Annotated in this window: 47 protein-coding genes (1 of these 47 running past the window's edge); 21 read left to right on the top strand and 26 right to left on the bottom strand. The window is 69.9% G+C overall.

Annotated elements, in window-relative coordinates:
* Together L6Q67_RS16210 and L6Q67_RS16205 are read right to left on the bottom strand one after the other, a co-directional pair.
* Positions 1-318 carry the 5' end (the start) of a type II toxin-antitoxin system HipA family toxin gene (locus L6Q67_RS16210; protein WP_296571597.1) on the bottom strand. The gene continues 987 nt to the left of window position 1, outside the view, so only the first 318 of its 1305 coding nucleotides appear in the window; its start codon is at positions 316-318; its stop codon lies off the left edge, out of view.
* Positions 318-644: a helix-turn-helix transcriptional regulator gene (locus L6Q67_RS16205; RefSeq protein WP_296571594.1), complete on the bottom strand. Its 327-nt coding sequence runs from the start codon at positions 642-644 to the stop codon at positions 318-320. The genes L6Q67_RS16210 and L6Q67_RS16205 overlap by 1 nt, the downstream gene beginning before the upstream one ends.
* 288 nt (positions 645-932) lie before the next feature.
* Between L6Q67_RS16205 and recC the strand changes: the two genes are divergently transcribed.
* Genes recC through recD form a run of 3 tightly spaced genes read left to right on the top strand, consistent with a single transcriptional unit; the run spans position 933 to position 10257 of the window.
* The gene (gene recC / locus L6Q67_RS16200; protein WP_296571592.1) at positions 933-4478 is read left to right on the top strand and encodes an exodeoxyribonuclease V subunit gamma; all 3546 of its coding nucleotides are present in this window, start codon (positions 933-935) and stop codon (positions 4476-4478) included.
* Positions 4475-8215 (top strand): exodeoxyribonuclease V subunit beta, encoded by a 3741-nt coding sequence (gene recB, locus L6Q67_RS16195; protein ID WP_296571589.1) that lies wholly within the window; start codon positions 4475-4477, stop codon positions 8213-8215. The genes recC and recB overlap by 4 nt, the downstream gene beginning before the upstream one ends.
* Positions 8212-10257: an exodeoxyribonuclease V subunit alpha gene (gene recD, locus L6Q67_RS16190; protein ID WP_296571585.1), complete on the top strand. Its 2046-nt coding sequence runs from the start codon at positions 8212-8214 to the stop codon at positions 10255-10257. Before recB ends, recD begins: the two co-directional genes overlap by 4 nt.
* A 156-nt stretch (positions 10258-10413) precedes the next feature.
* On the opposite strand, the gene L6Q67_RS16185 is transcribed toward recD, so the two are convergent.
* From L6Q67_RS16185 to L6Q67_RS16170, 4 genes are all read right to left on the bottom strand, one after another.
* A complete protein-coding gene (locus L6Q67_RS16185; RefSeq protein WP_296571767.1) occupies positions 10414-12027 on the bottom strand; it encodes a PEP/pyruvate-binding domain-containing protein in 1614 nt (537 codons plus the stop codon).
* A gap of 2 nt (positions 12028-12029) precedes the next feature.
* Entirely contained in the window at positions 12030-13976 is a 1947-nt protein-coding gene (locus L6Q67_RS16180; RefSeq protein WP_296571582.1) for a phosphate transport regulator, read from the bottom strand.
* A gap of 98 nt (positions 13977-14074) precedes the next feature.
* On the bottom strand, positions 14075-14776 hold the full coding sequence (locus L6Q67_RS16175) for a PEP-CTERM sorting domain-containing protein (RefSeq protein WP_296571579.1): 702 nt from the start codon (positions 14774-14776) through the stop codon (positions 14075-14077).
* A gap of 24 nt (positions 14777-14800) precedes the next feature.
* The gene (locus L6Q67_RS16170) at positions 14801-17854 is read right to left on the bottom strand and encodes an ExeM/NucH family extracellular endonuclease (RefSeq protein ID WP_296571576.1); all 3054 of its coding nucleotides are present in this window, start codon (positions 17852-17854) and stop codon (positions 14801-14803) included.
* A 240-nt stretch (positions 17855-18094) separates the two neighbouring features.
* On the opposite strand from L6Q67_RS16170, the gene L6Q67_RS16165 reads away from it, so the two are divergent.
* Both L6Q67_RS16165 and L6Q67_RS16160 read left to right on the top strand, forming a co-directional pair.
* Positions 18095-18337, top strand: a complete 243-nt coding sequence (locus tag L6Q67_RS16165; RefSeq protein ID WP_296571573.1) for an AbrB/MazE/SpoVT family DNA-binding domain-containing protein — start codon at positions 18095-18097, stop codon at positions 18335-18337.
* On the top strand, positions 18337-18732 hold the full coding sequence (locus L6Q67_RS16160; protein ID WP_296571571.1) for a PIN domain-containing protein: 396 nt from the start codon (positions 18337-18339) through the stop codon (positions 18730-18732). The genes L6Q67_RS16165 and L6Q67_RS16160 overlap by 1 nt, the downstream gene beginning before the upstream one ends.
* A gap of 202 nt (positions 18733-18934) precedes the next feature.
* Here the strand turns inward: L6Q67_RS16160 and L6Q67_RS16155 are convergent, their stop codons facing one another.
* Positions 18935-19741, bottom strand: coding sequence for a hypothetical protein (locus L6Q67_RS16155; protein ID WP_296571568.1), 807 nt, complete (start codon positions 19739-19741; stop codon positions 18935-18937).
* 950 nt (positions 19742-20691) lie between these two features.
* Between L6Q67_RS16155 and gspG the strand changes: the two genes are divergently transcribed.
* Genes gspG through L6Q67_RS16090 form a run of 13 tightly spaced genes read left to right on the top strand, consistent with a single transcriptional unit; the run spans position 20692 to position 31855 of the window.
* Entirely contained in the window at positions 20692-21132 is a 441-nt protein-coding gene (gene gspG / locus L6Q67_RS16150; RefSeq protein ID WP_296571566.1) for a type II secretion system major pseudopilin GspG, read from the top strand.
* Between the two features lie 3 nt (positions 21133-21135).
* Entirely contained in the window at positions 21136-22311 is a 1176-nt protein-coding gene (locus L6Q67_RS16145; RefSeq protein ID WP_296571565.1) for a type II secretion system F family protein, read from the top strand.
* Positions 22308-23840 carry a GspE/PulE family protein gene (locus L6Q67_RS16140; protein ID WP_296571563.1) on the top strand — a complete coding sequence of 511 codons (1533 nt, stop codon included), beginning with the start codon at positions 22308-22310 and terminating at the stop codon, positions 23838-23840. Before L6Q67_RS16145 ends, L6Q67_RS16140 begins: the two co-directional genes overlap by 4 nt.
* Positions 23821-24537, top strand: a complete 717-nt coding sequence (locus L6Q67_RS16135; protein WP_296571562.1) for a hypothetical protein — start codon at positions 23821-23823, stop codon at positions 24535-24537. Before L6Q67_RS16140 ends, L6Q67_RS16135 begins: the two co-directional genes overlap by 20 nt.
* On the top strand, positions 24534-25079 hold the full coding sequence (locus L6Q67_RS16130; RefSeq protein WP_296571557.1) for a PilN domain-containing protein: 546 nt from the start codon (positions 24534-24536) through the stop codon (positions 25077-25079). The genes L6Q67_RS16135 and L6Q67_RS16130 overlap by 4 nt, the downstream gene beginning before the upstream one ends.
* A complete protein-coding gene (locus tag L6Q67_RS16125) occupies positions 25076-25621 on the top strand; it encodes a hypothetical protein (RefSeq protein WP_296571554.1) in 546 nt (181 codons plus the stop codon). The genes L6Q67_RS16130 and L6Q67_RS16125 overlap by 4 nt, the downstream gene beginning before the upstream one ends.
* Positions 25618-26103 carry a hypothetical protein gene (locus L6Q67_RS16120; protein WP_296571550.1) on the top strand — a complete coding sequence of 162 codons (486 nt, stop codon included), beginning with the start codon at positions 25618-25620 and terminating at the stop codon, positions 26101-26103. Before L6Q67_RS16125 ends, L6Q67_RS16120 begins: the two co-directional genes overlap by 4 nt.
* Entirely contained in the window at positions 26100-28340 is a 2241-nt protein-coding gene (locus L6Q67_RS16115; RefSeq protein WP_296571547.1) for a secretin N-terminal domain-containing protein, read from the top strand. The genes L6Q67_RS16120 and L6Q67_RS16115 overlap by 4 nt, the downstream gene beginning before the upstream one ends.
* A gap of 3 nt (positions 28341-28343) precedes the next feature.
* Entirely contained in the window at positions 28344-28814 is a 471-nt protein-coding gene (locus tag L6Q67_RS16110; RefSeq protein ID WP_296571544.1) for a type II secretion system protein, read from the top strand.
* On the top strand, positions 28814-29191 hold the full coding sequence (locus L6Q67_RS16105) for a type IV pilin protein (RefSeq protein WP_296571542.1): 378 nt from the start codon (positions 28814-28816) through the stop codon (positions 29189-29191). Before L6Q67_RS16110 ends, L6Q67_RS16105 begins: the two co-directional genes overlap by 1 nt.
* 32 nt (positions 29192-29223) lie before the next feature.
* Positions 29224-29682 (top strand): type II secretion system protein, encoded by a 459-nt coding sequence (locus L6Q67_RS16100; RefSeq protein WP_296571539.1) that lies wholly within the window; start codon positions 29224-29226, stop codon positions 29680-29682.
* An 8-nt stretch (positions 29683-29690) separates the two neighbouring features.
* A complete protein-coding gene (locus L6Q67_RS16095; RefSeq protein ID WP_296571535.1) occupies positions 29691-30398 on the top strand; it encodes a LuxR C-terminal-related transcriptional regulator in 708 nt (235 codons plus the stop codon).
* 53 nt (positions 30399-30451) lie between these two features.
* Positions 30452-31855 carry a 3'-5' exonuclease family protein gene (locus tag L6Q67_RS16090; protein ID WP_296571532.1) on the top strand — a complete coding sequence of 468 codons (1404 nt, stop codon included), beginning with the start codon at positions 30452-30454 and terminating at the stop codon, positions 31853-31855.
* A 46-nt stretch (positions 31856-31901) separates the two neighbouring features.
* Here the strand turns inward: L6Q67_RS16090 and L6Q67_RS16085 are convergent, their stop codons facing one another.
* The 16 genes from L6Q67_RS16085 to mutL all read right to left on the bottom strand — a co-directional run bounded on the left by L6Q67_RS16085 (position 31902) and on the right by mutL (position 50677).
* The gene (locus tag L6Q67_RS16085) at positions 31902-32600 is read right to left on the bottom strand and encodes a hypothetical protein (protein WP_296571529.1); all 699 of its coding nucleotides are present in this window, start codon (positions 32598-32600) and stop codon (positions 31902-31904) included.
* A 131-nt stretch (positions 32601-32731) separates the two neighbouring features.
* Positions 32732-33085 carry a 5'/3'-nucleotidase SurE gene (locus tag L6Q67_RS16080; protein ID WP_296571526.1) on the bottom strand — a complete coding sequence of 118 codons (354 nt, stop codon included), beginning with the start codon at positions 33083-33085 and terminating at the stop codon, positions 32732-32734.
* Between the two features lie 27 nt (positions 33086-33112).
* Positions 33113-33244 (bottom strand): hypothetical protein, encoded by a 132-nt coding sequence (locus tag L6Q67_RS16075; RefSeq protein WP_296571523.1) that lies wholly within the window; start codon positions 33242-33244, stop codon positions 33113-33115.
* 313 nt (positions 33245-33557) lie between these two features.
* Positions 33558-34064 (bottom strand): H-NS family nucleoid-associated regulatory protein, encoded by a 507-nt coding sequence (locus L6Q67_RS16070; RefSeq protein ID WP_296571520.1) that lies wholly within the window; start codon positions 34062-34064, stop codon positions 33558-33560.
* A 62-nt stretch (positions 34065-34126) separates the two neighbouring features.
* Positions 34127-35635: a lysine--tRNA ligase gene (gene lysS, locus L6Q67_RS16065; RefSeq protein ID WP_296571516.1), complete on the bottom strand. Its 1509-nt coding sequence runs from the start codon at positions 35633-35635 to the stop codon at positions 34127-34129.
* Between the two features lie 118 nt (positions 35636-35753).
* The gene (locus L6Q67_RS16060) at positions 35754-36857 is read right to left on the bottom strand and encodes a GGDEF domain-containing protein (RefSeq protein ID WP_296571512.1); all 1104 of its coding nucleotides are present in this window, start codon (positions 36855-36857) and stop codon (positions 35754-35756) included.
* A gap of 78 nt (positions 36858-36935) precedes the next feature.
* Positions 36936-39737: an AAA family ATPase gene (locus L6Q67_RS16055; RefSeq protein WP_296571510.1), complete on the bottom strand. Its 2802-nt coding sequence runs from the start codon at positions 39735-39737 to the stop codon at positions 36936-36938.
* Positions 39738-39739: 2 nt separating this feature from the next.
* On the bottom strand, positions 39740-40429 hold the full coding sequence (locus L6Q67_RS16050; protein ID WP_296571507.1) for a hypothetical protein: 690 nt from the start codon (positions 40427-40429) through the stop codon (positions 39740-39742).
* Positions 40429-41793 carry a hypothetical protein gene (locus L6Q67_RS16045; RefSeq protein ID WP_296571504.1) on the bottom strand — a complete coding sequence of 455 codons (1365 nt, stop codon included), beginning with the start codon at positions 41791-41793 and terminating at the stop codon, positions 40429-40431. The genes L6Q67_RS16050 and L6Q67_RS16045 overlap by 1 nt, the downstream gene beginning before the upstream one ends.
* An 8-nt stretch (positions 41794-41801) precedes the next feature.
* Entirely contained in the window at positions 41802-43046 is a 1245-nt protein-coding gene (locus L6Q67_RS16040; RefSeq protein ID WP_296571501.1) for a hypothetical protein, read from the bottom strand.
* 23 nt (positions 43047-43069) lie between these two features.
* A protein-coding gene (gene prfB, locus L6Q67_RS16035; protein ID WP_296571498.1) for a peptide chain release factor 2 occupies positions 43070-44174 on the bottom strand; the annotation gives its coding sequence in 2 pieces (ribosomal slippage) (positions 43070-44092 and positions 44094-44174; 1104 coding nt in all).
* A gap of 88 nt (positions 44175-44262) precedes the next feature.
* Entirely contained in the window at positions 44263-44907 is a 645-nt protein-coding gene (locus L6Q67_RS16030) for a hypothetical protein (protein WP_296571496.1), read from the bottom strand.
* 20 nt (positions 44908-44927) lie between these two features.
* Positions 44928-46211, bottom strand: coding sequence for a pseudouridine synthase (locus L6Q67_RS16025; RefSeq protein WP_296571494.1), 1284 nt, complete (start codon positions 46209-46211; stop codon positions 44928-44930).
* 11 nt (positions 46212-46222) lie between these two features.
* Entirely contained in the window at positions 46223-46942 is a 720-nt protein-coding gene (locus tag L6Q67_RS16020) for a pseudouridine synthase (protein ID WP_296571492.1), read from the bottom strand.
* A gap of 108 nt (positions 46943-47050) precedes the next feature.
* On the bottom strand, positions 47051-48679 hold the full coding sequence (locus L6Q67_RS16015; RefSeq protein WP_296571489.1) for a glycosyltransferase family 39 protein: 1629 nt from the start codon (positions 48677-48679) through the stop codon (positions 47051-47053).
* Between the two features lie 147 nt (positions 48680-48826).
* Positions 48827-50677 carry a DNA mismatch repair endonuclease MutL gene (mutL, locus tag L6Q67_RS16010; RefSeq protein WP_296571487.1) on the bottom strand — a complete coding sequence of 617 codons (1851 nt, stop codon included), beginning with the start codon at positions 50675-50677 and terminating at the stop codon, positions 48827-48829.
* Between the two features lie 287 nt (positions 50678-50964).
* On the opposite strand from mutL, the gene purT reads away from it, so the two are divergent.
* The gene (gene purT / locus L6Q67_RS16005; protein WP_296571484.1) at positions 50965-52179 is read left to right on the top strand and encodes a formate-dependent phosphoribosylglycinamide formyltransferase; all 1215 of its coding nucleotides are present in this window, start codon (positions 50965-50967) and stop codon (positions 52177-52179) included.
* 4 nt (positions 52180-52183) lie between these two features.
* Here the strand turns inward: purT and L6Q67_RS16000 are convergent, their stop codons facing one another.
* From L6Q67_RS16000 to L6Q67_RS15990, 3 genes are all read right to left on the bottom strand, one after another.
* Positions 52184-52918 carry a cytochrome c biogenesis protein CcdA gene (locus L6Q67_RS16000; RefSeq protein WP_296571480.1) on the bottom strand — a complete coding sequence of 245 codons (735 nt, stop codon included), beginning with the start codon at positions 52916-52918 and terminating at the stop codon, positions 52184-52186.
* Positions 52919-52929: 11 nt separating this feature from the next.
* Positions 52930-53313, bottom strand: coding sequence for a thioredoxin family protein (locus L6Q67_RS15995; RefSeq protein ID WP_296571477.1), 384 nt, complete (start codon positions 53311-53313; stop codon positions 52930-52932).
* A gap of 115 nt (positions 53314-53428) precedes the next feature.
* Complete coding sequence (locus L6Q67_RS15990) at positions 53429-54124, bottom strand: 2'-5' RNA ligase family protein (RefSeq protein WP_296571474.1); 696 nt, start codon at positions 54122-54124, stop codon at positions 53429-53431.
* 164 nt (positions 54125-54288) lie between these two features.
* Between L6Q67_RS15990 and L6Q67_RS15985 the strand changes: the two genes are divergently transcribed.
* A complete protein-coding gene (locus tag L6Q67_RS15985; protein WP_296571471.1) occupies positions 54289-56322 on the top strand; it encodes a TonB-dependent receptor in 2034 nt (677 codons plus the stop codon).
* 20 nt (positions 56323-56342) lie between these two features.
* Positions 56343-57533: a PepSY domain-containing protein gene (locus L6Q67_RS15980; RefSeq protein WP_296571469.1), complete on the top strand. Its 1191-nt coding sequence runs from the start codon at positions 56343-56345 to the stop codon at positions 57531-57533.
* Positions 57534-57671 lie beyond the last annotated feature (138 nt).

The raw sequence follows: 57671 nt of genomic DNA, 5'->3' as shown, positions 1-57671 counted from the left end.
TTTCGGATCGACACGGCGGCGGCGGGCATGATCGCGGGCGATGACACGTCTGCCCCAGGCGTCCGGCGCGGTGTCGGCGATCGCACCGTGAAACACGGAGTCGTGGGATGAGGCGGCCTTGTGTGTCTGATATCCGGGTATCCGCTGCAGGTCGGCAGATACGTTGAAACAGGCAGGGTTGGTCAGCCAGGCCTCGTCATAGGCAAGGGCGCAATGCTCCCGCCGGCCCTGGCGTACATAAACAAGAGAACCTACCGGCAGCCCTGCCTTGCCGATGCATAGCTGGACTGCCTGGCGGGTTGAGGTAACGCTGGCCATCAGAGGGCTCCCGAGCTGCCACCGGGCTTGCTGCGCACGCGCTTGGGCAAACGCTCGTCCATCAGCGTCAGGCCGATTGCGTCGTTTTGCGTGTCAAGCAGATGCTCCAGTGCCTGGATCTCTCCGAAAACGTGCAGCGTGCGGGCGAGGAAGTGGATGGGCACGCGTGCGTCGCCTTTCTCGATCCGCCTTACAGTGGAAAGTGAGGCGCCAATGCGCTCGGCCAGCGAAGCCTGCGAAATATGGCGGCGCCTGCGTGCGAGCGAGATGTCAGTGCCGAGCTTGAGGATGGCACGCTCGACAGGCAGGGGAAGGGGTGGCTCCATGCTTATCGTTCCTGTCGGATATTTACGGATTTTTAATGGTTCCCATGGAAATGATTATATCCATGGGAACATCTTATGGAAATTAAGCGTTCCATTGGAGTTTTTAGTTTTAAATTAGTGTTCCTTTGGAGCACTTAAAGTGGATTTTGTGCTGAGATTTGAATGCCTGTTCCCGGTTGCCGCAGCGGCCTGTGGAGCCCTCGCTGGCCGTGATGGGCGCACTCACTTCCGCACGTGTATCCCGTATCCTCCGCTCGTTCCATATCACCCCCCGCCCCGGAGTCCGCCTTGACCCCCACCCCGCTGCCCTCTGGCCTGATGCTGGTCCATGGCAACCATCCCGAAGCCCTGCGCGACCTGCTGGTCACCTGGATCCGCCGCTACCCGCTGGCGCCCCTTGAAACCGAGACGGTGCTGGTGCATAGCAACGGCATCGCCCAGTGGTTGCGCCTGGCCCTGGCCGAGGACGTGGAGGATGGCGGCTGCGGGATTGCCGCGGGGCTGGATCTGTCGCTGCCCTCGCGCTTCCTGTGGCAGGCCTACCGGGCCGTGCTGGGGCGCGATTCGGTGCCCGAGGCCTCGCCCTTCGACAAGCCCCTGCTGGTGTGGCGCCTGATGCGCCTGCTGCCCGACCTCACCGGCCAGGCGGCCTACCAGCCCCTGCGCCGCTTCCTGGCGGCCGATGCCGACCTGCGCAAGCGTTTCCAGCTCGCCGAGCGCCTGGCCGACCTGTTCGACCAGTACCAGGTTTACCGCGCCGACTGGCTGGTGGCCTGGGCGGCGGGGGAGGATGTGCTGATCCGCGCTGGCGGCGAGCGGGCGCCCCTGCCGGACGAGCAGCGCTGGCAGGCCTGCCTGTGGCGCGCGCTGCTGGCCGACGTCGCCGCTGCGGGTGCCGCCGCGGGGGTCGTCGATCTGGCCGGGCAGGGGCGGGCGGCGGTGCACGAGGCCTTCCTGGCCCGGGTGGCTACTTGGCCCGACGACGCCCCGCGCCCCGCCGGCCTGCCGCGCCGGGTGCTGGTCTTCGGCATCTCGGCGCTGCCGCGCCAGTCCCTGGAGGTGCTGGCCGCCCTGGCGCGCTGGTGCCAGGTGCTGATGTGCGTCCACAACCCCTGCGAGCACTACTGGTCCGACATCGTCGCCGACAAGGACCTGCTGCGCGCCACCCGCAGCCGCCAGCAGCGCCGCACCGGGGCCCCCGCCGAGATCGACGAGGACAGCCTGCACCTGCACGCCCACCCGCTGCTGGCCGCCTGGGGCAAGCAGGGGCGGGACTTCATCGGCCTGCTCGACGAGCACGACAGCGACAGCGCCCGGGCCGGTTACCTGCAGCACTTCGTGGATATCCGCCAGCGCATCGACCTGTTCGGCCCCCATGGCGACGGCTGCCTGCTCAACCAGTTGCAGGACGACATCCGCGACCTGCGCCCCCTGCGCCTGACCCAAGAGAAATGGCTGGCGGTGGCGGCCGATGACGATTCCATCCGCTTCCACATCGCCCACAGCCCCCAGCGGGAGGTGGAGGTGCTCCACGACCAGCTGCTCGCCGCCTTCAACGCCGACTCCACGCTCCGCCCCCGGGACGTGATCGTCATGGTGCCGGACATCGACGTGTACGCCCCCCACATCCAGGCCGTGTTCGGGCTGATCGACAGCCACGACCCGCGCTACATCCCCTTCAGCATCGCCGACCAGGGGCAGGGCCGCCACGACCCGCTGGTGGGGGCCATCCGCAAACTGCTGGAACTGCCCACCTCGCGCCTGGCGGTGAGCGACGTGCTCGACCTCCTCGAAGTGCCGGCCCTGCGCCAGCGCTTCGGCATTGGCGAAGGCGAGCTGCCCCTGGTGCGGCGCTGGGTGCAGGGCGCCCGGGTGCGCTGGGGCCTGCACGCCGCCCACCGCTGCAGCCTGGGTTTGCCGGACGCCCCGGAGGGCAACACCTGGCTGTTCGGCCTGCGCCGCATGCTCCTCGGCTATGCCGTCGGCGGCACCGCCGGGGCGTGGAACGACATTGAGCCCTACGACGAGATCGGCGGCCTGGATGCGGCCCTGCTCGGGCCCCTGGCCGATCTGCTGGAGCGCCTGGAGGCCACCTGGCAGGCCCTCGCCGACAGTGCCGACGTGGCCACCTGGTGCCAGCGCCTGCGCTGCCTGCTGGCCGATTTCTTCGCCCCCGACGACAGCGTCGACGCCTACACCCTGCAGCAACTCGACCTGGCCCTGGCGCGCTGGCAGACGGCCTGCCAGCAGGCTGGGCTGGACAGCCCGCTGCCCCTGGCGGTGGTGGGCGAACACTGGCTCGCCCAACTCGACGACACCGGCTTGTCCCAGCGCTTCTTTGCCGGCGCGGTGACCTTCGCCACCCTGATGCCCATGCGCGCCATCCCCTTCCGCCAGGTGTGCCTGCTCGGCCTCAACGACGGCGACTACCCGCGCACCCGGGTGGCCATGGACTTCGACCTGATGGGCCGCGATTACCGCCCCGGCGACCGCTCGCGCCGGGAGGACGACCGCTACCTCTTCCTCGAGGCCCTGCTGTCGGCCCGGGAGCGCCTGTTCATCTCGTGGGTCGGGCACAGCATCAAGGACAACACCGGCCGGCCGCCCTCGGTGCTGGTCGGGCAGCTGCGCGACCACCTGAGCGCCGGCTGGCAGCTGGCCGGGCGGGAGGGGGAGGGAGGGGGAGAGGGTGCCCTGCTCGACGCCCTGAGCATCGAACATCGCCTGCAGCCCTTCAACCCGGACTACTTCCCCGTCGACCCTGCGGCCAGCCGCCTGTTCACCTATGCCGGAGAGTGGCGCATCGCCGACGACCGCCCCGGCGGTGCCCCGGCCCTGGCCGGGCCGGCCGACACGCCCGCCGTCAGCCTGACGGAGCTGGCCACCTTCCTGCGCGACCCGGTGAAAACCTTCTTCCGCCAGCGCCTGCGGGTGGACTTCGACATGGACGACCCGGCCAGTGAAGACCAGGAGCCCTTCGACCTGGATGGCCTGGAACTGTGGCACCTGTGGGACGAGCTCATCGGCGCCCAGGCCCATGCCGTGCATCACGGCGAATCCCGGGAGGACGCCCTGGCCGACGGCCTGGCCCGCATCCGCCGCCGTGGCGACCTGGCCGCTGGCGCCTTCGCCGGGCTGATGGAGGAAACCCTGGCCGCCCCCATGGAAGATCTCTTCCAGCGCTACACCGAGGCCCTGGCCCGGTGGCCGGCCGTGCACCCCCACGACGAGCCCGTCGAGTACACCAGCCCCGCCGGCCTGCGCATCGAGGATCGCCTGGCCGGACTGCGCAGCAATGCCGACGAGCAGCGCGGGCGGGTGGTGCTGGAGAGCAGCGACCTGCTCAAGAAAGGCCAGTACCAGCGCCATCCCCTGATCAAGCACTGGGTTGCCCACCTGGCCGCCCACGTGGCCGGCGGGCCGCTCACCACCGAAGTGGTGGGCAAGGTCGGCAGCGTCACCCTCGCTCCCCTCGACCCGGCCCATGCCGCCGGCCACCTGGATGCCATCCTCGAGGCCTGGCAGGCGGCCCGCAGCCGGCCCCTGCCTTTGGCCGTCAAGACCGCCTTCGTGTGGATCAAGGACGCTCCCCCGGGCGCCGATGCCGCCGCCGAAGCCCGCGCCGCAGCGGCCGCCCGCAAGGCCTACGAGGGCGACGACTACACCCCCGGCGAGCGCGACAGCAGCGCCTACCTGCAGCGGGCCTGGCCCGATTTTGCCAGCCTGTCGTCGGGCGGCGAATTCGCCCGCCTCGCCGAAACCCTGCTCCGCCCCCTCTACCTGGCCACCTTTGCCAAGGGCAAGCCCCGCGCCACCGCCGGAGACGCCGCATGAACACCCGCCCCGATTCCGCCGCCCCGGCGTCCCTGGCCCCGCTGGTCTTTCCCCTGCACGGCAGCCGCCTCATCGAGGCCAGTGCCGGCACCGGCAAGACCTTCACCATCGCCCTGCTGTACGTGCGCCTGGTGCTCGGCCATGGCAGCGCGGAGAGCGCCCCGCCCCGGGCCCTGATGCCGCCGGAGATCCTCGTCGTCACCTTCACCGACGCCGCCACCCAGGAGCTGCGCGACCGCATCCGCACCCGGCTGGCCGATGCTGCCGCGCTGTTTCGCGCCGACCCGGCAAAGGTCGAGGCCCTGCCGCCCGGAGACGATCTGCTCCACGACCTGCGCGCCAGCTACCCGCCCGACGCCTGGCCGGCCTGCGCCCGCAAGCTGCAGCTGGCGGCCGAATGGATGGACGAGGCCGCCGTGTCCACCATCCACGGCTGGTGCAAGCGCATGCTCCAGGAGCACGCCTTCGACAGCGACAGCCTGTTCACCCAGCAGCTCGAAACCGATCAGGACGAGCTGTTTGCCGAGGTGGTGCGCGACTACTGGCGCAGCTTCATGTACCCCCTGGGCAGCGACGATGCCCGCCAGGTGAAGGGCTGGTGGGCCTCGCCGGATGCCCTCCGCAAGGACATCGAGCCCCTGTGCACCCACGCTGTCAGCCTGCCTCCGGCGGCCGCGCCGGCCTCCACCCTGGCGGTGGCCGCCGCTGAGAAGCTGCAACAGCTCACCGCCCTCAAGGCCCCCTGGCCGGCCTGGCTGGGCGAGTTGCGCACCCTCTTCGACGAGGCGCGCAAGGTCAAGGCCTTCGACGCCCGCAAACTCAACTCGGCCAACTGCGCCCGCTGGCTGGACGCCCTGCAGGCCTGGGCCGACGACGCGTCGGCCGTGGAGCCGGATCTCAGCGATGCCGCGTGGACCCGCCTCACCCCGGCCGGCCTGGCCGAGATCTGGGTGGATGGCACACCGCCCGCGCACCCGGCCTTTGCCGCCCTCGCCGAACTGTCCGGCGCCCTGGCCGCGCTGCCCGACGGCCACGACGGGGTGCTCCACCACGGCGCCCGCTGGGTGGCCGAACGCTTTGCCGAAGAGCAGGCGCGCCGCGCCCAGATGGGCTTCGACGACCTGCTCACCCGCCTCGACGCCGCCCTCCAGGGCCCCAACGGCACGCGCCTGGCCGAGTGCATCCGCAACCAGTTTCCGGTGGCCCTGATCGACGAGTTCCAGGACACCGACGCCGTGCAGTACCGCATCTTCGACGCCGTGTACCGGGTGGCCGCCAGCGACCCGACCAGCGCCCTGATCCTCATCGGCGACCCCAAGCAGGCCATCTACGCCTTCCGCGGCGCCGACATCTACACCTATCTGGCCGCCCGCGCCGCCACCGCCGGGCGCCTGTACACCCTGCGGCGGAACTACCGCTCCACCCTGTCCATGGTGGAGGCCACCAACCGCTGCTTCGAGGTGGCCGAAGCCCGGGCCGACGGGCAGGGCGCCTTCCTGTTCCGCCGGGAGGGGGGCGAGGGGGCCAACCCCGTGCCCTTCCTGCCCGCCGGGGCGGCCGGCCGCAAGGACCGCCTGCGGGTGGCGGGTGCCGACGCGCCGGCCCTGAGCCTGTGGCAGTTGCCGGCCCTGGAGGACGACAAGCCCTGGCCCAAGGGCGCCTACCTGGAAGCCATGGCCGAGGTGTGTGCCAGCGAGATGGTGCGCCTCCTCAACCTGGGGCAAGGCGGCCAGGCCGGCTTCGGCAGCGCGGCGGTGGAGACGCCCCTGCGTCCGGGCCACATGGCGGTGCTGGTCAATAGCGGCGGCGAGGCTGCCGCCATCCGCGAGGCCCTGGGCCGCCGTGGCGTGCGCAGCGTGTACCTGTCGGAGAAGGAGTCCGTGTTCCAGCGCCCCGAGGCGGTGGACCTGCAGCGCTGGCTGGCCGCCTGCGCCGAGCCCGACGACGGCCGTGCCCTGCGCGCCGCCCTGGCCACCCCCACCCTGGCCCTGGGCTGGGCCGAGCTGGACCGCCTCAATCACGACGAAGCCGCCTGGGAAGCCCGGCTGCTGCAGTTCCGCGCCTATCGGGAGTGCTGGCGCCGCCAGGGCGTGCTGCCGATGCTGCGGCGCCTGCTCAACGACTTCCGCGTGCCGGCCCGGCTGCTCGCCAGGGGGGGCGCCGGCGAGCGCAGCCTCACCGACGTGCTGCACCTGGCCGAGTTGCTGCAGCAGGCCGCGGCCGTGCTCGATGGCGAGCACGCCCTGATCCGCCATCTGGCCGAACAGCGCAGTGATGGCGGCCATGGTGACGCCCGCCAGATCCGCCTGGAGAGCGACGCCGACCTGGTCCAGGTGGTCACCGTGCACAAGTCCAAGGGCCTGGAATACCCCCTGGTCTTCCTGCCCTTCGCCTGCGCCTTCCGCGCCGCCAAGTCCACCGATCTGCCCCTCACCTGGCACGACGATGAGGGCCGGCTGCAGGTCGCCCTGCGTGACGACGGCGGCTTGCTGGAGAAGGTGGACCGGGAGCGCCTGGGGGAAGACCTGCGCAAGCTCTACGTGGCCCTCACCCGCGCCTGCTACGCCACCTGGGTGGGCGTGGCCCAGCTCGATGCCCTGGAAAAGAGCGCCCTCGGTTATCTGCTCGCGGGTGGCAAGACCTTCAGCGGGGCCACGCTCACCCGGTCCCTGGCCGATCTGGCGGACGGCTGCCCCTCGGTCGTGGTGATTCCCGACCCGCAGCCGTCCGAAGACCTGTGCACGCTCACCGCCGGCCTGCTCCGCGAAGGCCCGGCCCGCCAGCCCCGGCACCCGGTGCGCGAACACTGGTGGATCGCCAGCTATTCGGCCCTCCAGTCCGATGCCGGCGGGCCCGGCGCCGATACCCCGGCCGAGGACGTGTTCCGCGAGGCGGCGGTGGACGTGCCCGCCGCGGATGCCGCCAGCGCACAGTCTTCCCTCCCGGCCCCCGCTCCGGCCACGGTTCCGGCCGAGGCCTCCATCGGGCCCCTGCACGCCTTTCCCCGTGGCGCGGCGGTCGGCACCTTCCTCCACGATCTGCTGGAATGGGCCGCCGGGCAGGGCTTCGACCGGGCCGTGGCGGCCCCGGCCCTGCTCCGCGACGCCATCGCCCGGCGCTGCGCCGTGCGCGGCTGGGAGGCCTGGATCGACCCCCTGTGCGGCTGGCTGACGGATTTTATGCAGCGCCCGCTGGTGGCCGCCGGGGCGGACGGCACGCCCCCCCTGAGCCTGGCCGGGCTCGACGGCCAGGTGGCCGAGATGGAGTTCTGGATCGCCGTCCACGGTGTCGACCTCCCCCGCCTCGACGCCCTGGTATGCCAGCACACCCTCGGCGCCACGCCGCGCCCGGCCCTGCAGCCGGGCCAGCTCAACGGCATGCTCAAGGGCTTCATCGACCTGGTGGCCGAGCACGGCGGGCGTTACTACGTGGTGGATTACAAGTCCAACTGGCTCGGCCCCGACGATGCGGCCTACACCCCCGAAGCCATGGCGCGGGAGATTCTGGCCCACCGTTACGAGCTGCAGTACGTGCTCTATCTGCTGGCCCTGCACCGCCTGCTCAAGCTGCGCCTGCCCGACTATGACTACGACCGCCACCTGGGCGGGGCGCTCTACCTGTTCCTGCGCGGCAGCCATTCGGCCACCGGCGGGGTGCATGCCGAGCGCCCGCCCCGGGCGCTGATCGAAGCCCTCGACCATCTGTTTGCCCGCTCCACTGCCCCGGAGGCCGCATGAACCCCGCCCTTGCCGACAGCCACGCCACCCTGGCCCTGGTGGACCACTGGGCCCGCCATGGCTGGCTGCGTGCCCTGGATGCGGCCTTTGCCCGCTTCCTGTTCCGCGAGGCCGATGGCGCGTCGCCCCTGCTGATCCTTGCCGCCGCCCTGGCCAGCCACCAGCTGGGCCGTGGCCACGCCTGCCTGGATCTGGCCGACGTGCTCGGCGACCCGGGCTTTGCCCTGTCCCTGCCGCCGGAAGGGCGCCTGGAGGAGGAAGGCGCGGCACCGCCACCGCTGCCTGCCGCGGTGCTGGCCGGCGTCAGCCTGACCGACTGGCAGGCTGCTCTGGTGCATGCCCAGCTGGTGGGTAGCGGGCAGGGCAGCACGCCCCTGGTGTGCGTGGGGCGCCGGGTGTACCTGCGCCGCTACTGGCAGTACGAAGGGGCGGTGTGCGGCGCCATCAAGGCGCGTCTGGCCCGCCTCGCCGAGCGTCAGGCCGGGCTGCCGGCCGCGGCCCTGGGCAGTGCCCTCGACGCGCTCTTCCCCCGGGGGGCCGTCGCTGGCACCGGCCCCGACTGGCAGAAGCTGGCCTGCGCCATGGCCGCGCGCAGCGCCTTCGCCATCGTCACGGGCGGGCCCGGCACCGGCAAGACCACCACCGTGGTGCGCCTGCTCGCCGTGCTCCAGGCCCTGGCTCTCGCCGGCAGCCCGGCGCGGCCCCTGCGCATCCGTCTGGCAGCGCCCACCGGCAAGGCCGCGGCACGCCTCAACGAATCCATCGCCGGGGCGGTGGCCCGCCTCGACCTGGCCGGCTTGCCCGATGGCGAGCAGGTGCGCGCGGCCATCCCGGTGGAGGTGACGACCCTGCACCGCCTCCTCGGCAGCCGCCCCGACACCCGCCACTTCCGCCACCACGCCGGCAATCTGCTGGCGGTGGATGTGCTGGTGGTGGACGAGGCCTCGATGGTGGACCTGGAGATGATGGCCGCCGTGCTCGCCGCCCTGCCGCCCGAGGCCCGCCTGGTGCTCCTCGGCGACAAGGACCAGCTGGCCTCGGTGGAGGCCGGCGCCGTGCTGGGCGAGCTGTGCCAGCGCGCCGCCGATGGCCACTACACGCCCGACACGGTGGCCTGGCTGGCCAGCGTGACCGGCGAGCAGGTGCCCGCCGGGCTGGTGGACGCCGCCGGCACGCCCCTCGACCAGGCGGTGGCCATGCTCCGCCACAGCCACCGCTTCAGCAGCACCAGCGGCATCGGTCAGCTGGCCGCGGCCGTCAACGACGGTGACGTGGACCGGGTGGGAGCGGTGCTTGCCGCGGCCCACGCCGATCTGGCCCGGGTCGAGGTGGATGCCCGGGCCGCGCCGGATGAGGCCGCGTTCCGCCGCCTGGTGGTGGAGGGCAGCCCGGCGGACGGCCGGGAGGGCTATCGCCACTACCTCGAAACCCTGCGTCGCAGCCGCCCGCCTGCCGATGCCCCCCAGGCCGCCCTCGACGCCTGGGCTACCGGCGTGCTCGCCGCCCATGGCCAGTTCCAGTTGCTGTGCGCCCTGCGCCGCGGCCCCTGGGGCGTGGAGGGGCTCAACCCGCGCATCGCCGGCTGGCTGCAGGCGGCTGGCCTCATCCCTGCCGCCGAAGGCTGGTACGAAGGCCGTCCGGTGCTGGTCACGCGCAACGACTACGGCCTGGGGCTGATGAATGGCGATATCGGCATCACCCTGGCGCTGCCCGTGGCCGATGGTGGCAGCCTGCTGCGGGTGGCCTTCCCCAGCGGTGACGGCAGCAAGGGCATCAAATGGGTGCTGCCCAGCCGCCTGCAGGCGGTGGAGACGGTGTTCGCCCTGACGGTGCACAAGTCGCAGGGCTCCGAGTTCACCCACGCCGCCCTGGCCCTGCCCGACAGCCTCAACCCCATCCTCACCCGCGAGCTGGTGTACACCGGCATCACCCGTGCCCGCAGCGGCTTCACCCTGGTGGACGCCGCCGCCTCCCGCGTGCTGGAGCGCGCCGTGGCGCGCCGGGTGCTGAGGCTTTCGGGGCTGCTCGACGGGTTTGCCTGAGGCGCTTCAGTGCCGGCTTGGCTTGTGGGGGCGACTTCAGTCGCCCGCGGACTTCGATTAACGGCCTGCCGGTGATTGGCGCGCGGATGGGCGACTGAAGTCGCCCCTACAAGTCGCGTCTGTACGTCGTTCCTGCGGCTTCGGGAGTTCTGTGGGTCAGCTGGCCGTTGTGGCGTGGCTGAACCAGGCGGCGACCTGCTTCAGCCAGGCGTCGGGGCGTTCCCGGATCACCGGCACGGCGCCGGCGTAGATATGGCCGCTGGCGCAGTCCAGGGTGATGAGGTCGCCCGCCTGGAGGGGCGTGTTGCCGATGGTGAGGCTGCGCCGGGGCAGGTCGATGTTCAGCTCGGCGCAGCCCACCAGGCAGGCCTTGCCCAGCTGCCGGGCCACCACCGCGGCGTGGGCGGTGCGGCCGCCGCGGGCGGTGAGGATGCCTTGTGCCGCGGCGATGCCGCGGAGGTCTTCGGTGCTGGTGTCATCCCTGACCAGGATGCAGTCACGCCCGGCATCGGCATGGGCGCAGGCTTCGGCCGGGTCGAGGGCGATGACCCCCACCGCAACGCCCAGGCCGGCCGGGGTGGCGCGGGCCAGCAGGGGGTGGCCGGAGGCGTCGCCGATGCAGCTCCGCACCAGCCCCTGCAGATCCACGTCGCCAAGTATGCCGAGCGCCCGGGCGGGTGACCACAGGCCCGCGTTCACCTGTTCCACGGCAATGCGCAGGGCGGCCCAGGGGGTGCGTTTGGCGCTGCGGGTCTGGAGCAGGTAGAGGATGCCGTCCTGCACGGTGAACTCGAATTCCTGCACGTCGCCGAATTCCCGCTCCAGGATCTCGGCAACGGACTGCAGGCGGGCCTGGACGTGGGGCAGGCTGCTTGCCAGGCGGACGGTGTCGGGGGCGGAGTGCTGCCCCGAAACCACGTCCTCCCCCTGGCTGTTGAAGCGGAAGTCCAGATACAACCGGTTTTCGCCGGTGGCCGGGTCGCGGCTGAAGCCCACGCCGGCGCCGGATGTACCCCCGGCGTTGCCGAACACCATGCGCTGCACCGTGACGGCGGTGCCCATCTGCATGTCGATGCGGCGCATGCGCCGGTATTCGACGGCCCGCGGACTCATCCACGAGTCGAACACCGCCTCGGTGGCCCTATGGAGCTGCTCCAGCGGGTCTTGGGGAAAGGGGGTGCCGCTGAGGCCTTCGAAGATCTCGAGGTAGCTGCGGGCGAGGCGGGTGAGGGCCCGGAAGTCGAGCTCCTGGGGGCGCTGGGCACCGCTCTGTGCCATGCAGTGGGCCAGGGCGTTGCGAAAGGGGGCGGAGGGCAGGTGGTGCACCACCTCGGCGTACTGCTGGATCAGGCGCCGGTAGGAGTCCCACACCAGGCGGGGGTTGCCGGTCATGCGCAGGAGGCCGCGCAGGGTGGCGTCGGTGAGGCCTACGTCGAGGATGGTGTCCATCATCCCGGGCATCGACACCGGTGCGCCGGAGCGGACGGACACCAGCAGGGGCTTGCGCCCGGCGCCGAACTCCAGCCCGCAGGCCGCCTCCAGGCGTTCGATCTGGCTCTCCAGCAGCTTGCGCAGGGTGGGCCGGAAGGCCTCGGGGTCGGCGCTGAAGGCCTGGCAGAGGGGCGTGCCGAGGACGAAGGCCTGGGGCACCGGCAGCCCGATGGCGGCCATGCGGGCCAGGTTGCCGGCCTTGAAACCCATGGCCTCCACCGGCCCCTCGCGCCGCGGGCCGGGCAGGCCGATGCCGTAGAGGTGCTGGCTGAAGTCCATGCTCACTCGCCCATCACCGTGCCGAGCACGTGATCCCGAAGCTGCAGGGCCGCATGGAGCAGCAGGTCGGCGGCGTTCTCCAGGTTGCGGGCGCATTCGGCGCAGGCATACAGATCGCGGAAGTCGCCCCCTTCGTTGATCAGGGCGCGCTTGAAGCGGCGGTGGGCGTCGTCGCTCTGCCGTTCGGCGGCCATGATGTGGTGGATGGATTCGAGAAGATCCTGCAGGTCTTCCCGGGGGCCGCCCTGGCGCACGCCGCGGGCGCTTTCCAGGGCCTTGACGAACTCCTGGGCGCTGGAGACCGCCAGGCTGGCCAGGGTGCCCAGGGCTTCCAGCAGGGTGGCGCCGGGTGGGGTGGCGGGAAACAGGCCGAGGTGGAAGGCGGCTTCCTCGAGTTCATCGACGATGTCGTCGGCGCCCTCGATCAGGGTGCAGTAGAAATCCCCGTGGCGGGCGTTCTGGCGCTGCAGTTCGCGCGCCAGGTTGACCAGCTCGTCGGCCTGGTGCTCCCAGTGGCGGGCGCGGCTGGCGTTGTGGGTGATGCGTTCGCTGGCCTCGGGCCCGGCCATGTCGAGCAGGCAGTCGCGCAGGCCCGAGGCGATCTCGATGGACAGGGCGGCATGTTCGGCGGCGATGTCGATGAGCTGCTGGCGGGTGCTGCGGAAGCAGGTCAGCAGCTCGGCCCGCAGCGCGTCGCGGACCTCTTCGTCCGGGCGCCGGTCGAGCTGGGCCTGGCTGCAGCTGCGGAACACGAATTGCATGAAGGCCATGGCCCGGCTGCGGTCCAGGGTGTCGTCGAGCCGGGCGCCGAAGGCGGGCGGGGTGCGGGCGGCGAAGGCCAGGGCGTCGAAGACCAGCTGCTCGCCGCCGGCCCGCAGCCAGCCCATGTGGCCGATGCCTTCGTCGGCAGCCCACTTGAGCACGGCCAGGCTCTCCTTCTTGGGCAGCAGCAGGCGCAGGCGCTTGCGGGCCCGGTTCCAGTCGATCAAGAAGACCAGCCGGGAGCCGAGGAAGCACAGGTAGTCGCTCAGCCCGGCCTCGTTGTTGGCGGTGAAGGTGCCGGTGCTGATGTGATAGACCCCGTCGCTCATGTCCCGGTCGGTGCGCGAGCGGGTGTCGTCCCAGTTCACCGCCCAGTGGGCAAACAGGCTCTGGAAGAAGAGCAGGCGCTGGATGTGTACGTCGGTGTAGGTGACGCGGACGCAGCCCTTTTCCACGTGCACCACGAGGACGTGGGCGTCGGTGGTGCCGATGTCGTTCTGGACGATCAGGCGTTCACCGCTGCGGGTGGCGGTGGTGCCCAGGCCGGGGTGGTCGAACTTGAGCGGCCGGGTTTCGTTCACCCCGCGCATGAAGGCGGCGATCAGGGGGCGGTCGGCGGGGCTGATGTCGTAGGCCGCGGCGCCGTCGATGTCTTCGGCGGCGATCTGGGCCTGCAGGCGCAGCAGGGCCTTGTGCATGTCCATTACCAGCAGGTGGGCGCTGTCACCCGACTCCCGGTCGCCCGAGACAAGGCGGGTGATCTGGTCGCGGGAGAGGCAGTCCTGGCTGGCGCACCAGGCCTGCCCCCGCAGCCCCGACAGGCGCGCGGCCAGACCGGCGGCCGCGTCATCGCCGCCGGTGCGGAGCGGCATCAGCAGGGTTTCGAGCTCCGTGGCGATCAGGGCGCACAGCTTCTCGGCATCGGGAATCCGGTAGAGGTCATCCTCGACCAGTGCGCTGAGGCCGGGCAGGGCATCCAGGCTGTCGTCGTCAATCCCCGCCGCGCCACGCTCGGCCGACAGGGAGGGCTGGGTGTGGCCGGGATGGGTGGCGTGGAGCTGGGCCGCCTGGAGCAGGCTGAAGTAGAACTTGACCCGGTCGTTGGCGGCGAGCGCCTCGGCCAGCAGGGCCGGGAGCAGCAGGCTGGGCTCCCCGAGGGCGTCGATGATGCGTGCCTTTTCCGTCATGCGTTCGCTCCCGGGGCGTTGAGGACACACAGGGTGAGCCCGGCGGGTGACAGGGGTATGTCAGGCCGGCAGCCTGTCCATACCCTGTGCGCGCGCTTTCAGCCCTGGCGGCGCAGGCGGCGGGCCAGTAGGCCGATGCCGGCCAGACCCAGTGCCAGGGAGCCGGGCTCGGGCACCGCGGTGGGGGCGGCGCTGAGCTGCACGGCGTTGATCGACAGCCAGGAGCTGCCCACGTAGTCGCCCGTGTCGACCACGCCGAACACCACGTCCACGCTGCCGGCGGCGCCGAAGGTGTGGGTGAAGCGGCCGCTGCCCAGGCCTGTGAACACGTCGTCGAGCACGGTGAGCACGCCGCCGATGACCACGAAGGCGTAGTCGTTCATGCCGGCGAGGGGGTCTTCGTTTGTGCCCAGGCGCCAGTCGAAGCTGAGGGTGTCACCGGCCTGGATGCCCAGGGTCTGGCGCAGGGCCGAGCCTTCAAAGGCCCAGCTGCCGTTCAGCGGGTCCGGGTCGAGCTGGCCCAGGGGCAGGCCGGCAAACTCTTCCACGCCGCCGGGCTGACCGACGGGGGCGGCGGCGTTGCCGGAGAGGTTGAAGGCGCCGGCCGCGGCGGGGAAGTCATCCACGTCGAGGGAGGCGGTGCTGAGGCGGGCTGCGCCAGCGGAGACGCTGACATCGCCAAGGCTGTCCCAGCCCGTGAGGCCGGCGGCGAAGTCGCCGTTGATCACGGCGGCCTTGGCCGGGTTGGCGATGAGGGCGCCCAGCAGCAGGGCGGTGGAGAGGGCGAACATGCGCTTCATGGGTGTGTCCTTGGATGTCGGGGGTCAGGGGGCGACGATGATGTCGCGGCTGGCGTCGACGTTGCTGGCCGCAACGCCCTTCAGCAGCACGAGGGGGCGGGCCGCAGCAGGGCCGTTGCCGTCCGGGTCGATCTGCACGCTGGTGCCGGCCGCGGTGCCGACCAGCTTGAGGTAGCCGTCAGTCAGCGGCTGGGTGCCGGTGTAGCCGATGCTGGCCAGCAGGGCGCCCAGGTGCAGGCGGTCGGTGCCGGGCACGAAGTCGGTGATGGTGTCGCCGGCTTCGCGCAGGTTGCGATACGCGAAGGTGTCGGCACCGGCGCCGCCGGTGAGGGTGTCTGCGCCGTCGCCGCCGACAATCAGGTCGTCACCGGGGGTGCCGGTAAGAGTGTCGCGGGCGGCCGTGCCTTCGAGTTTGCGCACCAGCTGCAGGCCGACGATGACCGGGTCGTGGTCGGAGGAGCGGTAGGGCGTGGCGGAGTACAGGTCCGGCTCGCAGGCGGTGCAGGCGGGCTGCTTGAACTCCAGGTTGTAGTCGATGAAGGAGGGTTCGTCGGCGTTGATGTGCCAGTGGCCCACGCCGGCCAGCTGGCTGTTGAGGCTGGCGCTGGTCAGGGCGTGGTCCAGGTAGCCGGTCTCGCCGTCGAAGACGTAGGAGTAGGGGCTGGCTTCCCGGGCGGCGAGCTGGTCGATGAAGCCGGCCTGGGTGAGCTGGGCGATGGGGTCTTCCTTGCCGTAGGAATTCAGATCACCGATCAGTACCACGTCGTCGTCGCCGGCCGTGCTGCGCACCTGGCCGATGAAGGCCAGCAGCTGGCGGGCCTGGTCGATGCGGCGGGGGTTGAAGCAGCCCTGGCCGTCGCCCTGGTCCTGGTCGGCACCGGCGGCGTCGGTGCAGCTCTTGGACTTGAAGTGGTTGACCACCACCGAGAACTTCTCGCCATTGAGGGCGGCGAAGGTCTGGGCCAGGGGCGGGCGGTTGTTGATGGCGGCGGGGTCGGACAGGGAAGCTCCGACGCGGCTGACCCGGGCCGGCTTGTAGATCAGGGCTACCTTGATCTCGTCGCTGCCGGTGCCATTGGCCGGGTCGGGCACCACCGCATAGGTGCCGGCGCCCATGGCAGCGTTGAGGCCGTTTACCAGATCCTGGATGGCGCTCCGGGGGCCGTTGCCGTCGTTCTCGATCTCCATCAGGCCGACCACGTCGGCGTCGAGGGCGCGCAGGGCGCCGATGATCTTGACGCGCTGGCGTTCGAACTCGGCGGTGGAGGAGGCACCGCGGCTGGTCGGGAAACCGCCGCCGCTGCCGTCGCCGTTGAAATAGTTGAGCACGTTGAAGCTCGCCACCTTGACGTTGCCGCCCACCGCCGCCGGGGCCGGGGTGCGCGGATTGGCGCGCGTGAAGGCCGGCGTTTCGGTGGGGTGCAGGCGGTAGTCGAGGGTTGCCGGGCTGCTGGTGTTGATCGGGCCCTGGTCGAGCACGCCGACCAGGTTGCCAACCACCGTGTCACCGGCGCGCACGGTGTTGCCGCTGCCGATGTAGGGGGTCGGGCTGGGGTTCTGCAGGCTGCTGCCGTCGTCGAGCACCAGCAGGCGGCGCTGGTTCTCGTCGTTGAGGGCAATGGCCTCGGCCGAGCCGGCGCGGAAGCGGTTGGTGGCCTTTTCGAGGCGCCCGCCCGCCGACAGCGTGAGCTGACCGAAGCGGCCGAGGAAGTAGTTCTGGGCCACGGTCATGGGGCTGACAATGCGCACCAGCATGCCTTCGTAGCGCTCCAGCTCGCCGTTGATGCTCTCCGGCAGGGTCACGTCGGTGGGAGCGACGCTTTCGCCCGTGCCCAGCACGGTGACGGCGCTGGGGTTGGTGAGCTCGGTGAGGCCGCTGAACTCGGCTACCGTGCCCTTCACCGAGATGCGGTTGCCCACCGCCACGCCGGCCGGCATGGTGGCGTTGTTCACATACACGAAGAGGCCGTCGGAGGTGGCGGGGTTGCCGTCACCCGTCGGGTCCTGCAGGTAGAAGCCCTTGAGGCCGGGGAAAATGGCGGTGACCACGCCGCTGGTGATGAGGGTCTCGCCCACCCGCGGGCTGGTGTTGCCGCTGCCCTGGATCTCGGGGATGGAGGTGGTGGCCGCGGCGGCGCTGACGGTCACGTCTACCGTGCAGCTGGCGCTCTGGGCCTCGTTGTTGGTGAACAGCACGCGCACCGGGTAGGTGCCCGGGCTGACCGCGGCGCTGGCCTGCAGGCTGACGCTGGCGGCGGCGCCATCGGCGGCCGAAGGCGTAACGGGGCCGAGGCTGATGCCGGCCACCGGCGCGCTGTCGATGCTGGCGCCGGTCACCAGGCTGTCCAGGTCACTGGCCGTCAGGGTCACGCTGCCGGCCTGGCCCTGCTGGATGTTCAGGGGGCTGCAGGCGGGGACGATGGGGGCATTCACCGGCGCGCCGGCACACTGGTTGAGGGGGCTGGCGCTGTTACGCGGGGCCGGTGCGCCGGTGCTGAAGTCGGCGCCGTTGTTGTCGGTGTCGGTACAGCCGGCCGCAGCCCGGAACAGCGCGGTGGTGGCGCTGGCCGCCGGCGCGGCGCTGGCGCCTTCCTTGAAGTTGGCGCTGCCGAAGCCCACCAGATCGACGATCTGGGCATTCTGCGCCGGGGTGCAGGGCGTGCTGCTGCCGTTACAGGCAAGGCCGGTGGCCACATTGGCGAGGATGAGCTTGCCATTGGCCTGGGCCAGGTTGGAGGTGCCCGTGGCATCGGCCGCCGGCAGGGCGCTGCCCCCGGCCGTGACAGCCAGCCGCACCAGCAGGTACTGGCCCGGCTGCAGGGTGCCATTGAGCGCCGCCACCCCGTTGCCCGAGAAGTTGCCGGTGCCTGTGGCGCTGGCGTACTGCACCGACCAGCCGCTCACATCCACCGGGTTGCTGCTCCGGTTGAAGAGCTCCACGTAGTCGGCGCTGTAAACGTTGCCCCCACCCCCGTAGATCTGGCTGATGACGATGTCCGATGCGGCACTGGCGAGGCCGCTGGCAGACAGAAGGCCGGCCGTGCAGAGCGCGGCGGCGAGGCGATGGGGTGTAGGCATGGGAGGGGCTCCGGGATGGTGGACTGACCCGGCACTGTAGGCAAGTCGTGCTACAGGGGTCGCAGGGCGAAATCCGCCGCTACTCCTCCGTTCGGATGGGTTTGCTGCAAGCGTGTTGAAAGATTGGTGATGGGGTTCTTGTGCCGGCGCGAGTTCGGTAGAAAGTCGCCCCGGCCTTACCAACGCATCGGCTTAAGGATAAACTGATTGCTCAATGTATATCTAAGCAAGGAGGCCTTCATGCAAGTCGCCAAATGGGGAAATTCGCTCGCCGTTCGTCTGCCGGCTGCGGTGGTTCAGGCGCTGGAGTTGAAGGAAGGTGAAGAAATCGAGCTGCACGTCGTGGGGGAACGCTCCCTTGAGGTCGCCCGCAAGGCACAGCCCCAGGAACTGCTTGCCCGGCTGCGCCGCTTGAGGGGCCGGCTGCCCGCCGATTTTCGCTTTGATCGGCTCGAAGCCCATGAAGAGGACCGGCAGCCCTGATGCGTCCAGTCTTCTTCGACACCAACGTCGTCCTCTACCTGCTGTCGGCCGATGCGCACAAGGCCGATGTGGCCGAAGCGTTGCTGGCACGGGGGGGCGTGGTCAGCGTCCAGGTGCTCAATGAAGCGACATCGGTGTGCCGACGCAAGCTGAAGCTGCCCTGGCCAGAGGTGCATGGACTGCTCGATGCGGTTAAGGCGTGCTGTACGGTGGTACCGCTGTCGCTCGCCGCCCACGAGCGTGCCCTTCAGTTGGCCGAGCGCTTCCAGCTATCGCTCTACGATGCGCTCATCTGCGCGTCGGCGCAGGAGGTCGATGCCGAAGTGCTGTACACGGAGGATCTGCAGGGTGGATTGGTGCTGGGAGGGCTACAGGTCAGAAATCCGTTTGTCTGACCTCGGGCCGCGGCGACAGAATCTGGTGGCCAAACGTTCTGAAGGCGGTTGATCTCGTCGTAGGTGTAGGTCCGTCCCCCTGTCAGTGGAGCGGGCCTTGACGTTGCCCAGTTCGTCATACAGGTAGCTGTCGGCCCGCAGGGGCCTGGCCAGGAGCAGGCACTCCGTGACCACTGCAGCGGCGGTCTTCGGATCCACAAATCTACTTTCCGATCCGTTCAGCAACAAACCGCAGCAGCAGCAAGTAGCTGATTGCTCCGACGAAGAAGACTGGCTCACTCATTATCGTCTTCAGCCATGTATATGCCAGGCTGAAAACGACGACTCCAGCAAGGTAAATCCAGGTTTTTCTCATTTCTGGCAACTGCAGTCGGTGGTCCGTGAGCAGCCCCGGTAGCACATTCTCGAAGTCGGGATTGCTGAGCAGTTCAGCAAACGTCGCCGCTACGGCGTGTCGGAGAGCCACTGGAGCAAGAGTGAACTCGTCTGCCAACTCTGCGCGACCATCGACGACGCTGAGCACGTCCTCGAGGTCGTGACTCGTCATGAAGTCACGCTGGCCTCGGTCGATAAACGCCTCGAGCTTTGTTGCAACAAATGCAACTGCGCTTGCGAGCCTGATCGTGATGCCGTTCCCGAGATCAACCGGAGTAGCGCTCTGAATGGCGTATGGATACCAGCGATTCGTGAAGCCGAGCACGGAGGCCTCGACGGGCATGAGATCGAACAGCACGCCGGAATCGCGATATTTCCATCTGCAGATCACTTCGCTGCTGCTGTCGCGCATGAAGCCGCGTGCCGCTATCTCATCTTCGAGCCTGAAGAACGCAACTCGTCCGGCTTCGACGACAGCATCGACATCCATCGTCGCACGCACAGCATCGGCAAGAGGGTCTGTCATGAGCAGGCCTGCGATTGAGCCCCCCACGAATACGAGTTGGTGTCGCAGATCACCCAGGGCCTCAGCAATCAGCCGAAGCTGCGCCAGGTTCGGATCATTCGGAAGCATGTGCTCCTCCGAGCTCGCGGCTCAACATGTCAGCAGCCAGCGCTCTCTCACGAGCCCGACCGCATCTGACAGCATCCAGCAGCGCAAGGAGGCGGTGCAGATCCGGGTCTCGAAGTGCCGCATCCGGCGCTGTTCTGTATAGCGGCGAGATGGATGGGCCTTTAGCCGTTCCATCGGGATGTGGCCACACGGGTGCATCACCTGACGCCACGTTCACTTGGCTGGCCAGGGGCTCCGCACCAATGCTCGTCGGTACCCCTCGCTTGACCGGCCCCAAGGCTGCGGGCCACACATATTTCACACCATGCAACAAGAACTCCAGCAGCGCCGGCCGTACAGGCTGCCAGCCATCTCGCCCATGAGAGACCGCAAGTCCGCACTCGACAGCACGTCTAACGCTTGCATGCGTCTCGGACGCACTCATGGACAACGCGGCGCTCAACTCAGCGTAAGTCCAGCGTCGTGGCGGATGTGCGGCGACCTTGAGCAAAACGATCAGATCCTGCGTCTTGAGTTCCATTCTCCGGGCTTCGAATTCGTAATTCGCGAATAGCGAATACGGGCCATCTGGCCCTGCTCCGCAAGAGCGCCTCTTCGGGGGACTGTGAGCGTGGTTACGGCCCGGAAGAAAGCGTCTGCCCGGCGGATACGCGGGCATGTGTGGTCTGAGCCCCGATATTCCCTACAAGGGTCGCAGGGCGAAATCCGCCACCGCTCCTCCGTTGGGATGGGTTTGCTGAAAGATTGGTGACGCGCGCGCTGTGTGGGCGAATTCACTCGACCTTCTCACGCTGATGACCGGTAGGCCGCTGGGAAAAGTCCGTGGTCGAATGGGTTTGCCCCACCGGGAGGGCTGGCGATCATCGATTGCGGTGCCATTCTGTGTTGAAACCCGAATGACTTCAATCCGTGATGGCCCTGTCACGAAAGCCCCCTAGGCTGCGCCGACCATGCCGAGTGTCCGCGTTTTCGCCTTGCCTCCCTTTTGCCGCTTGCGCGGCTTTACCCTGCTTGAGTTGCTGGTGGTGATGAGCATCATCGGGCTGCTGGCGGGCTATGTGGGGCCCAAGTTCTTTACCCATATCGGGCGCTCGGAGATCAAGGCGGTGCGGGCGCAGATCGATGGTTTCGAGAAGGCGCTGGACCAGTTTCGGGTGGATATGGGGCGTTACCCGACCACCGAGGAGGGCTTGCAGGCCTTGCTGGCGGCGCCGGCCGAGGCGACGCGCTGGGGCGGCCCCTATCTCAAGAAGGCAGTGCCCAAGGATCCGTGGGGGCAGCTCTACCAGTATGTGCAGCCCGGTGAGCATGGGGAGTTCGATCTGTACTCCTTTGGCCGGGACGGCCAGCCCGGCGGCACCGGCGAGGCTGCCGACATCGGCAACTGGTAAGCCATGCGTTTCCGGGTTCGGGCGCTGGCGGGGGCGTCTACTTTTCAGGATATCGAGCTGGTGGCGGCGGATGCCGGCGCGGCCCGGGTGCAGGCGGCGGCGCAGGGGCTGGCGGTGATCTCGGTCACGCCGTTGGCCGACGCGCGCAGCCAGGCGGGTTTTCCGCTGCAGCTCTTCAATCAGCAGCTGCTGGCCTTGCTGCGGGCGGGGATTCCCCTGGCTGAGGCACTGGCGGCGCTGGCCGAGAAGGAGGGGCGGGCCGGCATGCGCGAGGTGCTGCTGGAGTTGCTGGCGCGCCTGCGCGAGGGGCAGCGCCTGTCGGTGGCCCTGGCGGCCCGGCCCCAGGCCTTTCCGCCCCTCTACGTGGCCACGGTGCGCGCCGCCGAGCGCACCAGTGATCTGGACCCGGCGCTGGCCCGCTACATCGACTACCAGCAGCAGCTTGCCCTGGTGCGCGGCAAGCTGCTGTCGGCGGCGCTCTATCCGGCCCTGCTGCTGGGGGTGGGGGGCGCGGTGATGCTCTTTCTGCTGGCCTACGTGGTGCCGCGCTTTGCCCAGGTGTTCGAGTCGGTGGGCGGCGAGCTGCCCTGGATGTCGCGCCTGCTGCTGGCCTGGGGCACGCTGCTGCAGACCCACGGCGGTTGGGTGCTGGCCGGCGGCCTGGGGCCGGTGGGGCTGATCGTGCTGGCCCTGCGCCATCCGGCCAGCCGCGCGGCGGCCCTGCGCCTGGCCTGGCGCACGCCCCGGCTGGGGGCGCGCCTGCGGGTGTTCGAGCTGGCGCGCTTCTATCGCACCCTGGGCATGCTGCTGCGGGGCGGGATTCCGGCGGTGACGGCCCTGGGAATGGTGGAGGGGCTGTTGTCGCCGGCCCTGCGCCCGGGGCTCCAGGCCGCCATCGAGCGGGTGCGTGAAGGCCAGGGCCTGGCGGCCACCCTGGGCGACCATGCCCTGGCCACGCCGGTGGCCCTGCGCATGCTGGCGGTGGGGGAGCGCGCCGGCAACCTGGGCGAGATGCTGGAGCGGGCCGCCGGCTTTCATGAGGAGGACAACGCCCGCTGGCTGGACGCCGTGACGCGGCTGGCCGGGCCGCTGCTGATGCTGGTGATCGCCCTGGCCGTAGGCCTGATTTTGATCATGCTCTACCTGCCCATCTTCCAGGTTGCGGAGAGCCTCCAGTGAGCGCTGCCCTGTGCCTGGACGAGGCCGCGCTGCAGGCCCTGGCGCCGGATTTCGGGGTGCTGCCCTTTGACCGGGCCCTGCAGCGGGAGGCCCTTGCCGGCCGGGATGTGTCGGGCCGGCTCTGGATCGTGCAGGCCGACCCGGCCGACACCGACCTCGTGGACGGGCTGGGCGGCACCCTGGACGAGCCCTTCGACCTGTGCCGCGCCGACCGGGATGCCCTCACCGCCTGCCTGGCTCGCCACGAGGCGACCCACCGCATGGTGGGCGCGGGCGAGCTGGCCGACGAGGCCGCACCGCTGGACGCTGATGGAGGCGAGGACCTGTCCCTGCGCCGCATCACCGGCGACGCCAGCCCGGTAGTGCGGTTGGTCAACGCCACCCTGTACGACGCCATCCGCCAGGGCGCCAGTGACGTGCATCTGGAATCCCGGCCCGGCGGGCTGGCGATCAAGTACCGGGTGGACGGGGTGCTCAACCAGGCCGGCAGTGTGGCGGGCACGGCCCAGGCCGAGCAGGTGGTGTCGCGCCTCAAGGTGCTGGCCGAGCTGGACATCGCCGAGCGGCGGGTGCCCCAGGACGGGCGTTTCAAGGTCCAGGCCGGGGGCCGGGCCATCGACTTCCGGGTGTCCATCATGCCCAGCATCCACGGCGAGGACGCGGTGCTGCGCATCCTCGACAAGGCCCACCTGACCCGGGCGCTGGACGGCCTGAGCCTGGAGACCCTGGGCTTTGACGGGGACACGCGCCAGCGCCTGCGCCGCATGGCCGCCGAGCCCTACGGCATGCTGCTGGTCACCGGCCCCACCGGCTCGGGCAAGACCACCAGCCTGTACGCCCTGCTGTCCGAGACCCACAGCGGGCAGGACAAGGTGATCACCATCGAGGACCCGGTGGAGTACCAGCTGCCCGGCGTGCTGCAGATCCCGGTCAACGAGAAGAAGGGCATGGACTTTGCCCGCGGCCTGCGCTCCATCCTGCGCCACGACCCCGACCGGATCATGGTGGGGGAGATCCGCGACCCGGAGACGGCCGAGATCGCCATCCAGGCAGCCCTCACCGGCCACCTGGTGTTCACCACCGTGCATGCCAACAACGTCTTCGACGTGATCGGCCGCTTCATGCACATGGGGGTCGATCCCTACAACCTGGTGGCGGCCCTCAATGGTGTGGTGGCCCAGCGCCTGCTGCGCATCAACTGCCCGGCGTGCACCGCGCCCCGGCCACCGGTGCCGGAGATCCTGGCGGCATCAGGGCTGGCGGCGGCGCCGGCGGACTACCGCTTCTGCGCCGGGCAGGGCTGCAGCCAGTGCCGCGGGTCGGGCTTCCGGGGGCGGCGGGCCATTGCCGAGGTGCTGGTGCTGGATGACGAACTCCGCGACCTGATCACCAGCCGGGCGCCCCTGCGGGTGCTCAAGGAGGCCGCCCGGCGCCAGGGCTTCGTGAGCCTGCGGGAGGCCGGCCTGGCCTTGGTGCGGGACGGGCAGACCACGCTGGAGGAGCTGAACCGTGTCACCTTTGTGGCCTGAGACCCGCCGCCTGTTTGTCGGCCCCGAGCGCCTGTCCCTCGACGCGCCGGACGGGCCCGGCGTGGCGCTGGACCTCCACGGGGGCTGGGAGGCCGCTTTTGCCGCCATGCCGGCCTTGCCCCGGCGCACCCGCCTGCAACTGCAGGTGGCCGACCGGCACGTGCGCTATGTGCACCTGGCGTGGCCTGCCGGCCTGCGCCGCACGGAGCGCGAGGCTTTTGCCGGGCAGCGCTTTGCGGCGGTGTTCGGGCCCGGGCCGTGGGCCGTGCAGATCGACCGGGAGGCCCTGTGTCTGCCCAGTCTGGGGGCGGCCCTGCCGGCCGGGCTGCAGGGGGCCATCAAGGCCTTTGCCCGTGAGCGTGGGATGAAGGTGACAGGGCTGGCACCGGCCTTCGCGGCGGCTTTCAACGCCCTGCGGCCGCGTCTGGCGGGCGATGGGGCCCTGGCCCGGCTGGAGGCCGGGCGGGTCACCCTGGGCCTGTGGCGGGCCGGGCAGTGGTGCGCGGTGCGCAGCCTGCCGGTGGCCCAGGCCGATACGGCAGCGGCCGTGGCTGGCCTGCTGCCCCTGCTGGCGGCCCGGCCCGCTGGCGAGACCTGGGTGCAGCCCGTGCTCCACCTCACCGGAGGCGCCGCAGGGCCCGCCGGGCTGGCGCTGCCCGAAGGCTGGCGCCTGCAGCATCTTGAGGATGCCGCATGAAAGCCCGCGTGCCGCTGCCCCTGGGGCTGGACTTTGCCGGCCGCCGACGCCCCCCCAGCCTGCTTGGCTGGTTGATGCTGGCCGCCGGTGCGCTGGCCTGTGCCGGTGTGCTGCATGAGTACGAGGTGCGTGAGGCCCAGGTGGCGGATGAGGCGCGCCTGCTGGCCCGGGCCCGCCGTGCGGTGGATGCCCGCATGGGCAGCGCCCGGCCGCCGGCGCCGGTGTCCGACGCCGAGCTGCGTCCGGCGCTGGCAGCGGCCCGGCTGCTGGGGCGCGACTGGGGCGGCTTTCTGAGCGGGCTTGAGGCGGCCGTGAGTGACCCGGGCATCGCCGTGCTGGCGCTGGAACAGGACGGCCCGGCCGGCAGCCTGAAGCTCTCGGGCGAGGCGCGCAGCCTGTCCGAGGTCTTTGCCCTGCTGGCCCGCCTGGCGGGTGTGGCCGGGCTGCGGGATGCACGGCTGGTGAGCTACGGCTTTCGGGACGACGACGGCATCCAGGTGGTGAGTTTCCAGATCGACGCCCGTTGGGAGGTGCGTCCATGAACTGCAGCCGCTGGCGGGAATCGGCCGGGCGCAGCGCCCGCGCCGCCGGGCTGCCCGGCGTGCTGGGCATCACCCTGGCCCTGGCCGCCCTGAGTTTTGACCTGAGCGGCAACCAGGCCCTGGAGGCCGAGGCCGACGCCCTGCACCAACAGACCCGGGCCACCGAACGTCGGCTGCGCCAGCCGGCCCGGGTGGAGCCTTCTGCCCGGGCCCGCCTGGAGGCCTTCAACGCGTCCTTCCCCGAGGCCGGCAGTCTGCCCGAGCTGCTGGGGCGGCTCCACGGCCATGCCCTGGCCCGGGGCGTGCAGCTGGACAAGGCCGATTACCGGTCGGCCGCAGACCCCCAGTCCCCCCTCGAACGCATCAGCCTGGAGCTGCCGGCCCGGGGCGCCTATGTCCTCCTGCGCGCATGGCTGGACGACGTGCTGGCCGAAATGCCCGAGGTGGCCCTGGAACACCTGAGCCTGCGGCGCCCGGCCATGGACGCCATGGAGCTGGAGGCCCGGGTGCGTCTGGTGATCCTGGTGCGGCGGGGCGCATGAGGCGCAAGGCCGTGCTCCTGTCGGCCCTGGCCGCGTCCCTGCTGGCCACCTGGTGGGCCGCCGGGCTGGAGGAGGCGGGTGACGAAGCGGGGGAGGGCACGGCTTCGCCCCCTGCGGCCCGGCCCGCACGTCGCGCCGAGGTGCGCCCCGCCGCCGATCTTTCGGCGCTGGTGCTCACCCCCCGGCTGCGGGCGGAGGGTGGAGCCGATCTCTTTGCCGTGCGCAGCTTCCGGTCGCCACCGCCGCCTGCGCCCCCCGTCACTCCGATGGCCCCACCCTTGCCCTTCCGGCACGGCGGCCTGCTGGAAGACGGCGGCCCCCTCGCGGTGTTCCTGATCGAGGGCGAGCGGGTCCATGTGCTGCGGGCCGGTGATGTGCTGGAAGGCCGCTACCGGGTGAGCGCGGTCAGCCGGGCCCGCGTCGATCTCGTCTATCTCCCCCTCAACCAGACCCAGAGCCTCGCCGGCGGGGCCATTCCATGACTGTCCGATTCCTGCTGCGCCTTGCCGCGCCCCTGTTGCTGTCTGCCGGCCTGCTGGCCTGTGCCGCCAACCCGGCCCTGGAGGAGAGCCGCCAGGCCTTTGCCACCCGCAGCCCCGAGGTGGCCCTGCGTGAGCTGCGCGACAAGGTGAGCGCCGACCCGCGCAACCTGGAGCTGCGCGGCTACTACCTGCGCCAGCGCGACATGCTGGTGGCACGCCAGCTGGCTCTGGCCGACCAGGCCCGGGGGGCGGGGCGCTTCGAGCAGGCCGAGGCGGCCCTCGGGCTGGCCCGCCAGTTCGACCCCCTTCACCCCCGGGTGGCCGCCGGCTACGAGGCCATCACCGCCCGCCAGGCCCGCGACCACAGCGCCCGGGAGGCCCAGCGCAGCCTGGACAAGGGCGACGCCGTGGCCGCCGAGCGCGGGGCCCGGGGCGTGCTGGCGGCCGACCCCGCCCACCCCCTGGCGCGGGAGGTGATGCGCCGCCTGGACGAGCGCGCCGCTGCCCGCGACCCGCTGCCGGCAGCCCTGGCCGGCCCCCTGGCCAAACCCGTGACCGTGGAATTCCGGGACGCGCCCCTGCGCGGGGTGCTGGAGGTGCTGTCCCGGGAGTCGGGCCTCAACTTCGTGCTCGACAAGGACGTGCGCCCCGACGCCAAGGTGTCGCTGTTCGTGCGTAAGAGCAGCATTGACGACGTGCTCAAGCTGCTGATGGTGACCCAGCAGCTCGAACGCAAGCTGCTCAACGAGCGTTCGGTGCTGATCTACCCCAACACCCCGGCCAAGCAGAAGGACTACCAGGAGCTGGTGACCCGCAGCTTCTACCTGGCCAACGCCGACCCCAAGCAGGCCATGGCCATGATCAAGCAGATGGTCAAGACCAAAGACGTGTTTGTGGAGGACAAGCTCAACCTGCTGGTGATGAAGGACACCCCCGATGCGGTGCGCCTGGCTGAGCGCCTGGTCGCCGGCCTGGACCTGGCCGAGCCGGAGGTGATGCTGGAGGTGGAGGTGATGGAGATCAGCCGCAACCGCCTGCTGGAGCTGGGGGTGCGCTTCCCGGAGCAGATCGGCTACGGCCTGCTGCAGCCCTCCACCACCAGCGCGGTGACGACCACCACCGGCACCACCATCAGCCAGAACCTGGGCGGGCAGCTGCTGGCCGGCAACATCAACCTGCGCAACACCGGGGCCATGGTGCCCTACGTGGCCAATCCGGGGCTGCTCCTCAACCTGCGCGACCAGGACGGGAACTCCAACATCCTGGCCAACCCGCGCATCCGGGTGAAGAACCGGGACAAGGCGCGCATCCACATCGGCGAGAAGCTGCCGGTGTTCACCACCACCTCAACCGCCAACGTGGGGGTGTCGGCGTCGGTGAACTACCTGGACGTGGGCCTCAAGCTGGAGGTGGAGCCCTCGGTGCACCTGGATGACGAGGTGGCCATCAAGGTGAACCTGGAGGTGAGCAGCATCGTCAAGGAAGTGCTCGGGCCGTCCAGCTCCCTGGCCTACCAGGTGGGCACGCGCAGCGCGGCCACGTCCCTGCGCCTGAAGGATGGGGAGACCCAGGTGCTCGCCGGGCTGATCAGCGACGAGGAGCGCAGCTCGGCCTATCGCCTGCCCGGCCTCGGTGAGGTGCCGGGCCTGGGGCGGCTGTTCAGCAGCCAGCGTGACGTGGGCAATAAGACCGAGATCGTCCTGCTGATCACCCCCCGGGTGGTGCGCAACCTGGCCCAGCCGGCCCTGGCCGTGGCCACCCAGGCCGCCGGCACCGAGGCGGCGGTGGGCGCCGCGCCCCTGATGTTGGGGGCAGGGGGTGCCGCCGCTGCCGCGCCGCGCGGGCCGTCGGCGGCTGTGGTGCCGATGCCGGTGCCGGCCGCCACCGCAGATCCGGGCCTGCCGGCCCTGGCGCTGGAAGCGCCGGAGCAGGTGCGGCCGGGCGAGCCCTTCGCCCTGGTGCTGACCCTCTCCGGCCCGGCCAGCGAGGGCGGGCCGGCTCTGCTGGCCTACGACACGACCCTGGTCGAATCCCTGGATCAGCCCGGTGAGGGCGGCGATGCCCTGGCCGTGCAGCTGCCGGCGGGCACGGCGCCGCGCCTGGAGGTCCGCTTCCGGGCCCGCCCGGGTGCGTCCGGCCTGGCCCGTTTCGGCGTGCTGTCGGCCCAGTTGCGCAGTGGCGGCCAGGCATTGGCGCTGCCGTCTGCCGAACCCGTTGGCGTGCGCATTGCACCCTGAAGCATGCGGACCCGCGGTTTCACCCTGATCGAGATTGTGGTGACGGTGGCGGTGGTGGCCGTGCTGGCGGCCATGGCCGTGCCCGTCATGCAGGTGACGAGCCAGCGGGCCAGGGAGGGCGAGTTGCGCCTGGCCCTGCGCCAGCTCCGCGAGGGCATCGACACCTACAAGCGCTACAGCGACGAGGGGCGGATCGCCCGGCCGGCCGATGGCAATGGTTACCCGCCCACCCTGCAGGCGCTGGTGGAGGGGGTGCCCGATGCCCGCGCGCCGGGCAAGGGGCGCATCCATGTACTGCGCCGCATCCCCCGCGACCCCTTCAGCACCGATCCCTCCGTGGACGCGGCCGCCACCTGGGGCCTGCGCAGCTATGCCAGCCCGGCGGACGCGCCGGCGCCCGGGGCCGACGTGTTCGACGTGTACTCCCGCGCGCCCGGTGTGGGGCTCAACGGCGTGCCCTACCGGGAGTGGTGATGGGCTGGCATGACCGGGGCTTTACGCTGATCGAACTGCTGGTGGTGATGGCCATCGTCGCCACCCTGCTGTCCATCGCCGCGCCGCGCTACTTCGGCCACCTGGAGCGGGCCCGGGAGGCGGCGCTGGTGCAGACCCTGGCTGTCACCCGCGACGCCATCGACAAATTCCACGGCGATACCGGGCGCTACCCCCGGGATCTGGACGAGCTGGTGAGCGGACGCTATCTGCGTGCCCTGCCGGTGGACCCGATCAGCGAGCGGCGGGACGGGTGGACCCTCGTCGCCCCGCCCGACGGCCGCGGCGACGGGCTGTGGGACCTGCACAGCAGCGCCCCCGGCCGCAGCCGCGACGGCCAGCCCTTTTCCGAGCTATGAAGACAGCGTCGCGCCAGGGAGGCGCCACCTATTTGCTGATGCTGTTCGCCGTGGCCGCCCTGGGCCTGGGGCTGGCGGGTTTCGGTACGGTGTGGTCCACCGCCGCCCAGCGCGAGCGCGAGGCCGAGCTGCTGTTCATCGGCGGCGAGTTCGCCCGGGCCCTGGCCAGCTACCGGGCCCTGTCGCCGGCGGGTGCAGCAGTCTATCCCCGGCAGCTGGAGGATCTGCTCCTCGACCCGCGCCAGCCCTTCGTGCGCCGGCATCTGCGCCGCCTCTACCGAGATCCGATGACCGGCGAGGCCGACTGGCAGGTGGAGCGGGCGGATGGGCAGATCGTCGCCGTACGCAGCCGCTCCACTCGCCAGGCCCTGCGCCGGGCCGCGCTGCCGGCCTGGGTGTCCGTCAGCGGGGCGCCGGCGGACGGGGCGCGCTATTGCGACTGGCAGATGCGCCCCCAGGACGGCGCGCCGTCCCAGGCCACACTGCCTTAGGTGCTGCCGTGGATGCCCTGTTCTTCGATCCGTATGACCTGGAGCGCCTGCGCCTGACCCTGGATGAGGCCGTCAGGGTGCGTCGGCCAAACGAGTTCTACCTGTGGGCCCAGGGCGCGCTGCAGGGCTTCCTGCCCCACGAGACCCTGGTCTGCGTGTTCGACGCCGGGCCGGTCGGGGAGGCGCCGGTCGAGATCTTCTCCCGGGCCGTGCTGGCACCCGAGGCCGAGGCGGCGCTGCGCTCCCGGTCTGGTGTGGTGTGGGCGGCCCTGCGCCGCCACTGGCAGCATCTGGGCCAGCGTCCCTGTGTCCATCCCTCGCCGCCGCCCGCGGAAGGGGCCGGGCTGGTGCATGGGGTGGGCGGCTTGTCGGCGGTGTCGCCCTGTCTGTTTGTGTTTCTCGGCATGCCCGCCGAGCCCGGACCGCGGGAGCTCTATCTGGCCGACCTGCTGCTGCCGCATCTGTATATGGCGCTCCTCCGGCAGCGCCAGAGCGCCCCGTTGGCGGGGGGGGCGAGCGGCCTGTCCACCCGCCAGTGCCAGGTGCTGGCCGGGGTGCGCTGCGGCAAGACCAATGCCCAGATCGCCAGCGACCTGGGCATCAGCCCCGTGACCGTCAAACATCACATTCAGCAGGCGCTGAGGAAGTTGTCGGTCAATAATCGCGCCGCAGCCGCGGCCGTGACCTCTTCACTGGGAGAGGCGGTGCGGGCCTGAGCGTTCTCCGGCCGGGCCGGTCGGAGCCAGGCAGCAAACGAGGAAGGCATATCTTGAAATTCAGCAACGGACGCTGGCGGGGCCTCGCCTTCGTCGATATCGAGACCAATGGTGGCGTGGCCACCGTGGATGGCATCACTGAAGTGGGTATCGTGGAGGTGGATGAAGACGGCGTACGCGAGTGGTCGCACCTGATCCGGCCGGAGGGGCGCATCCCGGAGTTCATCGAGCGGCTCACCGGCATCAGCAATGACATGGTGGCCGATGCCCCACGTTTTGCCGAGCTGGCCGAGGAGATCTACAACCGGCTGGATGGCCGGCTGTTCATCGCCCACAACGCCCGCTTCGACTACGGCTTTCTGCGCAATGCCTTCGAGCGGGTGGGCATGCCCCTGCGTCCGTCGGTGCTGTGCACCGTGAAGCTGTCGCGGGATCTGTTTCCCGAGCATCCGCGCCACGGGCTCGATGCGCTGATCGAACGCCACGGCCTGGTGGTGGGGGAGCGCCACCGGGCCCTGGCCGATGCCCAGCTGATCTGGCAGTTCTGGCAGCTGATCCACCGCCAGTTTGACCCTGAGCGCATCGATTCCGCCGTCGCCCGGCTCACCGGCCATGCGGCGCTGCCACCTCACATCGACCCCTCCGTCCTCGATGAACTGCCCGGCACGCCGGGGGTTTACCTGTTTTACGGCGAGAACGACCTGCCCCTCTACATCGGAAAGAGCAAGGACATCCGCACCCGGGTGCTATCCCACTTCAGCGCCGACCACAGCAGCGCCAAGGAGATGAGCCTGTCCCAGCAGCTGCGCCGCGTCGAGTGGATCGAGACCGCCGGTGAGGTGGGCGCGCTGCTGCTCGAAGCGCAGCTGGTCAAGGCGCGCCAGCCCATCCACAACCGGCGCTTGCGCCGCAGCAGCGGCCTGTGCGCCTGGCAGCTGGTGGAGGACGGGGCGGGTGGCTGGCGACCGGCGCTGGTGCGCGGGCCCGACCTGGACCCGGGGCGCCAGGACAATCTCTTTGGCTTCTTCACCAGCCAGACCGCTGCCACCAAGGCCCTGCGCACCCTGGCCGACGAACACGCCTTGTGCCAGGCCTGCCTCGGGCTGGAAAAGGTACGCAGCGGCCAGCCCTGCTTCGGCTACCAGATCAAGCGCTGCAAGGGTGCCTGCATCGGCGCCGAATCCCGCGGCCTACACGGCGCCCGCCTGATGATGGCCCTGCACAAGCTCAGGATCGAACGCTGGCCCTACGCCGGCCCCATCGGCCTGCGCGAGGGCGATGCCCTGCACGTGATCGACAACTGGTGCTGGCTGGGCACGGCCCGGGGTGAAGACGAGGTCCACACCCTCCTCGAATCCGGCCGCCCGTCCTTTGACCTGGATATGTGGAAGATATTGAAGAAGGCGCTGGCGAAGGGGCGGGTGGTGAAGCTGGGGAGGGCGGTGGCGGTGGAGTGATTGGTTGGAGGTGCAGGAGCAAGACAGCGCGAGCTGATGGGCTCGTTTAGCGCTTCAGGGTGACAGGGATCTCATACTCCGTAATTGATGAAGCGAAATCGGACGGATCGACTTCCACGGCGGCCAGCTTGGCACCTTTGGAGTACAGGATGAGAAGTCGTGTAGGGCTGATCAAAGCGGCTTCGTTCAAGCTGTCTGCTTTGGGCACAACGACACGATAGCTCTTGCCGTTTGGCGAAGAAATTGCGATCTGTTTTTCGTCGGACTCGGTAAGCCGATCATCGTTATTGGTGTCTTTTTCAACTGAAACATAGACGTAGGCAACGGCGCTTGCGTTTTTCTCATGGTACTCACGGTCAGGCAGCATGGTGTCGCTGAGTATCACTCTGTCCATTGTCGGACGAAGCCAGTATGCGGATCGGGTTGTTGGATCGAAATAGAGGTAGTTGCGTGTGGATCCGGCTTCCTTTGAACCCGCGCCGATGGAATAGGTTTGGTGCACGATGAGCGGTGCCCTCAGAACGCTACTGCCGGGGATGGGGTTGAATGAGCCGAGTTCAGCTGCAGATTCCCGAACGTCGCCAAGAATCGTGTTTGCGACGTTATCGACATGGCGCGTTTGTGTTGCCTCTTTGAACAGCATATAGCCGACAAGGCCGAGTACAACGCCAGCGATCAACCCGACGAATAGGATGACGATGGCGTTGATTCGCCACAGGAGCGCAAATAGCTTTCGAGTTTGCATGGGTGGGTGCCAAAGCCTTCCAGTTGTTGATGTGCGGGAGCCCTGGACCTGTCCGGCGGTTGCTGCGCACTGCGATGAATTTGTGCGCTTCCCAGGGTGAGCGCAGGTGAAAGCGGAGATCGGGGAAGATTTTACGCCCGGATAATGCATTTGGGCTTTTCTGGAAGTGTCGGGTTAGCGTCGCTAACCCGACCTACGTGACTGCCGGCTTTGGCCTGGAGCGCCTTCAGGAGTTTGACGCTGAGCTGAGCGATGATGGCCGAGTTGGGGCTGGCCAGGCCGGTGTTATCCATCGTGTCGGTGCCGGCGCTCAGGGCGATGGCCGGAGTGCCACGCCCGGCGGCGAACTGGGCGTTGCCGATGGTGCCGGAGCTCACCACCACGCGACCCACGTTCTGGCCTTCGTTGGGGCCGGACAGTACCAGGTCGGGGGCCTTGTTCCAGCGCGCCGTGGCGAGTACGTCGAGGCCGTACATGGTGGCCATCACCGGGTGCCGTGAACGTAGTGGAAGTCACTGCCGGTGTAGCCGGCCGAAGAGGCCCACGGCAGGCGCACCGATGGCCGCTGCGCCATTGTGGCAGCCGCCCTCGGCCTCGATCTGGGTTTTGTCGTTGTCGGCGATGAGGGTGGCGGTGCTGTACATCACGATGGCTGCGCCGCGGCCGCCCTGGCCTGAGCATTGCGCCGAGACCCGGCGTGGCGAATAAGAATGCCCCGGTGAGCGGGGCGAAGCTTGATTGCCGATCAGGATGGGCGGCGGGGGGGACGGGCCGGTGATGGGCGCGTGACCCTTTCATGAACCGATGCAGCCCCTCTCTTAAAACACCTGCCCCACCCGTTCAATATGCTCGCGCAATGCGGCTTTTTCGATCTGCGGGTAGCTGGCGAGTCTCTGGCGGACGGTGGCGCAGGTGCGCTCCGGGAGTCCCAATTCCATCAGGACTCCCACCGCTCGTTCAGCGCTTCAGGAAGCTCGCCGGAATCGGCCGGGGTGCGAGTTTTTCGGCGGTGGTTTCGAGGGCGTAGAGGGTGCCGCCGGTGGTCATCCAGGCCAGGACCCAGTCGGGGGTGGGGCCTTTTCCGTCCCAGGTGAGGGCGCGGTTGGAGGGGTGCATGTAGCGGATGTGGCCGGGCGCGGCAGGGGCGGGCTCGGGTGGGGGCGCGGCCTTGGCCTTGGCTTCCGCTTCCCGCGCGGCGCTGGCTTCGGCTTCCTTGCGGGCCGCTTCCTGGGCCTGGGCTTCCTTGCGGGCGGCGGCCTCGGCTTTCTTGCGGGCTGCGGCTTCTTCGGCTGCGCGGCGGGCGGCTTCGGCGGCGGCGAGGGCCTGGCGCTCCGCCTCTGCGGCGGCTTCTGCAGCGGCGCGGGCCCGGTCGGCTTCTTCCTGCTCCCGCTTGTTGATCTCGGCCTGGATCTGTTCGGCCAGGGCTTCGAGTTCGGGGAGGTCGTAGGACTTCAGGTCAGTCATGGGGGCGTCGGTTGTGCTCGGGCAGGAAGGGCGGGGCCGCCGGAGCGGCCCGCGCGGTTTCCTCAGTCGGTTGCTTCCGGGCGCATCTGCGGGAACAGGATCACGTCGCGGATGGCGGGGCTGTCGGTGAGCAGCATGACCAGGCGGTCGATGCCGATGCCGCAGCCGCCGGTGGGAGGCAGGCCGTACTCGAGCGCCCGGATGTAGTCGGCGTCATAGTACATGGCTTCTTCGTCACCGGCGTCCTTGGCCTGGGCCTGGGCCTGGAAGCGGGCGGCCTGGTCTTCGGGGTCGTTGAGCTCGGAGAAGCCGTTGGCGATCTCGCGGCCGACGATGAAGAGCTCGAAGCGCTCGGTGATCTCGGGGTTGCTGTCGGAGGCGCGGGCCAGGGGGCTGACTTCGACCGGGTAGTCGATGATGAAGGTCGGCTCCCAGGTCTCGGCTTCGGCGCAGGCTTCGAAGAGCTGCAGCTGCAGGCTGCCGAGGCCGCCCGGCTTCACCTTCTCGCCGAAGTCCTTGATCTTCTGCTTGAGCCAGTCGGCGTCGGCCAGCTGGGCATCGGTGAAGCCGGGGTGGTGCTTGCGGATGGCTTCGACGATGGTCAGGCGGTGGAAGGGGCGGGATAGGTCGAGGGTGCGACCCTGGTATTCGAAGACCTCGGTGCCCAAGGCCTCGCGGGCGGCGTGGCGGAGCAGGCCTTCGGTGAAGTCCATGAGGCTGCGGTAGTTCGCGTAGGCCTCGTAGAACTCCATCATGGTGAATTCGGGGTTGTGGCGGGGGGACAGGCCTTCGTTGCGGAAGTTGCGATTGACCTCGAAGACCTTTTCGAAACCGCCGACCACCAGGCGCTTGAGGTAGAGCTCCGGCGCGATGCGCAGGAACTGCTGCATGTCGAGGGCGTTGTGGTGGGTGACGAAGGGCTTGGCCGAGGCGCCGCCGGGGATGGGGTGCATCATCGGCGTTTCGACTTCGAGGAAGTTGTGGCCGGTCATGTAGTTGCGGATCGACTGCACCAGGCGGCTGCGGGCCACGAAGGTGTGACGCGATTCCTCGCTCATGATGAGGTCCACGTAGCGCTGGCGATACTTGGTCTCGGTGTCGGTGAGGCCGTGGAACTTGTCGGGCAGGGGGCGCAGGCTCTTGGTGAGCAGGCGCAGCTCGGACGACTTGATGGACAGCTCGCCGGTCTTGGTGCGGAACAGGGTGCCGATGGTGCCGACGATGTCGCCGATGTCCCAGTGCTTGAAGTCGGCATAGACATCCTCACCCACGCCGTCGCGGGTGACGTAGAGCTGGATGCGGCCGGAGAGATCCTGGATGGTGATGAAGCTGGCCTTGCCCATCACGCGCTTGAGCATGATGCGGCCGGCGACCTTGACCTCGACCGGCAGGGCTTCGAGGTCTTCGGCGGATTTCTCGCCGTAGACTTCGTCGAGTTTGCCGGCGGTGTTTTCCCGGGAGAAATCGTTCGGATACGCCTTGCCGGTGGCGCGCCATTCGGCGAGCTTTTGCCGGCGTTCGGCGATCAGGTGGTTTTCGTCCTGGGCGGGCGAGGAGGTCTGGTCGGACATGATGGGCTCTTCAATCAACGGAATCGGGGGGCGGCAGCATCCACAAAAGGCCGCAAAGCTCCCAATTTTGACACACTCCGGGGCGCCCGTCGCGGCCCGCCGGCCGCAGTGGCGCTGATCAGAGGAAGATCTCGTCGATGTCGGACTGGATCTGGGCCTGGCCGGCCGGGATGGTGATGCGCAGTTTGCCGCTCATGATCAGCTCGTCGAAGCCATTGACCTGGTTGCGGCCGTGCTCCTTGGAATAGTAGAGGGCTTCGTCGGCCCGCCCCAACAGTTCGGCCGGCGAAAGGCGCGGATCGATGCGGGAGTAGCCGACCGAGCAGCGCACCTGCCCGACGCGGGGGAAGTCGTGATCTTCCACGGCCACGCGGAAGCGGTCGAAGATGCTCTGGACGTGGTCTTCGGCCACGTTGCGCAGCATGACCACGAACTCCTCGCCACCAAAGCGGAACAGCTTGTCGTGGTTGCGGAAGCTCTGGCGCATCAGGTCGGCTACGCGCAGCAGCACTTCATCGCCGAAGAGGTGGCCGTAGTTGTCGTTGATCTTCTTGAAGTGATCGATATCCACCACCCCGAGCCAGCAGGGCTGGGTGATGGTGGGGCTGTTGTGGGTGCGGCGTTCGGCGGGTTCCTGGCGCGCCTGTTCGGCCAGTTCGGCGGCGGCGATGAGGCGTTCGAAGTCGTCGTCGAAGGTCTTGCGGTTGAGCAGCCGGGTGAGGGTGTCCAGGTTGGCGTATTCCCAGGCCTGGTGCTGGTTCTCGAAGCAGCGGAGGAACAGGCTCAGGGCCTGGCAGTCGGTGGTCCGCGGTTTGCTGTGGCTGTGGATCTCGAGAACCCAGCGGGCTTCGCCCAGGGCCCCGACGGCGAAGGCGAGGCGCCAGGTGTCGCCCTCGTGCATGATCGCGTGGCCGTAGTCGGTGTGCAGGCAGTCGGCCAGCAGGGGATCGACGGGGAGCCAGGACTGGCCGTCGCAGACGTCGTCCCAGTAGGTGTCGGTGCCGTCGGAGACGCAGCAGCCGAGCAGGCCGACGGTGAGGTCCGGGGGGGTGAAGCGTACGGCGAACAGCAGGCAGTAGCTGCCGTTCAGGAATTGCATGGCGGTTTCGGCGGTCGTGCGGAATATCTCCCGCAGGTCGCGGGTGCGCGAAAGGACCTCGGCGCCCCGGAGGAGGGGCATCTGGAGGGAGTTCGCGGCGTCGGACGCCGGAGTGAGGCGCATGGTGAGGGCTGGCCGTGGCTGGATGGAGCCAATAACGTCAGACCTTGTGAAATCTGAAGTGAGTGACCTGTTTGTCTTTTACATGGCCCGCTGGATCAGCCCGATGGGCGGAGCCCAGTCGTCGCCGGGTTTCTTCTTGCGGGTGACCAGGGTGAGCTGGGCGGGGGCGAAGACGTTGGCGTTGTGGGTGACCGGGGTGGTGATGAGGTACTGGGCGCGGGTGGCGCGCAGGAAGGTGCCGACCCGGTCGATGTTGGCGATGTCCAGGTGGGCGAAGGGCTCGTCGATGAAGACGAAGCCGCCGGGGCGGGCTTCGTCCATCAGCAGGGCGATGAGCAGGATCAGGGATTTCATGACCTGCTGGCCGCCCGAGGCTTCGCCGTCGTTGAGGCCCACGGCGCCCTTGCGGTCGAAGTCGAAGCGCACCTCCAGCCCGGCGCTGGCGAGGGCCCGGTCGTCGTTGTCGAGGGCCGGCACGGGGCAGTCCACGTCCACGTTGGCCAGATCGCCGAGGGCGCGCAGGTTTTTGCCGTACTGGCGCACGGTGGCGCGCAGCTTGGCGATGTAGGCGGCGCGGGCCTCGCCGGTGATGCGCCGGGCGGCGCTGCAGTGGCGTTCGCGCTCGGCGTACTGGGCCTCCCGGTCGTTCACGTCGGCCTTGAGGCGGCCAGCCAGGGTGAGCACGGTGTCGTCGGTGACCCACTCGCCGCCGGCCAGGCGCTGGCGCAGGCGTTCGAGCTCGGCCCGGGCGCCGCGGGCGCCGTCGTATTTGTCGATCAGCAGGGCGTTGGCGGCCGGGTCGCGCCAGTCGGCGGGCATGCCCCGGCGCAGGCGGCGCAGGTTGAGGATGCGCTTGGCCTGGTCGCGGCGGCGCGGGGCGGCTTCGCTGGCCAGCTCCTGCACGCGGCGGGCGAGGCTGTCGGTATCCCGGCGGCGGCGGTCGATCTCGATGTCGATGCCGCGCAGGGATTGCTCGATGCGTTCGAGTTCGCCCTTGGCCTCGGCCCGGTCGGCGATGGCGGCGGTGAGGCGGGCGCGGGCGTCGGGCAGGGTGCGCTCGGCGTTGTCGAAGTCGTCGGCGCGGGCGGAGAGCAGCTGGGCGGCCTCGATGCCGTGGAGGCGGGCGCGCAGGGCGTCGGCGTCTTCCTTGGCCGCGTCGAGCTCGGGGCGCAGGGCGCGCAGGCGGGCGTCGATGCTGTGCATGTCGGCGTCGAGCTGCTTCATGCGGGCGCCGCGGGCCAGTTCGCCGAAGTGGAAGTCGGTGGGCTTGCCCAGGTGGCGGGCGCCGCGGCGTTCCCGGTGGTAGCCGTCCCGGGTGATCCATTCGGTTTCGCGGGGCAGGCGGCGGGCGGCGTCGGCGTCGTCGACGCGCTGGATGCGGTTGAGGAGGTCGGCCAGCCAGCGCGGGATGGCGTCGGCGAAGCGGATGACTTCGGCCAGGGAGCCCCGGGTGGCGGGGGGCGCCATCTCGAGCTCGGGCACGATGAAGTGGCGGAAGCGTTCGGCTTCACCCAGGGCCCAGGCGGCGTGGCGGTCCTGCTCGCGGTCGAGCAGGAGCACGCTGCGGTAGGGGCGCAGCACGGCTTCGACGGCGCCCTGCCAGTCGGGGTCGGTGACCTCGATGATCTCGGCCAGGGCCCGGTGGCCGATGCCTTCGGCCTTGAGGCGGCTGCGAAAGCGCGCCACGTCGGCGTCGGCGGGCGGGCTGCGGTGCTCGCGGGCGGCGCGCAGCTGGGCGGTCTTGTCTTCGAAGGCGGCGATGGCTTCGCGCTCTTGGCGCTGCAGGTGGAGCAGGCGGGCGTCGGCCTTGGCGTGGGCGGCTTCCAGGTCCACGGCGGCGTCGCCGGCCTCACGGGCCAGGCGGGTGCGCAGGGCGCTGCGTTCGGCCAGCAGCTTTTCGGCGTCGCGCACTTCGTCGTGGGCGGCCAGGTGGCGTTTTTCGGCTTCCAGGTCGTGCTGGCGGGCGGTGTTGCGGCGGGCTTCGGCGGCGGCCTTTTCGGCTTCGACGCCCTTGCCGTGTTCACGCAGGCGGCGCAGCTCGTCCTCGCTGCGCTGGTGTTCCTGGCGGCTGCGGCCGAGTTCGTCCCGGGCCAGGCGGATGTCGCGCTCCAGCTCGGTCGTCTCGAGGCGGGGGATGATCTCGGCGGCGAGGGCGCGGGCCTCGTCGTCGAGCTGCTTCCATTCGAGGAAGCGGTCGGCCTCCAGGCGCTTGGTCTCGGCCTGGGCGCGCAGGCGGTCGAGGTCGAGGCCCAGGGCGGCGAGTTCCTTTTCGGCGTTGTTCTGTTCTTCCTGGGCGGCGGCGTAGTTGTCCAGCACCTCCTTGTCGCCGAACACGTCGAAGACCAGCTCCAGCAGGGCCTTGGGGGAGTATTCGCAGAGCTTGTCGGTGTCGCCCTGCTCTAAGGCCAGCACCTTGGCGATGGCGGGGGTGAGGCCGCCCCAGGCCAGGCGGCTCTGGTAGTCCCGGTAGCCGACCCACTCCACGGCCCGGTCTTCGTTGGCTTCGAGGGCCTCGATGGGTACGTCGCCGTCGGCGATGGCGTAGTCGCGGGTCCAGTCGCCGCCGGCGCGGCGGATGCGGCAGGCCAGGGTGACTTCGTCCTTCAGGCAGGGGAAGAAGGGGCGCTTGCCGGTGCTGCCGGGGCGGTTGGCCACCACCGCGCGGATCCACGCGAAGCTGCGGTTGGCCCGCCGCACGTAGCGGCGGAAGTCGCGCTTGCCCGAGCAGCGCAGGCCGAAGAGGGTGCGCAGGGCGTCGAGCAGGGTGGTCTTGCCGGAGCCGTTGGGGCCGACGATGGTGATGATCTGGGCGTCCAGGGGCAGGTTGAAGCGCCGCCAGTAGTCCCAATGGACCAGTTCGAGTTGCTTGATGTGGAACATGCTCAGTCTTCCTCGGCGGTGTCTTCGGGCGGCGTGAAGGCGTCGCCGGCGGGGGGCGGGTGGCCGGCCTGGGCCAGCACTTCGCCGAGGGTGCCGTAGATGATGCGATCGGCCAGCAGGCGGTAGTCGAGGAGCACGTCGAGGAGCGGGCCCTCGTGGATCATGCCGCCCCGGCGCTTGATGAAGCCGAGCTGGGCCAGACGGGACAGGAGCTTGCCCTGGACGTAGGTCTTGTGGCCCAGCACCGCCGAGAAGTCGGCCAGCAGGGAGGCTTCGGGGATGGCGCCGGAGACGCCTTCACCGCGCTCCAGGGGGGCATCCTTGCCGAACATGTCTTCCTGGCCGTCGTCGGCGAGGCGCTGGCGATTCACCTGGCGCTCGCGCTTGGGCAGGATGATCAGGGCCCAGATGACGATGAGCAGGGCGAGCTGGTCGCGGGTCAGGCCCACGTTGCTGGCGGCGTATTCGCGGGTGGCGCCGAACACCGGTTCGTGCACGTCGCTGGCGAGGGCGACGGCCACGTGTTCGGCGTAGGGGTTGTCGATGAGCTGCAGGCCCACGGCCGACAGGCGGGTGTCGAGCTCGGTGCGGAAGCTTTCATCGACCAGGGCGCGGCGCACCAGGGCGTCGCTGCGGGGCAGGCTGCGGCTGGCCAGCAGGCGGGCGGTGAGGGTGCGGATCTGTTGTTCCATCAGGCGGGGTCGGAGAGGGTGTCGTCGAGGGCGGCGAGGGCTTCTTGGGCATCAAGGACGGGCAGGGCCTCGGCGGCTGGCAGACTGCCCTTGGCGCCCACCATGCCGGTGGACATGGTGGCGATCTCGTCCTCACCGACCTTGACCGTGGTGGCCTCGAAGCGCACCTCGAGGGGCAGGCGCATGAACTCGCCGATGGGGCCGTCGGCCGGTGTGGCGCCGCCTTCGCCGCCCCCGTCGGCCAGCAGGGCGAGCAGTGAGAGGCGGTAGGAGGCCGCCGGAAAGCCGCCGCCGGCCACCAGGCTGGCGAGGGCCGCCGGGGTGCTGCCGGCTTCGGTGAGGCGGGCCAGGCGCTGGCTGAAGTGCTGCAGCAGGCGCAGGTCTTCCTGTTCGGGGGCGCGGTTGCTGGGGGCGTCCTCGGCGGGGGGCAGGGCGGTGTCGGCCTCGATCTGGCGGGCTTCGTCGGACAGGGCGAGTTCGGCCCGGTCGAGGAGCTCGTGGCCGCCGGCCAGCAGGGTGAGCTCTGGCGCCGGGGCGAGGGCGCCGTCGGCCAGGGCGGCCAGCTGCCGCACATCCAGGCGCCGCAGCCAGCTGGCCACGTCGCTGGACGAGATGCCCGAGCCGCCCAGAGTGACCCGCTGGGCCTCGATCTTGTTGAGGGCGCGCTGGAAGGCCGCGTCCACCCGGGCCAGGCGCGACTGGGCCAGGCCGATGCGCTGGGCGACGCGGGCCAGGTCGAAGGGTACCTCCGGGTCGGCCAGCAGCTCGCGCAGGATCTCGGTGCCGCGCTCGATCCAGCGGGTGTTGGCGGAGAGGCGCCGGCGGGCGTCGGTGATGCGGAACTCGGAGCCCGAGGCGATGGCGTCCTCGAAGTGCCAGGCCAGGTCGTTGAGCTTGCCCAGCAGGTGGCCGAGGGCCTCCGGGGTGACGCTGCCCACGGCCTGCAGGCCGGCCAGCTGGGTGGTGAGGAAGCCCAACTCCAGGTCATCCTCGGCGCTGAAGCTGACCAGCATGGCGATGGCCGCCACGGCGTTGCGGCCCAGGTCGGAGAGGGCGTAGAGGTTGTCGTCGCCGATCTCCAGCAGGCCGTTTCCGCGTAGCCGGCGCAGCACGGTCTCGAGCTTGACCGGGTCGAGGAAGGCGAAGCGCTGGCGCAGCTGCTCCGGGCCCCAGCGGGGGGCGTCGGTCTCACGGCCGATCTCGCGCAGCACCAGCAGGCGCATCAGCACCTCGGCCTCGCTGCCATGAAAGAGGGTGCTGAAGGCCGATAGCAGCGGCCGGGCGCCGAGCAGGGGGGCGAGCTCGGGCACGTCGTCGGCGGCGACGCCGGGGGCGAGGAGCTCTTCCAGGCGGACTTCGGACATGGGCAGGGTCAGCGGAAGAGGGACAGGGCGTCGATGCGCCGGTCGATTTCGTCGCTCATGCGCTGGTAGGCCGGGGCGCCGACGCCGCCGAAGCGGCGCTGGAACTCGGCGGCCATCATGGATTCGGGCAGGTCGGTGACGGGCGGCAGCAGGGCCGTGTCGCTGAGGCCGGCGCCCACTGCAGCGGCCAGGCGCTGGGGATTGCCGGCCACCAGCTCGCCCAGGCGGGTGCCGGCCCGGTCGGCGGCCAGATCGGCAAACGAGAAGCCGCTGCCGCTGCGGGCGTCATCGACCTCCTTGCCGACCCCGACGGCACTGGCCAGGGGTTCGCCGGCCCAGGCGGCCAGGGCGGCGGAGACCATGAAGTGCTGGGCCAGGTCTTCACGGCCGCGCAGGGTGAGGGTGAGGGGGCGGGGACGTGGCCACTGGGCGGCCTCGGGCACCAACTGGGCGATGTTGCGCCCCGACAGCTGGAAAGCGGTGACCAGCAGCAGGTTGCGGTAGGCCTGCCCCAGCTCGGTGCCGGCCTTGCCATTGGCGGCCTCCTGGAGCAGCGGCCCGAGCACCTCGGCCAGGGGCGCCTGGCGCCGGCCGTCTCCGGCACGGTCCATGTGGGCGACGAGGCGGAGGTGGGCGGCGGCGAGGCGCTCACGATCTTCCGGGGGCAGCACCCGGGCCCGGGCGCTGTCGAGGATCTCGGGCTTCCAGGTGTAGCGGATGCGCAGTTCGCCGGGCACGAAGGCGACGTGATGGATGGTCTGGCGCAGCAGGGCCAGCTCGGGGGCGAGCTCGGACTTGCCGATGGCGTAATCGAGCCCCATGCGGAACAGAGGGCCGGGGATGGGCACGCTGCCTACCCGGACCTTGTGGAACTCGAGGCCGTCGGGCCCCACCGCCACCCGGGCCCACAGGTTGAGGTAGCGGCCCAGGGGCGTGGGCGGCACGGCCAGGGTGTAGCGCAGGTCGGCCAGGCCGTCTTCGAGGACCACCGTGGCGTGGCCGCGCCGCAGGGCCAGATTGACCAGCGTTTCCAGATCACCGGCCAGGATGCGGCTCTCCCGGTGGGTGCCCGGGCGCAGGCGGCGCGGGTCGTTGAGGCGGATGACAGTTTTGGCGCGGCCGATGGCTGACGGGGACAGCACGCTGTCCCCGGTGACCAGCGGGGTGTCCTGGATGGCCCGGAAGGCCAGTACGGTGACACCCGCCAGCAGGAGCAGGATGACGGCCAGCAGGCCGGCGAGCAGACGCTTCATCGCAACTCCTGCGGCAGACGGGCTCAGACGCCCTGCTTCAGGCTGGCCTGGATGAAGCCGTCCAGGTCGCCGTCGAGCACGGCCTGGGTGTTGCCGACTTCGTAGCTGGTGCGCAGATCCTTGATGCGGCTCTGGTCGAGCACGTAGGAGCGGATCTGGTGGCCCCAGCCGATGTCGCTCTTGGCGTCTTCGAGCTTCTGCTGCTCGGACTGGCGCTTGCGCAGCTCGGCTTCATACAGGCGAGCGCGCAGCATCGACCAGGCTTCGTCCTTGTTGCGGTGCTGGGAACGGTCGTTCTGGCACTGCACGACGATGCCGGTGGGGATGTGGGTCAGGCGCACCGCGGAGTCGGTCTTGTTGATGTGCTGACCGCCCGCGCCGGAGGCCCGGTAGGTGTCGGTGCGCACGTCGGCCGGGTTGATGTCGATCTCGATGGAGTCATCCACCTCGGGAAACACGAACACCGAGCAGAAGCTGGTGTGGCGGCGGGCGTTGGAGTCGAAGGGGCTCTTGCGGACGAGGCGGTGGATGCCGGTCTCGGTGCGCAGGAAGCCGTAGGCGTATTCGCCGCCGACCTTGATGGTGGCGCTCTTGATGCCGGCCACTTCACCTTCGGATTCTTCCAGCAGTTCGACGTTGAAACCCTTGCGCTCGCAGTAGCGAAGGTACATGCGCTCGAGCATGCCGGCCCAGTCCTGGGCCTCGGTGCCGCCGGCGCCGGACTGGATTTCGATGAAGCAGGCGTTGCCGTCCATCGGGTTGTTGAACATGCGACGGAATTCGAGTTCGCCGACCCGGGCTTCGAGGTTGGCAACGTCGGCCTCGACAGCCTGCATGGTGTCCTCGTCCTCTTCCATGGAGGCGAGTTCGAAGAGGTCCTTGCCGTCGGCGAGGCCCTGTTCGATCTCCTGCAGATTCACGACCACGCCTTCAAGGGTCTTCTTTTCCTTGCCCAGCTCCTGGGCCTGGGCGGCGTCGTTCCAGATGTTCGGGTCTTCGAGCTGCTTGCTGACTTCGATCAGCTTTTCTGCCTTGGTATCGTAGTCAAAGATACCTCCGAAGTTCGAGCTCCCGGGCCTTCAGGTCGGCGAGCTTGTTGGAGATGGCGTTGAGGCGTTCTGCTTCCATGATCGGGGCCCTGGCTGGTGCGGGAAAACCGGGCATTATACCTTCAGCCCGGGCGCAGGGCCCCCTGACGATGCGTCGGGGGTGATGTCTAGCGTTCTTCGGCTTCTGGCTGGTCGCTGCGGACTGGCGCCGGAGGTGGGGCCGTCGCCTTGCCCTTGCAGGCCAGGTGGCGCTGGCGGCAGCGGTTCACGCACAGGAACTCGGTGTTGTAGTCGCCCTTGGGGCAGCCCACCAGGCAGCGGGTGTTGGCGTTGATGCACTCGGTCAGGGTGGTGGTGGGCAGTACGGCGCGGCGGCGTGCGGCCTCGTCCCCGGGCTTGCCTGGGTCGGCCTTGCGCATCAGCCGGAAGGTGCCGGTGGAGCTGCCTTCCTTGCGGTTCGAGCTGAGGGTGTAGCGGCCCTCGAAGAGCCGCGGGTGACAGGTGCCGGAGAGGCGCAGCACGGTGCCGACGTTGATCGGCGCCCGCAGTGTGCAGCGGCCGCTGTCGAACTCCCCCGAGGTGATCGGTGCAGACCCGGAGTAGGGCGAGCCGGTCTTGATCTGGCCGACGATGACCCCCTGCACGTCGCGTACCTCGACGGTGATCGGAAACGGCGCATCGAAGGATTCCGGCACCAGGCTGCCTTCGTAGATCGCGTCGAGGGTGGCGGCACCAGCCACCGGCCCGAGGAGCAGGCCGGCGAGGCCGGTGACGACAAGGCGGCGCAAGGTGGACAGGGCGGTCATGGGCATGGCGAAGCGTGGATGGATGCTCAGAAGACCTCGTCAGGCCCCAGGTAGCGCCACTGGCCCGGCGGCAGGTGGCCGAGCATGACGCGGCCGATGCGTACCCGCTTGAGGCCCACCACCTTCAGCCCGACCAGTTCGCACATGCGCCGGATCTGGCGCTTCTTGCCTTCGCGCAGGACGAAGCGCAGCTGGTCTTCGTTGAGCCAGCTGACCTTGGCCGGGCGCAGGGCCACGCCGTCGAGGGACAGGCCGTGGTTGAGCAGCTTCAGCCCGGCGGCGTCGAGGCTGCCTTCGACGCGCACGTGGTACTCCTTCTCGATGCTGGAGTCGTCACCGATCAGGGCCCGGGCGATGCGCCCGTCCTGGGTGAACACCAGGAGGCCGATGGAGTCGATGTCGAGCCGCCCGGCGGGCGCCAGGCCGTTCTGGTGGCTGCGCAGGTAGCGGGTCTCGGACGGGTCTTCGGCCCAGCGGTTGTCGGCGGTGATGAGCACGCTGGCGGGCTCGTAGCCGTCTTCGGCCTGGCCCGAGACATAGCCCACCGGTTTGTTGAGCAGGATGGTGACGCGGCGGTCCTGGAAGGTCTGGCCACGCCGGTCGAGTTCGACCTGCTGGCCCGGCTTGACCCGGGAGCCGAGCTCGCTGACCACCCGGCCATCGACGCGGACCCAGCCCTTCTCGATGTACTCGTCGGCCTCACGGCGGGAACACAGGCCCAGCTCGGTCATGCGCTTGGAGAGGCGGATGGAGCCGTCATCCCGCAGGGGCGACGGGGTTGGAGCCGGGCGCGGCTCACCGCTCCAGGCCTTGCGTTCGTGGCGGGGCGGGCGCTCGCCTTCCGGGCGGGCGGGCCGATCACCGTAGGGTCGGGCGGGGCGGTCGCCGTCCTGGCGCGGGGGCCGGTCGCCACGGGGGCGGTCATCGCGGGGGCGATCACCGGCGGCGCGGGGCGGACGGTCTCCGTAAGGGCGTGCCGGGCGCTCGCCATCCTGGCGGGGTGGGCGATCCCCGTACGGGCGGGCGGGACGGTCGCCGTCCTGGCGCGGCGGGCGGTCGCCGCGGGGACGCTCGTCACCGGCGTCGGCGTTGCGGCGCACGGGTTCGGTGTTGGCCTGTTCGGGGAAGGAGGCCTTGCCCCGGTTGCGGCCGGCGCCGGTGGCGGGCTTGCGCCAGTCGCGGGTCTCGGGTTTTGCGGGCGGGGCGGCGTCGGCCGGGGCCACGTTGGCCGGCGCGGCGGCGCGGGGCTTGAGGCTCAGGGTGCCGGCCCGGGTGGGGGCGGGCGGGCGGCGGCGGGGCGTATCGGTCATGGTCGGCCCTTTCAGGCGGCGGGGTGCAGTTGTTGGAGGTCGGCCGCTTCGAGGTAGACCCATTCGCCTTCGGCCAGCCCGGCAAGGCAGCCTTCGCCCAGGCTGAGGCCGCCAAAGCCGCTGCGGTGCAGCTGCTCAACATGGTTGCCGGCGGCGGCGATCATGCGTTTGACCACGTGGTACTTGCCCAGGTCGACGCTCATCTCCAGGGTGCGCGGGGCCAGCAGGCGGGCCGTGAGCGCCGGTACCGGCAGGGGCTCGTCGATCAGGTCGACGCCGGCCAGCAGGCGCTGGATGAGGGTCTCGCTGCCGTCCTCGGCCAACTCGGCGCGGTAGATCTTGGGGACGTGCTTCTTGGGGGAGGACAGGTTGTGGATGAAGGCCCCGTCGTCGGAAAACAGCAGCAGGCCGGTGGTATCCACGTCGAGCCGCCCGACGCTCTGCACGTTGCGGGCAACCAGCTGGTGGGGCAGCAGGCTGTAAACGCCGCGGTGGTGCTTGGGCTCGTGGGAGCACTCGTAGCCGGACGGTTTGTAGAGGGCGAGGTAGGTCTTCTCGCGGTAGGTCCAGGCTTCGCCCTCGACCTCGAAGACGAGGCCGGCGGTGGCGATTTCGGCGCCCGGATTGTCGACGATTTCGCCGCCGATGCGGACTTCGCCGAGTTCGACAAGCTGCCGGCACTGGCGACGGCTGCCGAAGCCCTGGTTCTGGAGGATGCGTTCGAGTTTCACGGATGAGGGATTGCGCGGATCAACCCGTTATTGTCTCCGCGGAAGCCGGTTGGCGGCAACTGCCCCCGACCGGCGGCGGGGCCGGGCGACCCTGCCGAGCCCGGTGAATCATGGGCGAACCCCTGCGAGCTGCGTGCCACCCTGGCTGAGGCAGGCGCTGTCGAGGGCATGGAAGCGTACCGGCTGGGGGTGGAGCACGTCGTCGGTGAAGCTGATGCTATGGTCGATGGCGGGCGGCAGCACTGACCGCACTGCCACCAGCAGTGCGCTGACCGCCTGTTCGGTGGCATTGGGCGTGCCGACGCTCTCGGCGACCGGACGCAGGCAGTGGGCGCGGTCTCCTTGCAGCAGCTGCCCCGCCTTGCCGCGGGTCTCCGGCCAGTTGGCGTGGAAGGCCACAAAGTACGGGCGGTCGGGGGGGAGCGGCGCGGCTTCGCCCCGGGCCGGCGCCAGCTCGGCGAGGCGGCGCACGTTGGGGGCGTGGTCGCGGCCCATCAGGCGTTGCACCTTGTTGAGGTTGTAGCCCTGGGTACTGATGAAAACCAGGGCCTCAGGGTGCTGGCGGGCGAAGCGCAGCGAGGCAAAGTGGGTTTCTCCGTGGAGGTGGCGGGAGAATCCGTCCAGGCTGCCCAGCAGCAGGCCACCGATCACGGCCGTCACGAGAGCCGGCACCGCGAGCACGGGGCGGACCCGGGCCAGGGCAAGGCCGGCCAGTAGGGCCAGGGGTGCGGCGAAGATCAGGGCGTAGTTGTATTGCTTCGGAATCAGGCGCAGGGGCGACAGGGAGTACACAAAGAAGGAGAAGCTCAGCACCAGCAGCACCGCCCACAGGGTGGCGAAGCGCCCGGCCCGACGTTCTTCGTCGCTGCCCTTGAGCACGGCCAGGGCCATGCCCGGGATGGCCAGCAGCGGCGCGAGCCAGAAGGCCCGGCCGTCGACGAAGAGCTGGCGGAAATAGTAGCTGCCCGAATGATCACCCCAGGGGGCGGCGTTTTCGATGAAATTCGACTGCAGGTTGCGGGCGCCCGCATGCAGGTAGTAAAGCGGATCGCCAAACGCCCAGGTGAACAGGATCAGGTTGGGAATGGCGGCCACGATGGCGCCGGCGAAAATCCAGCCAACCTGGCGCCGTGCCTCGAGGTGGATGAGGGCCAGGATGGTCAGGGTGAGGCCAAAGACCACCGCGGGTTCGGGCTTGACCCAGCCGGCGAGCCCGCAGGCCAGGCCGGAGGCGAAGATCAGCGCCGCCCGGCCGGAGCGTGCGCCGAGCCACAGCAGGATCGCGGAGGTGCTGAGGAAGAGCGAGAACGGCGCGTCGGCCCACATATTGGTGGCCGAGGTGAGATGGAGGGGGGTGACGATCAGGATCGCGCTGGCGAACACCGCCACGCGCCTGCCCCAGGTGCGCTCGGCAAACAGGTAGATGAGGGCGATCTCGGCCAGCGAGCACAGCAGGCCCCAGCCGACCAGGCCGGCGTTGTTCATGCCCAGCAGCTTGACCGATGCGGCGATGGGCAGATTCATGCCGTAGCGCAGGTCGCCGATGTAGTCGGACGGCAGCCATTGGCCGAGGGCGACTTCCAGGCCGCGCTGGGAATAGACGGCGTCGTCCGAGCCGGACAGGCCGACGAAAAGCCACAGACGGACCGCCAGGGCCAGGCACAGGAGGATGAGCAGGGTTCCCCAGCCCGGCCGGGCCGAAGCGGGCGGGGAGGTGTAGGTGTAGTTCCGGGACATCAGACAGGACTCCAATCGTGACCGCCGGGCAGGCGAGCGCCTGCGGTCGTGGCTTGCGCGATCCGGGTCGAGCGGGCAGCAAAAGCCGGCAGTTTATACGGACGGAATGACATTCCTCCGTGACGTGTGCCGTCCGATTGGTAAAACTCAGCGTCCTCGCAAAAACAGGCGATCCAGATCGGCCATGCTCAGGGCGGTCCAGGTGGGGCGGCCGTGGTTGCACTGGTCGGCCCGCTCGGTGGCTTCCATTTCGCGCAGCAGGGCGTTCATTTCGGGCAGGGTCAGGCTGCGGTTGGCGCGCACCGCGCCGTGGCAGGCCATGGTGGCGAGGAGCTCGTTGCGCCGGGCGGTGATGACCTCGGTGCTGGGGAAGTCGCGCAGTTCGGCCAGCAGGGCACGCACCAGCTCGCTCACCGGGGCGCTGGCGAGGAGGGCCGGCACGCTGCGCACGGCCAGCTCCTGGGGGCCGGCGGGGCCAACCTCGAAGCCCATGCGTTCGAGCAGTTCGCTGTGTTCTTCCGCGGTGAGCATGTCCTTCTGGCCCACGCCGAAAACGGCCGGAATGAGCAGGCGCTGCACGCCGGGCGTGCCGTCGAGCAGGGTCTTGAGGCGTTCGTAGAGGATGCGCTCGTGGGCGGCGTGCATGTCCACCAGGATCAGCCCGCCTTCGTTCTGGGCCAGGATGTACACGCCGTGGAGCTGGGCCAGGGCGTAGCCCAGGGGCGGCGCCAGATCGCTGGCAGGCAGGGCGGGGGCGGCAACGGGCGGCGTGAGGGGCGACGCGGCACGGGGGGCGAAGGCGGTCGCCACAAAGCCGTCTTCGCGGGCCGGCGCAGGGCCCCCTGCGATGGGCTCGGGGCGGGCCGCGGCGGCGAAGTCGTAGTAGGCCCGGGAGGCGGGCTCCATGGCCAGCCGGGACTGGTAGGGCTGGGGGGTGTGGGGGTAGGGCGAGGCTTGGGGGGCGGGCGCCGGGGCGGGGCTTTCGGTGCTCTCGCCGCTGCCCGCGGCGAGGCCGGCCCCGGCGCCGGAGGCCGCCAGGGTGCGCTGCAGGGCGTGATAGACGAACTGGTGCACCGCGCGGGAGTCGCGGAAGCGCACCTCGATCTTGGCCGGGTGCACGTTCACATCCACGCCGAAGGGGTCGAGCTCCAGGAACAGCACGTAGGCCGGGTGGCGGCTGCCGTGGAGGATGTCGGCGTAGGCCTCGCGGATGGCGTGGGTGACCAGCTTGTCACGCACGAAGCGGCCGTTCACATAGAAGAACTGGGCGTCCCGGTTGCTGCGCGAGTAGGCCGGCAGGGAGGCAAAGCCGTGCAGGCGGAGCAGGCCGGATTCGGCCTCCACCGACCGGGCGGCGGCCAGAAAATCGTCACCGAGCAGGGCGCGGACCCGGGCCTCGCGGGTGCCCGAGGGCAGGCGCTGGCTGACCCGGCCGTTGTGACTGAGCTGCAGGCCCACGTCGGGGCGGGCCAGGGCGATGCGCCGGAAGACGTCGTCGCAGTGGGCAAACTCGGTGCCCTCGCTCTTCAGGAACTTGCGCCGGGCCGGGGTGTTGAAATACAGGTCGGCCACGTCCACCACGCTGCCGTGGTTGAGGGCGGCGGGGGCCAGCTCCCGTGGGTCGGCATCGATGCGCCAGGCGTGGGGGGCGCCGTCGGCGCGGCTGGTGATGCTCATGCGCGACACGGCGGCGATGGCGGCGAGGGCCTCGCCACGGAAGCCCATGGTGCCCACCCGCTCCAGGTCGTCGAGGCTGGTGATCTTGCTGGTGGCGTGGCGCTCCAGCGCCAGGGGCAGCTCGTCCTTGGGGATGCCGCAGCCGTCGTCGGCCACCCGGATGCGCCTCACGCCGCCTTGCTCCAGCTGCACCTCGACGGCCGTGGAGCCGGCGTCCATGGCGTTCTCCAGCACTTCCTTGAGCACCGAGGCGGGGCGCTCCACCACCTCGCCGGCGGCGATCTGGTTGATCAGGTGGTCGGGGAGGAGGTGGATGGGCATGGCGGGCTTCCCGGTCGGCAGGGGGCGCATTGTAATGCGGGAGGGGCGCCGGGCAGTGTATCTGGCGAATCCCTGAACGTTGATGTCGCGACTTGAGGGGGGGCAAGACTGCGTGGCGTGCTGTGGGTGGGCGATTGAAGTCGCCCCCACAGGAGAGACCGTATCGACGGTCAGACGACGCGTCAAACGGAGGAAATCAGGTTGAATTCGACCCCGCGTGGGCGAGGTACAACCGGGCCCTGCAGGGTCCGTATAATCCCGCTCCCACCCTCTCCCGGAGCGATCCCATGAAATTCGGTACCCCCCTGTCTCCCAGCGCCCTGCGCGTGATGCTCCTCGGCTCCGGCGAGCTGGGCAAGGAAGTCCTGATCGCCTTGCAGCGCCTGGGCGTCGAGACCATTGCCGTGGATCGCTACCCCAACGCCCCCGGCCACCAGGTGGCCCACCGGGCGCATGTGATCCCCATGACCGACGGCGCCGCCCTGCGCGCCCTGGTGGAGCAGGAGAAGCCCCACCTGATCGTGCCCGAGATCGAGGCCATCGCCACCGACATGCTGGTGCAGATCGAAGCCGAGGGCCTGGCCGAGGTGATCCCCACCGCCCGGGCCGCCCAGCTCACCATGAACCGGGAGGGTATCCGCCGCCTGGCGGCCGAGGAACTGGGCCTGCCCACCTCGCCCTACCGCTTTGCCGACTCCCTTGCGCAGCTGCAGGCCGCCATCGACGGCAGCGACGGCCAGCCGGCTATCGGCTACCCGTGCATCGTCAAGCCGGTGATGTCTTCGTCGGGCAAGGGCCAGTCCCTGCTCAAGGGGCCGGCTGACGTGCAGACGGCCTGGGATTACGCCGCGGCGGGCGGCCGGGTCAATCAGGGGCGGGTGATCGTCGAGGGCTTCATCGATTTCGACTACGAGATCACCCAGCTCACCGTGCGCGCCTGCGATGCCAGCGGCACGGTGCAGACCTATTTCTGCGACCCCATCGGCCATGTGCAGGTGTCGGGTGACTACGTGGAGTCGTGGCAGCCCCAGGCCATGAGCCCGGCGGCCCTGGCCCGCTCCCGGGAGATCGCCGGCGCCGTCACCGCCAACCTGGGTGGACGCGGGCTGTTCGGCGTGGAGCTGTTCGTGAAGGGCGACCAGGTGTGGTTCTCCGAGGTCAGCCCGCGCCCCCACGACACCGGCCTGGTTACCCTGTGCTCCCAGCGCTTCTCCGAATTCGAGCTCCACGCCCGGGCCATCCTCGGCCTGCCGGTGGATGTGCGCCTGCGCGCGCCGGGGGCCTCGGCGGTGATCTACGGGGGCATGGAAGCGAGCGGCATCGCCTTCGAGGGCGTGGCCGAGGCCCTGGCCGTGCCGGACACCGACCTGCGCCTGTTCGGCAAGCCGGAGGCCTTCACCAAACGCCGCATGGGCGTGGCGGTGGCCAACGGGGCCGACGTGGAGGAAGCCCGCAGCCGCGCCAAGCTGGCCGCCGGCAAGGTGAGGTCGGTGGCGGGCTGAGGCCTCAGAACAGGGTGGTGAGATTCACCCAGGCATCCGGCAACACGCCCACCACCTGTGCCTCCAGCCATTTGTCGGCGCCGCTGAGGATGGCGATGCCGGTGAGGCCGATGAGGATGCCGAAGGCCTTCTTCACCGTTTCGATCCGCGTCATCACCCAGCCGCGGGCCTTGTTGAAACCGCTGCGCGAGGCGTAGGCCACCGCGATCAGCGGGATCGCCGCGCCGCTGCCGAAGAGGCCCAGGATCAGCGCGCCGCGGCTGGCGCCGCCTTCACTCGCCACCAGGGTCAGGGCCGAGGCCAGCAGGGGGCCGGAACAGGGGCTCCACACCAGGCCGAGCAGGCCACCGAGCAGCAAGGCGCCGCCCAGGGAGCCGCTGTCCAGGCGGCTGGAGGCGTCGTTGGCCGAGGAGGCGATGGGCAGCATCAGCTCGGTGAAGCGCCGGCTCAGGGCCGGGATCAGCATCACCGCGGCAAAGGCCAGCAGCATGACGCCACCGAAGCTGCGCACGCTGTCCCCGTCGATGCCCAGGGCCGGGCCGGCGGCCCCCAGCAGCAGGCCGATCAGGGCAAAGGATGTGGCCATGCCGACGCCCATGGCCACCGGGGCGAGGCGGTTGGCCTGCACCGCACCTCCCACCACCAGGGGCAGGATGGGAAACACGCAGGGCGACAGGGTGGTGAGGCTACCGGCCAGCAGGCTGAGGCCCAGGTGCGAGAGGGAGAGTGGATCGGCCATGGCGGCGGCCCTCAGAGGGCGCTCTTGAGGGCGGCGCGCAGGCTGGCCTCATCGGTCTCGCCGGCCAGGCGGGCGGTTTCCTTGTCGCCCCGGTACACGATGAGGGTGGACTGGGTGCGCACCTTGAGGCTTTGCTTGAGGGCGCGCTCCTTGTCGTAATCCACCACCAGCAGGCGCAGGTCGAGGCTGGTATCGGGCTTGAGGCGCTTGAAGACCTTCTCCTGGGCGCGGCAGGTGGGGCACCAGTCGGCATGGAAATGCAGGGCCACGGGCTTGCCGGCCTGCTGGGCGGCGGAGAGGGCCTGGGGCGTGTAGGGCTGGATGTCGAGGGCGCTGGCTGTGCTGGCGGCGAGGGCCAGGGCAGCGCTGGCGAGGAGGTGGGTCAGGGTTTTCATGGGGGGCTCCCGTTCGGGTGGCAGGGGCTGCTGCCTGAGCGGCGGCAGCGTGTATCTGCTCCTGAGTCGGGCCGGGGGCCCCCTTTCTTACACGGGCCGGGAAAACCCCGCCCGTTCAGCCGCCGATGGCCGATCCGCTTGCGCTGGGGAAGGGCGGTGGCGCCCGCCAGCGCAGCCTGCCGCTGCCCAGCTCGTGGTCGGCCAGAATCGTCAGGGGGCCGCCGATCTCGGTGGCGGTGTAGTGCATCAGGCTCACCCGCTCGACGCGGCAGCGTTGCGGCGGCAGGTCGGGCAGGGCGTCGAGGCGCTGCTGCACCTGGTCGGTCGGCCAGTTGCCGGCATAGAGGCCGACGGTGGTGTGGGGCAGGTAGCGCCCGCCGGGGTGGTCGCCACCCAGGGCCTGGTGCAGGCGGGCGATGCCCCCGTCGGGGTCGTCAACCTGCAGGAAGGGGGCGGAGGTGAAGCTCGCCAGCGCGCCGATGTCGATCTCGAAGGGCTTCAGGGCCAGAGCCTGCAGCGCCTGGCAGTGGGCGTCGAAGCGGGCCGGGCCGTAGTCGTCGGGGTGCCGCGGTGTGGCGGTCGGAAAGCCGCACAGGGCCAGGGTGATGTGGGCCTGCCGGTTGTAGCCGTCGAGCAGGAGGCCGTCCAGGTGCATCGCGGCGCGGGCCACGGCGGCTGCGACCGCGGGTGTCTCCACGTCGAGGGCCCACAGGGCGTAGTGGGGCCGCCCGAGGTGCCATTCGGGAAAGTCGCGACGGACGTTGGGCAGGGTGTGGCCGGCCTGGAGGAAGGCTTCACGGGAAGGATGCATGTGATGGTGCCGGAGTTTTCCGGGTGATCTCTGTGGAGGCGGTTTGGGCCGGGGCGGCCTGTGCGACATAGTGTCGCAGAAGGCGGTTTACCTGCGCAGATCAAGTTTTTCCGGGCAGTCCCCTTGCTACAGTCCGGCCCCATCGCCGACCTGCAAGGATTGCCATGTCCCCCCTCCGCTCCGTTCCCCGCCCCCTCTGCGCCGCCATGCTTGCGGCCTTCTGCGGTCATGTCCATGCCCAGCCGGTGGCGCCGGCCGGTGATACGGCGCTGACCCTCGGCCAGGTGGTCGTCAGCGGCACCGCGGGCGGCCCCCTGGAGGCCCGGCGCGTGCTCAGTTCGGTGGACATCCTGCCCACCGAGCGCATCGAGCGCCAGGTGGTGAATAACAACTGGGAGCTCTTCGGCCAGGTGCCGGGGGTGATGCTCACCCAGTTTGGCCAGGGCACCACCTCGGGCAAGTTCTCCATGCGCGCCTTCAATGGGGAAGGGGAGATCAACGCGGTCAAGCTGCTGATCGACGGGGTGCCGTCCAACAGCAACGACGGCAACATGCCCTACATCGACCTGGCGCCGCGCCTGGACATCGACTCCATCGAGGTGGTGCGAGGCACCAACGACCCGCGCTACGGCCTGCACAACATCGCCGGCAACGCCAACATCCTCACCCGCAGCGGCGGCAACTACCTGCTCGGCCGGGCCACCGTGGGCAGCTTTGCCACCCGCGAACTGCAGGCCGCCGCCGGCATCGAGAAGGACGGCCTGGCCCAGAACTACGCCGTGTCCCTGCAGCGCACCGACGGCTACCGGGACCACGCCAATGCCGAGAACGGCAGTTTTTCGGGCAAGTGGTTCTTCACCCCCTCCGGCGGCACCAGCCGCTTCGGTCTGATCGCCCGCCACTACACTGCCACCGCCGACGAGGCCGGCTACCTGACCCGCGCCCAGGCCCGCGCCAACCCCGACCAGTCCCCAGCCCACAACGCCACCGACGAGGACCGCCGCCAGGTGAGCCAGTTTGCCCTGCAGGGCGAATCCGAGCTGGCCGAGCGCCTGTTCTGGACCGGCCAGATCTACCTCAACAACCTGGACGACCGGCGCTTCGTGAAGTTCTCGGCGGGCGCCTCCCAGCAGGAGCGCCTGGTGGCCGAGACCCACACCGGCGCCGCCACCACCCTGACCTGGCGGGCCGGCAAGACGGCGATCGGCGATGTATCGGTGATGGGCGGCGTGGACGTGGAGCACCAGGACAACCGCAGCCAGCGCTACAACACCCTCGCCCAGGTGCGCCAGACTCAGACCCGCAACCAGCAGTTCGACTTCGACACCACCGGCGCCTTCGTGCAGGCCGTCATCAAGCCCCTGGCCGGCCTCACCCTGACCCCGGCCTTCCGTGCCGACCGCATCACCGGCAGCTACACCAACCAGCTCACCGGCCGGGTGTACGACGTGAACGACTACGGCACCATCAAGCAGCCCAAATTCTCGGCGGTGTACGCCCTGTCGGACGCGGCCTCGGTGTACGGCAACTGGGGGCGCAGCTTCCAGGTGGGCGTGGGCACCGCGTCCTACAAGGTCAACCAGAACGCCGACCTGTCACCGTCCATCAACGAGGGTTGGGAGGCCGGCATCAAGTTCCGCCCCGTGGCCTGGCTCGACGGCCGCATCGCCGCCTGGCGCCAGACTGCCTCCAACGAAGCCCGCCGCAAGCTCAACGACCCGGCCAACGACGCCGAGAACATCGGCCAGACCCGCCGCCAGGGTATCGACCTGCAGCTCAACGCCCGCCCGACCCGCCAGCTCGGCCTGTGGGTGTCCACCGCGCTGCAGCGCTCGAAGATCCTGCAGCCGGATTCGTCCCTGCCGGCCAGCCTGGGCAAGGAGATCGACCACGTGCCGCACCTGCTCTACAACGCCGGTGCCGACTACCAGGCCAGCGACGCCCTGCGCCTGTCGGCCTGGGTCAATGGCCAGACCAGCTACTATCTGGAGCGCAGCAACACCACCGGCAAGTTTGGCGGCTACGCCCACGCCAACCTGTCCGCCGCCTATCGTGTGAGCCCGGCGGTGAACCTGGAGGTGCAGGTGCGCAACCTCTTCGACCGCTACAGCGAGTACGTGTGGTGGGACGGCGCCCAGAGCCTGCATGCGCCGGGCACCCCGCGCAGCGTGTATGGCTCGGTGGCGGTGAAGTTCTGAGCGCCGCCCGGGGCTGATCCGTGCGCGCCGCGACCCGCCGTCTCTGGCTCAAGCTGCACCTGTGGGTGGGCCTGAGCCTGGGCGGCGTGTTTGCGCTGCTGGGGCTCACCGGCAGCGTGCTGGTGTTCTACCTGGAGGTGGACACGCTCATCAACCCGCAGATCCGGGTCGAGGCGCCGGCGCCGCTGCCTTCGGCCGACGTTGTGTTCGCCCAGCTGCAGCGCCTGCACCCCGAGCGCACCGGCCCGTGGCGCATCGAGATGCCCCTGGCTCCCGACCGGCCCCTGCTGGTGCGCTACTACAACCCGCCGGAAACCGCCGGCCGGGGCTTTGCGCCCCTCATGCTGAGCCTCGACCCCCACACCCTGGCCGAGACCAGCCACCGTTACTGGGGCGACTACCTCACTACCTGGCTCTACGACCTCCATTACACCCTGCTGCTCGGGCAGACCGGCAAGGACATCGTTGGCTACAGCGGCCTCGTGATGCTGTTCTCCCTCATCAGCGGCATGGTGCTGTGGTGGCCGAGCCGGGCACGCCTGATGGCTGCGCTGCGGCCGGTGCTGCGCCCCGGCAAGGTGCGCTGGGTGTACGACCTGCATGTGCTCTCGGGCGTGTACGGCCTGGTGGTGCTGGCCGCACTGGCCTTCACCGGGGCAGTGCTGTCCCTGCCGGATCTGGCCAGGCCGGTGGTCGCCACCCTGTCGCCGCTGACGCCGCTCTATCGCGGGCCCGGTGGCCTGCTGCCGGAGGGCACACCCGCCTTCTCACTGGACGCTGCCATGGCCATCGCCCGAGGCGAACTTCCCCAGGGTGAGGTGCGCTGGATCGAAACTCCGGGCCAGGCGGGGCGGCCGATCGCCATCCGCATGTATCTCCCGGAAGATCCGGGCCACCGCTTTCCCCACAGCCAGGTGTGGATCGACCCGGGCACCGGTGCCGTGCTGGCCACCCGGGACTACCGCCGCAACACCGCCGGCGACAGTTTCATGGACTGGATGCACCCGCTTCACAACGGCGAAGCCTTCGGCCTCACCGGCCGCATCCTCGCCTGCATCGGCGGCCTGATCCCCACCCTCCTGCTGGTGACCGGCTGGCTCCGCTGGCAACACAAGCGCGCCGCACGTGACAAGGCCCGTGGGGGCGAGTTGATGCGATCACGGACGGGGGGCGGCGGCATGCCGGTGGGGCGGCGTGCGGAGGTCGAATGAATTGGCGCTGTTCGCGCTGGGTATGTAGTCGGTCCTGAAATATTCAACTAGCCGCCTCCAGCCGCCGCCCCACCGGCCAAGAACGGTCGTCACTGAGCACCCGTCCGAGCATCCCGACCAGAAGCCAGAGCACAAAAA

It is taken from the genome of Zoogloea sp. (assembly GCF_023150065.1).
In the GTDB taxonomy this organism is placed as follows: Bacteria; Pseudomonadota; Gammaproteobacteria; order Burkholderiales; family Rhodocyclaceae; genus Zoogloea.
Note: the sequence above shows the minus strand (reverse complement) of the source record. Positions and strands in the feature narration are given on the sequence as shown.

Bases quoted from the DNA above. Each gene is read 5' to 3' on its own strand.
- L6Q67_RS16205 (WP_296571594.1), bottom strand. From the start codon at position 644: ATGGAGCCACCCCTTCCCCTGCCTGTCGAGCGTGCCATCCTCAAGCTC.
- recB (WP_296571589.1), top strand. From the start codon at position 4,475: ATGAACACCCGCCCCGATTCCGCCGCCCCGGCGTCCCTGGCCCCGCTG.
- recD (WP_296571585.1), top strand. From the start codon at position 8,212: ATGAACCCCGCCCTTGCCGACAGCCACGCCACCCTGGCCCTGGTGGAC.
- L6Q67_RS16185 (WP_296571767.1), bottom strand. From the start codon at position 12,027: ATGGACTTCAGCCAGCACCTCTACGGCATCGGCCTGCCCGGCCCGCGG.
- L6Q67_RS16180 (WP_296571582.1), bottom strand. From the start codon at position 13,976: ATGACGGAAAAGGCACGCATCATCGACGCCCTCGGGGAGCCCAGCCTG.
- L6Q67_RS16175 (WP_296571579.1), bottom strand. From the start codon at position 14,776: ATGAAGCGCATGTTCGCCCTCTCCACCGCCCTGCTGCTGGGCGCCCTC.
- L6Q67_RS16170 (WP_296571576.1), bottom strand. From the start codon at position 17,854: ATGCCTACACCCCATCGCCTCGCCGCCGCGCTCTGCACGGCCGGCCTT.
- L6Q67_RS16165 (WP_296571573.1), top strand. From the start codon at position 18,095: ATGCAAGTCGCCAAATGGGGAAATTCGCTCGCCGTTCGTCTGCCGGCT.
- L6Q67_RS16160 (WP_296571571.1), top strand. From the start codon at position 18,337: ATGCGTCCAGTCTTCTTCGACACCAACGTCGTCCTCTACCTGCTGTCG.
- L6Q67_RS16155 (WP_296571568.1), bottom strand. From the start codon at position 19,741: ATGCTTCCGAATGATCCGAACCTGGCGCAGCTTCGGCTGATTGCTGAG.
- gspG (WP_296571566.1), top strand. From the start codon at position 20,692: ATGCCGAGTGTCCGCGTTTTCGCCTTGCCTCCCTTTTGCCGCTTGCGC.
- L6Q67_RS16145 (WP_296571565.1), top strand. From the start codon at position 21,136: ATGCGTTTCCGGGTTCGGGCGCTGGCGGGGGCGTCTACTTTTCAGGAT.
- L6Q67_RS16130 (WP_296571557.1), top strand. From the start codon at position 24,534: ATGAAAGCCCGCGTGCCGCTGCCCCTGGGGCTGGACTTTGCCGGCCGC.
- L6Q67_RS16125 (WP_296571554.1), top strand. From the start codon at position 25,076: ATGAACTGCAGCCGCTGGCGGGAATCGGCCGGGCGCAGCGCCCGCGCC.
- L6Q67_RS16120 (WP_296571550.1), top strand. From the start codon at position 25,618: ATGAGGCGCAAGGCCGTGCTCCTGTCGGCCCTGGCCGCGTCCCTGCTG.
- L6Q67_RS16115 (WP_296571547.1), top strand. From the start codon at position 26,100: ATGACTGTCCGATTCCTGCTGCGCCTTGCCGCGCCCCTGTTGCTGTCT.
- L6Q67_RS16110 (WP_296571544.1), top strand. From the start codon at position 28,344: ATGCGGACCCGCGGTTTCACCCTGATCGAGATTGTGGTGACGGTGGCG.
- L6Q67_RS16105 (WP_296571542.1), top strand. From the start codon at position 28,814: ATGGGCTGGCATGACCGGGGCTTTACGCTGATCGAACTGCTGGTGGTG.
- L6Q67_RS16085 (WP_296571529.1), bottom strand. From the start codon at position 32,600: ATGCAAACTCGAAAGCTATTTGCGCTCCTGTGGCGAATCAACGCCATC.
- L6Q67_RS16080 (WP_296571526.1), bottom strand. From the start codon at position 33,085: ATGGCCACCATGTACGGCCTCGACGTACTCGCCACGGCGCGCTGGAAC.
- L6Q67_RS16075 (WP_296571523.1), bottom strand. From the start codon at position 33,244: ATGTACAGCACCGCCACCCTCATCGCCGACAACGACAAAACCCAGATC.
- L6Q67_RS16070 (WP_296571520.1), bottom strand. From the start codon at position 34,064: ATGACTGACCTGAAGTCCTACGACCTCCCCGAACTCGAAGCCCTGGCC.
- lysS (WP_296571516.1), bottom strand. From the start codon at position 35,635: ATGTCCGACCAGACCTCCTCGCCCGCCCAGGACGAAAACCACCTGATC.
- L6Q67_RS16060 (WP_296571512.1), bottom strand. From the start codon at position 36,857: ATGCGCCTCACTCCGGCGTCCGACGCCGCGAACTCCCTCCAGATGCCC.
- L6Q67_RS16055 (WP_296571510.1), bottom strand. From the start codon at position 39,737: ATGTTCCACATCAAGCAACTCGAACTGGTCCATTGGGACTACTGGCGG.
- L6Q67_RS16050 (WP_296571507.1), bottom strand. From the start codon at position 40,429: ATGGAACAACAGATCCGCACCCTCACCGCCCGCCTGCTGGCCAGCCGC.
- L6Q67_RS16045 (WP_296571504.1), bottom strand. From the start codon at position 41,793: ATGTCCGAAGTCCGCCTGGAAGAGCTCCTCGCCCCCGGCGTCGCCGCC.
- L6Q67_RS16040 (WP_296571501.1), bottom strand. From the start codon at position 43,046: ATGAAGCGTCTGCTCGCCGGCCTGCTGGCCGTCATCCTGCTCCTGCTG.
- L6Q67_RS16030 (WP_296571496.1), bottom strand. From the start codon at position 44,907: ATGCCCATGACCGCCCTGTCCACCTTGCGCCGCCTTGTCGTCACCGGC.
- L6Q67_RS16025 (WP_296571494.1), bottom strand. From the start codon at position 46,211: ATGACCGATACGCCCCGCCGCCGCCCGCCCGCCCCCACCCGGGCCGGC.
- L6Q67_RS16015 (WP_296571489.1), bottom strand. From the start codon at position 48,679: ATGTCCCGGAACTACACCTACACCTCCCCGCCCGCTTCGGCCCGGCCG.
- mutL (WP_296571487.1), bottom strand. From the start codon at position 50,677: ATGCCCATCCACCTCCTCCCCGACCACCTGATCAACCAGATCGCCGCC.
- purT (WP_296571484.1), top strand. From the start codon at position 50,965: ATGAAATTCGGTACCCCCCTGTCTCCCAGCGCCCTGCGCGTGATGCTC.
- L6Q67_RS16000 (WP_296571480.1), bottom strand. From the start codon at position 52,918: ATGGCCGATCCACTCTCCCTCTCGCACCTGGGCCTCAGCCTGCTGGCC.
- L6Q67_RS15995 (WP_296571477.1), bottom strand. From the start codon at position 53,313: ATGAAAACCCTGACCCACCTCCTCGCCAGCGCTGCCCTGGCCCTCGCC.
- L6Q67_RS15990 (WP_296571474.1), bottom strand. From the start codon at position 54,124: ATGCATCCTTCCCGTGAAGCCTTCCTCCAGGCCGGCCACACCCTGCCC.
- L6Q67_RS15985 (WP_296571471.1), top strand. From the start codon at position 54,289: ATGTCCCCCCTCCGCTCCGTTCCCCGCCCCCTCTGCGCCGCCATGCTT.